The organism is Roseinatronobacter ekhonensis (assembly GCF_900499075.1).
GTDB lineage: Bacteria > Pseudomonadota > Alphaproteobacteria > Rhodobacterales > Rhodobacteraceae > Roseinatronobacter > Roseinatronobacter ekhonensis.
The window spans coordinates 1-54275 of the sequence record NZ_UIHC01000018.1 but is presented as its reverse complement, the minus strand read 5'-3'; the positions used below and the strand labels follow the sequence as shown (position 1 = coordinate 54275).

The window sequence follows — 54275 nt, the reverse complement described above, 5'->3', positions numbered from 1 at the left end:
GACTGGCAAGGCCATCGCGACCGCTGCGCGTATGTTGGGCGTGGCCTCTGACAGCGAATTGCGCGCGCAGGTCGGGTCTGCCGAAATCAGCGCGCGCAAGGTCGTCGGCGCGCTATACCCCGAAGGCGTCCCGTTCGAGCCCGAAGTCGATGCCGCGCGCCCCGTGGTCGGATTGGCCGCCGACCAGTCCTTTCGGCGCGCCGCCTGTTGCCAGCCTTTGCCGGGCGAGCGGATTGTCGGCATCACCTATCGTGGCAAGGGTATCGTGGCCCATAGCATGGACTGCGATGCGCTTGCCGAATTCGATGAACAACCCGACCGCTGGATCGAATTGCGCTGGCAGGACGGCACGCACCCGCCTGTTTATGATGTTACGCTGGAATTGACCATTTCGAACGATGCAGGCGTCTTGGGCCGCGTTTGCAGCCTGATCGGCGAGCATAAGGCGAATATTTCCGACCTGCGTTTTCTGGACAGGAAACCCGATTTCTTCTTGCTGCGCGTCATGGTCGAATTGCGCGGTGTGTCGCACCTGCATCAGGTCATGACCGCGTTAGAGGCCGAAACGGCGGTTGCACAGATCGCCAGAGTGCGCGATCCTTCGAAACGACCGTAAACGCGCTCCCCACCGGGCGCGAAACCAAGGGTTTCCGGGTGGTTTTCAAACGTCGCAGCCCTCGCTCGCTTCTTCAGTGGTTGAAGAATATGGCCTACCCCGATGGGGGTTGGCAGCGTGCGGGCAGCTATGTCTGGCACCGCCTGCGCCGATTGCCCGACAGCCCCGAGCGTATCGCGAAGGGGATTGCTGCCGGGGTTATGGTGTCGTTCCTGCCGCTGTTCGGGCTCCATTTCCTGTCGGCGGCGGCCCTCGCATGGGTGTTGCGCGGCAATATTCTTGCGGCCCTACTGGGCACTTTCTTCGGCAACCCCTTCACCTTCCCGCTCATCCTTGTCAGCGCAATGGAAACCGGCAGCCTTATTCTGGGGCAGGGGCATATGGCCACACCCGGACGGGTTATCCATGGTTTCAAAAGCGCCTGGTCTGAAATAAGCGCAAACGTCGAAGCGGTTTTCACGCCCGCATCGGCAAGTTGGGATCAATCCCACGCGTTTTTTTCAGAGGTGTTCCTGCCTTATATGCTTGGGGGCAGCATCGTCGGCAGCGGCGTGGCGGTCGGCGCGTATTTCGTGTCATTGCCGATCATCCGGGCCTATCGGGCGCGTCGGCAACGCAAGCTGCAAAAACGGTTCGAACGCGCGCGCCAAGCCGCGCAGCAGACCAGTCGCGGGAATTGAGAACGCCCCATTGCGTTCGCGCTCCTCAAGCATATGTTACTCACAAGCAGTTCGAGGGAAATGATGAGCGCGACCGCATCCAACAGTCTTTTGCGTCTTGGCGTGAATATCGACCATGTGGCAACCTTGCGCAACGCGCGCGGCGGGCGCATGCCAGATCCCGTGCGCGCCGCGCAGCTTGCGCAAATGTCGGGTGCGGACGGCATAACGCTGCACCTGCGCGAGGATCGGCGGCACATCCGCGATGCCGATCTGCCCGCGATCCAGAAAGCGGTTGGTATCCCGATCAATCTGGAACTGGCCGCGACCGAGGAAATGGGCCGCATCGCGCTGGCCCACCGGCCCGAGGCGGTCTGCATCGTGCCCGAACGCCGCGAGGAACGCACCACCGAAGGCGGGCTGGAGGTTGCGGGCGACGAGGGCCGTCTGCGGGATTTCATCGCGCCCTTGCGCGACGCCGGATGCCGCGTCTCGCTGTTCATTGCCGCCGACGAAGCGCAGCTAGAGGCCGCCGCACGCGTCGGTGCGCATGTTGTCGAATTGCACACCGGTGCCTATTGCGAACATTTCGAAGCTGGCGACATCGCCGCGCGCGATGCCGAATTGCGCCGCCTGTTCGTGGGCGCGGCACTGGCCGATGAATTGGGAATGGAAGTGCATGCCGGCCACGGTCTGAATTTTGACAATGTCGGCCCGATCGCGGCAATTCCAGAACTGGTGGAACTGAATATCGGCCATTTCCTGATCGGCGAGGCCGTTTTCGTCGGCCTTGACGGGGCGCTGCGCGAGATGCGCCGCCTGATGGACCTTGCGCGCGAGTGATGCTGTCATGATCTTGGGGATCGGTAGCGATCTGGCCAATATCGACCGGATCGCGGGCACCCTGGCCCGTTTTGGCGACCGCTTTCGCCATCGGGTGTTCACAGAGGCCGAACTGGCCCGCGCGGCCCGCCAAGGCGACGCCCCTGCCGTGTACGCCAAGCGCTGGGCGGCGAAAGAAGCGTGCTCCAAGGCGCTCGGGACTGGGTTGTCCATGGGCATCGCATGGCGGGACATGTGGGTGACAAACCTGTCCAGCGGCCAGCCCGTGATGCATGTGACCGGCTGGGCAGAGGACCGGCTGCGCGCCATGACCCCACCGGACCATCGCGCGGTGATCCATGTCACCATCACCGATGACCACCCATGGGCGCAGGCGTTCGTTGTGATAGAGGCGCGTCCCGAATAGGGTTCACCATCAACAAGGGCGCCCCGCAAACGGGACGCCCTTGGTATTCACACTCAAATTTGACGTCAAATTACTCGTTAAATCCGTTTGCCCGTGTCTGGGCGAAATGAACCCGCAAGATCAGCGCGCCACAGCCAGCCGTCGTGCCCGTTTGGCGCGACGCGACCATGGCAGGTCGGGCAAGGTCTGTTCGGCCTGGGCCAGAACGCCGTGGACCCAGCGATTTTGAGTATCATAGGGCATGTTCCGTGCGCTCCTTCGACTGCCATTGTCCTCACTAGGGTGTCTGTATCGGCTTTGAATCCGGCGCAGATAAGGCGCGGGCATGGAAAATGCGCGGCAGCATGGCAGCCTTGGAATAGCGTTTGCGATTGCATGGCGCTTGTGAATCGGCCACCATCGCAACATAACTGACGGAGGATGCCATGCTTGCAATCAGCCCGCGCAAGATTGTTCATATCCTATATCTCGCACGCGAAGGCGCGGCGGGAACGGGCGAATTGCATGCGTTCATCGATGCGCTGAATGCCGACGAGCAATCGAGCCTGACAGCAGTGGCATGGATCGGGCGCGGTGCGTTCGAGGCCGAGGAATACGCCGAAGCCGTTGCCACCGCCGAAGCGGAAGCGACGACACCGACCGCCGATTACTTGATGGGCATGCCGCATCTGGCCGAGAATCTTGAAAACGGTCTGGAGGAGCTTGGCTTGGACCCGACGGGCGAGGAAGAAGATTTCCTGCGTCAGGGGTCCTGAGCCGCGCGCCAGTCCGATAGGGCAGGGTTCGGCAGCGGGCCTTGGGCCGCGACCGATGCCGGTGGAGCAGGCGGCGGCGTGAATTTTCCCAGTCGCGCATGATGCGCCTCGCGTGCGCCGAAATAGAACGCCACCACCGCGCCAAGCAGCCACCACAGGGGTTCGGGAACGGTGGCCAGCGCCTGCATCCGGTGCGCAAACCCGTTGGGGTCGGCCATGGCATAGACAAACAGCCCCAGCGTGCCCAAGGCCAGCATCGGGCGCGGCAGGCGGTTCAGTCCGTTGACAAAGCTGTCGAACCAGCCGGCGCGCGCATGCTGAAATTCGGCCAGATGGCTGGCATGCGCAGCGGCATAGGCATCGTATCCCAACTCCATCGCGCGCGTCGCATTGGGGCGAAACACTTCCGCAACACGCGTCACGCCCTTGCCAAGCGCACCTGCTGCGCCTGCGGACCCGAAAAGCGCCCCGAATAGCGAACGGATCATGCCCAAGCCCCAACGCGGGCGCGATGTTGCGCGTCGGTCAGGTGGTAGCGCGGCGAGATGAATTCTTCCGCCCGCGCGATCCAGCCGCCCTTGCCGCCATCGCGCCTGCGCGCGAATTTGCGGCTTGCGGGGCGCTGGTCGGCCAAACGGTAGTAGTAATCGCGGCGGGCGATGCCATAGGCATCGACCAGATGAGTCGGTGCCATGTCGTAGGCGCGATGTGCGGCCGCAATCGTTTGCGGCCCGATCGCCCCATCCACCGCGACATCCAGCCCCATCTGCACCAACAGGCGTTGCAGTATGCGCACCGCATTGCCGCCCGCATTCACATACATGTCGAACACCGTCGGCCAAAGCGGCTGCGGCAACTCGCCAATGCGAGGCCGGGCGAAGTAGTGCTCCAGATAGATCGCGACGGCGTCATCGCGGGTCAGGGCGCGCACCTCCGCGACGCCCACTTTCTGACCGGGGCGCAGGCGGCGCAGGGTGTGGATGGTCACACCGAAATTGGTCGCCCCCCCCGGATCATCAGGGTCATTGACGAAACCGCCTTCGCGGGCGACGATCTCTTGGGCAAGCTGTTCAACGCGGGTCATGGCGGCGTGCTCCTGCATGGCGTGGCAGCCCATTTCTGCCAGCTTCGCGCAAAGGCCCGCTGAACGGTCCGCGCGCGGTGTTAACCGAATGTGTCGGTCCAGTGCCGCGATTGGTCCGAAAGGCCCCTTTTCCAAGGGCCGCCTTTGGGCTATCTGGCGTGCAAGGCACAAAAGGAACCTCGCGATATGCAATTTGAGAAGCCCGGCGACGTGGAACAAAGCTGGCGCGATGCCATCTCATCGACCGAGGAGATCATCGAAGAGGCGCGCAAGGGCCGCATGTTCATTCTGGTGGACCATGAAGACCGCGAGAATGAGGGCGATCTTGTGATCCCCGCACAGATGGCAACGCCCGAGGTCATCAATTTCATGGCCACCCATGGCAAAGGGTTGATCTGCCTGACCCTGCCGAGCGACCGGATCGACCAGCTTGGATTGCCGCTCATGGCATCCAGCAATTCGTCGCGGCACGAAACCGCCTTCACCGTGTCGATAGAGGCGCGCGAGGGTGTCTCTACCGGCATATCCGCTTACGACCGCGCGCGCACAGTCGCCGTGGCGATAGACACCGAAAAGGGCGCTGCGGATATTGCCACGCCGGGCCATGTATTTCCGCTTCGCGCGCGCGATGGTGGTGTGCTGGTGCGCGCCGGACATACCGAGGCTGCGGTCGATATTTCGCGACTGGCAGGTCTGAACCCGTCGGGCGTGATCTGCGAGATCATGAAAGAAGACGGCGATATGGCGCGCCTGCCCGATCTGGTGGCCTTTGCGCAAAAACATGGCATCAAGATCGGCACAATCGCCGACCTGATCGCGTATCGCCGCCGCCACGACAACCTTGTGCGGGTTATGTCAGAGCAGACCATCACTTCGGAATTCGGCGGTGATTGGCAAATGCGCGTCTACTCTGACACGACGCAGGGTGCCGAACATGTCGTGCTGATCAAAGGCGATATTTCCACGCCAGAGCCGGTGATGGTGCGCATGCATGCATTCGACCCGCTGCTGGATCTTGTTGGAACCGGCGGGCCGGGCCGGGCGGCAGAGTTTTCCGACGCAATGGACCTGATCGGCCAAGAGGGTCGCGGTGTGCTTGTGCTCTTGCGCGACACCGATATGAAAATGGCAATGTCCGATGCGTCACCCCAGACCTTGCGTCAATATGGGCTTGGTGCACAGATCCTGTCGTCGCTTGGCCTGCATGAACTGGTTTTGCTGACGAATTCGAAAACCCCGCGCGTCGTTGGGCTGGAAGGCTACGGGCTGTCGATTGTCGGCACGCGCAAGATTCCGTCGCGGAAAGGTGCCTGACATGGCCGGACACGAGACCCACTATACCCTGCCGCGTCCGTCCTTCGAGCGTGCGCCGAAACTTTTGATCGTCGTCGCGCCCTATTACAAGGACATTGCCGACCAGTTGGTTGCCGGTGCCCGTGCCGAGATAGAGGCGGCGGGTGGCACGCATGACATGATCGACGTCCCAGGCGCGCTGGAGATTCCGACGGCAATTGGCCAAGCCTTTCGTATGGCCCATTTCGATGGGTTCGTGGCGCTGGGTTGTGTCATCCGTGGCGAAACCACGCATTATGACACGGTGTGCAATGACAGCTCGCGCGCGATCACACTGCTCGGGCTGCAAGGCGCGTGCATTGGAAACGGTATTCTGACAGTGGAAAACCGCGCGCAGGCCGAAGCCCGCGCCGAGGCAGCAGGCCAGAACAAGGGCGGCGGCGCAGCGGCGGCGGCGCTGCATCTGATCGCGCTGGGCCGGCGCTGGGGTGGGGCGAAACGCAATATCGGGTTTCTGCCGCACAGCGACGAAACCCAGATCGCATCCGGCGGGACCACGGCATGAAGCTCGATTCCAAAGCCCGCCGCGCCCTGCGCAGCGCCGCGCGGTTCTATGCCGTGCAGGCGCTGTTCCAGATGGAGGCGTCGGACAGTCCGATCGGCACGGTCCTGCATGAGTTCGTGCATCACCGTATTGGCGCAGAGACCGAGGCGGAAACATGGGCAGAGGCGGATTTGGCCTTTTTTCGCCGCGTGGTCGAAGCCGCGGTCGAACGTCAGGGCGCTATCGACCAGTTGACCGACCGCGCATTGGTGGCGAAATGGCCCATCGCCCGCATTGATCCGACATTGCGCGCGCTGTTTCGCGCGGCGGGTGCCGAATTGCTGACGACAGAGCGCGATGCGCGCATCATCCTCAGCGAGTATGTCGGGCTGGCGGGGGATTTCTTCCCGGACTCGCGCGAGCAGAAGTTCGTCAACGCAGTTCTGGACCACATGGCGCACGAGGTGCGCCCCGACGAGTTCTAGCCTGCCATGGATTTGCGCCTGACCCCGCGGATGCTGCTCGAAGCCTACCGGTTGGGCACGTTCCCGATGGCCGAAAGCCGGGACGGGCGCACGCTGTATTGGTTCGACCCTGTGCAGCGTGGGATTATTCCGCTTGACGGGTTCCACCTGTCGCGCTCGCTGTCGCGGCATATCCGGGACATGCCGTGGCGTGTAAGCCTGAACACCGATTTCGAGGGTGTGATCGACGGCTGCGCCGGACGCGACACAACATGGATAAATGCGGAAATCACCGATTTGTTCACCGCGCTACACCGCTCGGGGCAGGCGCATTCGCTGGAAGTGTGGAACGGTGACGCCCTTATCGGCGGCATCTATGGGCTGGCAATCGGCGGGGCGTTTTGCGGCGAGAGCATGTTCTCGCACCAGCCGAATGCCTCCAAGGTCGCGCTGGCCTATCTGGTCGCGCATCTGCGCCGTTGCGGTTTCGTGCTGTTCGACACGCAGTATCTGAATGACCATCTGGCCAGTCTGGGGGGCGTGGAAATGCCGCGCATGGAATACCGTCAACGTCTGGCGCAGGCGTTGAAGGTCAAGGCCGATATGACCGCCTGCCCGCTGCCCTCTGCTTACGAGGTGATGCAGCTCAGAACCCACAGGTCATAGCGCGCATGATCCAGCGCGCTCAGCGCCGGGCTGGACGCGATCATCCAACCGGCGAACAGCGCCGTGGTCGCGCGGGTGTCTTGCACCTCTATCCACGCATAGGCCTCGCCCGCCGGGTTGTCTTCGGGATAGCGGCACTCGGTCAGCGTGACCTGCAAATGCCCGATCATGTCGCTCTGGCCATTCATAAGCCGAATATCGCGGCTGGTGCCTGCCACCTTGTCCAACCCGCGCAACACGGCACCGTCGGCGCTGAGCACGCGCTCAGGTTGGCCGGGGATCGCGATGTCCTGCGCGGTCGCTGCGGTTGCCAGCATGGCGACTGCGCTTGCGAAAACAATCTGGCGCATAGCGGTTATTCCGGGGTCCATGCCTCGTAATCGCTACGCTCCGCGGGCTTAACACGGCGGATAGAGCCTGCGGGCGCATAAGCAAGTGCGGTGCCGGTCAGGTTTTCCTGATGCGGCTTTTCCCACGGTTTATGCGCCAAGGGCTTGTCGGTCGGCGGCTCGTCCCATGTGCGGTGCAGCCAGCCATGCCATTCGGGGGCCACGCGGCTGGCCTCGGATTCGCCGTTATAAATGACCCAGCGTTTTTTCTTGTCGCGGGTCTGGTAGAACACATTGCCCTGATCGTCCTCGCCCACCTTTTCGCCCTTGCGCCACGTGAAGAAGGCGGTGTTCAGGGTGGAGGAGTTCCACCAGGTCAGCAAGCGCAGCAGGAATTTCATGGGCCACCTCTATCGGCGTTTCTGGCATTGCCCGCCTTATGCACCAGCCTTGGCGGGAAATCCAGACCCTTGCGCCGGGCGCGTCGTGGACTAACTCTGGTGTAGCAGATGGAGAATGCCATGCCCGACTACGAACGCCGCCCCGAAGTGATTGAGACGCTGACGCCGGAGCAATACCGCGTCACGCAGGAAAACGGCACAGAGCGGCCCTGGACGGGCGTATATAACGACGAAAAGCGCGCGGGAATTTATGTCGATATCGTCTCGGGGGAACCGTTATTCGCGTCCTCTGACAAGTTCGAATCGGGTTGCGGCTGGCCCAGTTTCACCAAGCCGCTCGTGCATGACCACGTGACCGAATTGGCCGATGACAGCTTGGGCATGCGCCGTGTCGAGGTGCGCTCGAAGCATGGTGACAGCCATTTGGGCCATGTGTTCAATGACGGGCCGCGCGACAGAGGTGGTTTGCGCTATTGCATCAACTCGGCCTCGCTGCGGTTCATCCCGCGCGACGAGATGGAGGGCGAAGGCTACGGCGCGTATCTGGATCAAGTCGCGGTGTGATGCTCGCCATCGGCGGGCAGCGCCTTTGCTCGACTTTCTAGCGCGCGGTTTGCTTCACCTGCCGCGCGCGCCACAGCGTAAACAGCCCCGCGCCAACCACCACCGCAGCACCGATCCCGACATTCAGGCGCAACGTCTCATCAAAGAGCATCATGCCCAAGCCCGTCGCGAAAGGCAGTTGCAGATAGGCAAAAGGCTGCACGGCGCTGGCCTCTGCCAGTTCATAAGCGCGGATCAGCAGAAAATGGCTGAAGGCGGAACACACGCACAGCGCGCCCATCCAAATCCAGTCGCCCGGCGCCATCGGCTCCCAGAACCAGATACCGACGGCGGTCATGGCCACGGCCCCGACCGTGCCGGTCCAGAAAAAGCTGACCGCAGCGCTGTCTGAGCGCCCCACATAGCGCGTGAGCAACCCGTAGAGCGCGAACATGGTCGCCGCCAGCAATGGCACAAGCGCTTCGATCTGGAACACGCCATAGCCCGGCGCCAAGATGATCAGCACGCCCACAAAGCCGATACCAATCGCTGCCCACCGCCGCCAGCCCACTTTTTCGCCCAGTACAGGGCCAGAGAGCGCGGCAATCAGCAGCGGGTAGACGGCAAAAACCGCATGCGCCTCTGTCAGCCCCAAAAGCACAAAGGCCGTGACCATAACACAGACCTCTGCCGCCAGTATCAGCCCGCGAAAAACCTGCACGAAGGGCTGTTTCGTGGCCGCTGCCTTGCGCAGACCGCCCGCCTTGCGCGCCGCCACCGCGATCACGAAAGCCCCGAAGAACCAATACCGGATCATGATGATCATCAGCACGTTGTATTCGCCCGCCAGATGCCGCGAAAACGCGTCTTGCAGCGCGAAAATCAACGCCACAGCGACCATCAGCCAGATGCCGCGCGTGGTATTCTGCTCTACCACGACAGGCGCCCCGTGCTCATGTGCCGCTTGCGACCGAACCCCGGCACGCGGGTCACGGCAAAGCCTGCATCCGACAACGCGCGGCGGACAGCGCCCGCAGCGGTGTAGGTGGCGAATGTGCCGCCCGGATTGGTGTGGCGGGCCACTTCTTGCATTATTTCCGGGGTCCACATTTCGGGGTTCTTGGCCGGGGCGAACCCGTCCAGAAACCATGCATCTGCGCGCCCCTGCCATGCGGGCAGGGTTTCGCGTATATCGCCGATGATGACCTGCACATTCACCGCGCCAATGGTGAAGCTGCGCGCGCCGCTGGCCCATGCGTCCAGCAGACCGCCCGCGTCCAGCTCTGGGAATAGCGCAAGCGCGCGCGCCATGTCGGGCGCGGTCATGGGGAAGGCTTCGAAACTGGTGAAATGAACCGGGCCGTCGCGCAGCGCGGCCACCGTTGCCAGCAGGTTCAGCCCTGTTCCAAACCCAAGTTCGGCTATCGCAAATCCGGGCGCTGCGCGCGCTGGCAGGTCATTGCCTGCCAAGAACACGTGCCGCGTTTCCGCCAGACCGTCAGCCAGCGAGAAATATGGGTCGTTGAACCGTCGGGCGACGGGGATGTCGCCGTCCTGCCAATCTATCTGCGCGCTCTGGTCCTGCATCGGCGGCTGCTTTATGTTACATGTTCAGTAACCTCATGGCGGGGATGGTGGAAAATGACAATGGCCGATATATGCGTGATGGGTGCGGGCGTTTTCGGCCTGACCGTGGCGCTGGCCTGTGCGGATCGCGGGGCGCGCGTGCGGGTGATCGAAAAGCGCGCGCCGGGAGCGGGATCCAGCGGCGGGATTGTCGGCGCACTCGCCCCGCATGTGCCGGAAAACTGGAACCCCAAGAAAGCCATGCAATTCGATGCGCTGCGCATGGCCGAAAGCTATTGGGCCGATGTGGCGGCGCGTGGCGGCGGCGATCCGGGCTATGCACGCACGGGCCGCGTGCAGCCTTTGGCCGAGGGGGCGGTCGACCTGGCGCGGCTGCGCGAAGTGTCCGCCCGCGCGCTGTGGCAAGGCTTTGCCGAATGGCGCGTGCTGCCCGTGGCACAGGCACCGGGCTTGGTGCTTGATGCGCCCTCGGGCTTCGTGGTGCTCGACACGCTGACCGCGCGGCTGCACCCGCGCCGCGCCGTTGCCGCACTGGTCGCGGCCTTGGCAGCGCAGGGTGTGACGGTCGAGCAGGGCGACCAGCCCACGGGCGGTACGGTCATCTGGGCCACCGGCTATGAAGGGTTGGCCGCAGTGTCGCACGATCTGGGCCGAACCATAGGCAGCGGCGTGAAGGGGCAATCGCTGTTGCTGGCCCATGCCGCGCCCGATGTCCCGCAGGTCTTTGCCGACGGGTTGCACATCGTGCCCCATGCCGATGGCACGGTTGCCATAGGGTCCACCAGCGAGCGTGATTTTGACGCGCCCGACACGACCGATGCGCAATGCGATGCGTTGCACGCGCGCGCGCTAGCCGCGTGCCCGCAACTGGCCGGCGCGCCCGTCATGGCACGCTGGGCCGGAGTGCGCCCGCGTGCCAAATCCCGCGCGCCGCTGATGGGCGCATGGCCGGACCGCGCGGGGCATTTTGTGTTCAACGGCGGCTTCAAGATCGGCTTCGCCATGGCCCCCGCGCTGGCGCAGATCATGGCCGATCTGGTGCTGGAGAGCCGCAACCGCGTGCCCGAGGGGTTCGGGTTTTAGCGCGACACCGCGTTTTGTGCCGCCCCCGCCATGACCCGTGCGGCGTCATCCCATGTGGGCAGACTGGCCGCACGCGCGCGGCTTTTGGCGGCAAGCGTCGCGTGAAGCGGTTCGTTCGTCAGAACCGCATGCAAATGGGCGGCAAAGGCGTCCGGGTTGTCTGGCGGGGCAAGCAAGCCGCTGCCGTCCAGCGCCTCTGGGACTGCGCCGGTGTCGCAAGACACAACGGGCAGGCCGTATTGCTGCGCCTCTGACAGGACCATTCCGTAGCCCTCATAGCGGGTGGCCAGCGCGAAGACCCGCGCGCGGGTATAAAGCGTGGCAAGGTCTGGGGCGGATAATTCCCCGGCGAATGTGACGCGTGTGCCAAGGTCCAGATCGGCGCACAGGCGTTCCAGTTCCATGACATGTGCGGCATCATGTTTGCGACCAACGATCACCGCGCGCCAGTCCAGACCGGCCACCCGACCGAGTGCACGCAGCAAAACGTCATGCCCTTTGCGGTGGCAGATCAGCCCGACCGACAGAATCAGTGGAGGCCCGTCCAAAGCGGCGGAAACGGCGGCTGGTGCGGCAGGGGTAAACCCCGGATGGGCCACATGCACGCGGTCACTGGCCACACCAAAGCGCGCGGTCAGCAGCCCGCCGACATGGGCTGATGGCACGACAATCTGCGCGGCATGGGCAAGGTTGCTGCGTTCGCGGTCAAACAGCCCCTGCGCCTCTGCCGCCGTCAGCCCCGGTTCCAGCGCCAGCGGGTGGTGGACCATGGCAATGACGGGCCGCGATAATTGCGTCACGGCATCCGGCGCCAAAGCGCCAAAGGCCAGACCGTCAATGATCACGGGGCAATTGCCGGGCAGGGCATCAATACGGGCAAGCGCCTGTACCGTGTCGGATGCATTGGGGTGCGGCCAGTTGCCCGGCAGCGCGACCATCGTCACGTCATGCCCCTGCACTCGCAGCGCATCAATCACTTGGCGGTCATAGAGCGTGCCGCCGGTGCGGGCATCGGGATCGCCCGGAATGGCAAAAGCCAGTTGCATCAGATGCCTCCTTGCGCCGTTCGGGTCCAGCGGTGCAGCCAGACCGGTGCCAGCGGCGTGCCATCCGTCGCGCGCAGGCGCAACCGCAGTTCCGCGACCTGCTGGTCCGGCGCGGGGGTAAATATGAAACTCGCACGCCACGTTGCCTGCCCTTCGGAAAGCGGGTATAGCGCCTGTCCGGCAATACGGCCTTGCGCGGGGTCGGATATGTCCAGCGTTGCACCATCCATCGCAGGCAGCGGCGACCGCGCGCTGTAGTCGATCACGAAAAGCCGCCCGTTGCCCGTATTCGGCTCTATCCCGGAAGCGCTGCGCGCGGGCCAGAGCGGCTCCGGCCTTGCGGGCAGCGGCGCGGGGCCGGGGCGCGTCACTTCCAGCATGTAGTCGAAGCGGTGGGCGCCGGGGTCAAGCACCCGGTCGGGCCGCCAGAAGGCAACGATATTGTCGGCAAATTCGTTCTCTGTCGGGATTTCCAGCAACATGACCGCGCCTGCGCCCCAATCGCCATTGGGCGTAACCCAAGCCGAGGGGCGGCGGTGATACGCGCCTTCCTGATCGCGGAAACGGGCAAACTCTGTCGGGGTCTGAACCAGCCCGAACCCGCGCGGCGTGTTGTCCGCGAAGGCCGACATCTGCACCCGTGCCGGGTTTGCCAGGGGTCGCCACAACCGCTCGCCCGCGTGGTTGTCGATCACCAGCGCGTCGCTGTCATGCACGGCGGGCCGGAAATCGTCTATCCGCGCCGGGCCCATGTCATTGTGCTGGAACATCGAGGTCAGCGGCGCGATGCCTGCATCAGCTATCGGCACGCGCGGGAACAGATGTAGCGCGCAGTCCAGCGTGGTCCGCGTACCGGGGTGCAGCCGGGCTATGAGTGCGGCGCTGGCACTTGGGCTGTCGACAAGGCAGCCGAAATGCAGGCTCTCATCGGCGTTGAACACCACAATTCGGGTGAACCGCGGGAATTCTTCGGGCCCGGCGCCCCCCGTGCCAAGCGATAGCGCGCGCGCCGACAGGCCATAGACCGTGTCGCGGGCGAGCGCGCGGAAATAGCTGGCACCTTGCAGCACCAGCACATCGTCCCAACGGTCCGAAGCATTAAGCGTGGTGCGCAGACGCAGCCCTGAAAACCCCATATCGCCCGCGGTTTCAGGAATATCCTGACCGCTGAAGTAGCGCGGATCGTAGTGATACATCCGAGGTGAAAAGCGCGTGTCATGCCCCGGCAGGTCTATCGCGACAGGGTCACGAAACAACCAGCCCGGCGGCAACAGGTCCGCACGATACTGCGTGCCAAGCGCCAGATCACCGCTCACGCCTGCGCGCGGGCGAATCCCGCGATAGCTGTCATAGGTCGTGCTGTCGAAGGGCGGGTGCAGTGCGGTTTGCGGCGGCTCGTATGGCCGGTCCGCGATAGCGCGCGCGGTCGCCACCAGCGCTTCGGGCGCGGCAGGCGCATCGCCGGCCAGCCGCACGGGCACAAGGCCAAACAAGCCGACACCGCCCAGAAAGTCGCGCCGCTTCATGCCGCCGTGTCCGCGATCCCGCGCGGCAGGGGCACCGCTTCTGGCGCACGCAGCACCAGCAACGTGTAGCGCATCAGCCCGCGTCGGTAGCTTTCGGTCAGTGCGTTGCCGCCGACCATATTGGCAAACAGCGCGTGTCGGTCCAGCCCCAGCCATTCCACCACCGGACCAACGACCCGCAGGGCGCGGTCGCGCAAACGGGTCAGATGCAGATGCTGGCTCAGGTCGGTCCGGGCGACGGTCGCGTAGCCCAGTCCCTCGGCCTGCGCAACGATGCTGTCACAAGGCGTGACATGACCCAGCCGCCAGCCCTTGCGGAAACTGTCGATCAACCGCGCATCTGTTGGGGCCAGTGTGCGCGTGTCAGACAGCATGTCATCGACCAGCACCAGTACACCACCCGGTGCCAGATGCGCCAATGCGGCCTGCAAAAATGCCTTGGCGCTTGGGGCGTGGACATGGCTTTCCACGGCGATGGCCATATCGGCCTTGGTCAGCAGGTTGGGTTGGCGGGTGAAATCGGCTTGCAGAAAATGACAACGGTCCGCCAACCCATGCCACTCGGCATAGGTGCGCGCCAGCCGGACCTGTTCGCCGCTGAGTGTCAGACCGGAAAACCGCGTCTGCGGCCACAGTCGGGCCAAATGAAACACGGTGCCGCCCACGCCGCAGCCCAGATCGCAGACATGGCGCGGCGCATGCCCCGTCGCCTGCATTGCAGCCTGCCCGATCAGCGTGTTGACATGGCCTGCGGCCTGTTCCGACGTCGCGATCCCGTCCGCCCAAAGCGGGCGGTGGATGGCCAGCGCCGCACCGCTGCCGCCGACGGCCAGAAATCGCTTTGTGCTTGCGTCGTAATATTGCGCTACACGGTTTGGGCGCGCGGGCGCATCCAGCCAAGCCAGCAGCCACGGGGCCAGCATCAAGGGTCCGACCACCGGCAGCACCATCGCTCCGGAGAGCGCTGCACTTGCGCCAGAGGCGAGCCATGCTTGCGGCCCCATGACTGCCAGCAGGATCACAAGGCCGGCCGATTGCGCGCCTCGGCCCCGGTGCCGTGCGCCTGCGCCCCGGCTGCCTGAAGGGTGCCAGCCGGTGTCGCGCCCTGCCAGCACCGACGCCACATGGCCCGAGCGTTGCAGCATCCAGATCGGGGCGATCACGGTCGAAACCGCCAGTTCCGCCGCAAAGGCGCGCATCACCAATCCTGATTTGCGCGCCAAGTGCCCGCGCAACCGCACGAGCCCCGCCAGTTTCGGCACAAGCAATAGCGCCAGCGTGGCAGCCAAGGCTATCACCGCTTCCAGCCTTGCATGGACCGCGCCGGACCCCAGCAGAACAACCAGAGCCAGCCAGACCGGGGCCGACAGATAGGAGTGTATTCCTGCCAGCAGATGCAAACGGCTGCCCATATGCAGCCCGCGCCCGCCAATCAGGCGCAAATGTTGCAGATTGCCCTGCGCCCAGCGACGGTCGCGGCGGGTATGGGTCGCGGTGGTTTCGGGGGCGTCCTCGAAGCTGCCGCGCGTGTCGGGCAGGATGCGGATGTCCCATCCCGCCGCGCGCAGATTGGCGGCTTCGATGAAATCATGGCTCAGCACAGGCCCGCCAAACGGCGCACGACCGGGCAGGTCGGGCAGGGCCGCTACGCTGCGATAGGCGTCCACGCGCAACAGTGCGTTATGACCCCAATAGTTTGCACATGCCCCGCTTAACCGCGCCAGCCCGTGGGTGAAAACGGGGCCTGTCAGGCGCGCAGACAACCGTTGCAGGCGGGCCAGCCTGCTGCTTCCGGGGCGCAGCGCGATCCCGGCTTGCAGCAATCCCAAGGCAGGGTCATGCGCGATGATGCGGCGCATCCGTGCCAGTTTGCGCGCGCAGAACCCGCTATCGGAGTCGAGCACAAGCATCGTGTCGAACTGTCCGCCATATTGCGCGAGCCAATCGCTCAGGTTGCCGGGCTTTCGCCCCTGCGGCGCTGTGCGGTTTCGGTAGACCACGCCGGAAATAGCGCCGAACAAGGCGCGTTCGGTCGCAACGGCCACCGGGTCGGTTGTGTCCGACAGGATGAAAATTTGCGTGCGAGCCCCCTCGGGACGCAAGCGCAAGGTCCGGGCCAGCATGTCCGCGCGTTGTGCCAGCGGCTCTGGCGGCTCTCCGCAGATCAGCCAAAGAATAGCACAGCGGTCTGGGGGTGGGCCGTTTTGCGCCGGTCGCGGTTGCGCGCCGCGCAATCCCATGACAGCTGTCACCCCTGCCGCCGCCAATGCCAGCGCGTTCAGCGTGAAGAGCACCAGAACCAAGACCGCCAAGGCGGGCGTTGTGGTGGCGTGGTCAATCCCCGCCCAGAATAGCGATGCAAGCCCGCCTGCAAGACCCAATGCCGCAAAAAGCGGCCACGCCGCGCGGCTCATGCCCGGCCACGTCCCAAAGGCGGCCAGATGCGGGCGAATACTCCGTCGCGCTTGCGCAGATGATGTAGGGCTGCGCCCACATGTGCAAGGATCAGCGCAATCAACGCATAACGCGCCGTTGCATGAACCCATTTCGCGGTGTCGGCCAGAGAGTCGGACCGCGGCACGAAGCCCGGCAGGCCGATTGCATCCAGCATCTCTATCGGAAAGCCGCCCGCTCGCACACGGATATACCCGCTAACAGCCATGACCAGCAGCAAGGCATAGAGCCCGAAATGTGCGCCGCGCGCGACTTGGGCCTGAAGCGGCGACAAGCTCGATGGTAATGGCGGCGCGGGGTAAAGCACGCGCCAGACCAATCGTAGCAAGACCAAAGCAAGGATAATCACGCCGCCATTCTTGTGCAGAATGAACAATGTATCGCGCAGGCCGCGCGGCATGTCGGGTTGCAGCATGAGCACCCCGGCGGGGATGGTCGCGATCACCAGCGCCGCGACAATCCAGTGCAGGGCGCGGGTCAGCGCGGGATAGCGGGTCGGCATAGTGTCAGCGGGGGTCATTGCGGCCTCTTGCTGCGTTACGTCGTCGAATAGTCGATCCTTAGTATTAGCTAGGGCGGATCGCGCAAAGGCAAAGTCGCGTGATCAAGCGGTGTCGGGATTGATCCCCGTGGTAATGTGCTAAATAATCGCAGATGGACAAATTATTCGCCACCGCAGACATCGCCGTTTCCCCGCACGCCCAGCGTCAGGCCTGGGTGGTCGTGGCGGTCGCATTGCCGTCGGCGGTTGTGGGCGCGTTTGCCCTGGCCAGCCATGCGGGCGCTGACCAAGCGCTGGCGGCGGCGGCTTTGACAGCCTGCGTGATATGTCCCGCCAGCGCGCTCGTCTTGCTCGGCTTCCAACGCTCTGCCTATCCGCACGCCCGGTTGGGCCTGTGCAACATGGTGACATTGTTGCGCGGCGCGGCCATTGCCGCACTTGCGGGACTGCTGGCGGTGCCGGATGCGCTGGGCGCGCTTGGCTACCCGCTGGTTGCGCTTGCGGCGGTGATCCTCGGCCTCGACGGTGTCGATGGCTGGGCTGCGCGACGCACTGGGCTGTCGTCGCGCTTTGGCGCGCGGCTGGATGTCGAAACCGACGTGGCCTTTGCGTTGGTGATGGCTGCACTTGCGGTGGCCATGGCCAAGGTCGGCCCGTGGTTCTTGCTGCTGGGCCTGTTGCGACCGGCTTTTCTGATCGCGGGCCGGGTCTGGCCGTGGTTACATGCGCCCCTTGCGCCCTCGCAGCGCCGCCGCGTTGTGGCGGGGGTGCAGATGGGTGGACAGGTCGCGTTGCTGTTGCCGGTCCTGAGCGCACCGCTGTCCTACTGGCTGGGCGCTGCAATCCTTTTGGTCGTGCTTGGGTCGTTCCTTCGCGATATTCAGGCGTTGCGCCGCCAAGCGGGCGCGCTTGCATGAAACCTGTCGTAGCACTTGCCCTGCTGTATCTGGTGCTGATCCAGCCCAACCACCCGCAGGCGATGACATGGGGCGCGCTGGCGGTTTTTCCGCTGGAGCTGCCGGTGATCGTGGCGACCCTTATTGCGCTGGGACGAAGCTGGGCGGGCACAGCGTTGCGCATTGCGCTGGTCGCTGTGCTATGGGCCGTTGCCGTCTTGAAGCTGGCCGATTTCGCGACCTTCACCGCGTTCAACCGTGGCTTCAACCTGATGGTCGACTACCATCTTGCCCCTGCGGGCTGGATGTTGGCGAAAGGCACGCTGGGCACTGGGCTAGCGGGACTGGCCTTGGCTGCGGGGCTTTTGGGATTGTTGGCCCTCGGCTACGCGCTTTGGTGGGCGACCGGCGTGCTGGCAGGCCTGCCCGTTCCAAGGCTGGCCCGTCCTGTGGCGCTGGCGTTGGTGCCGCTGTTGTTGATCCCGCCTGTGGCAGAGATCGGTGCGGCGCGCGGCGTTTGGGTCTTGCCCGAAAACTTACGTCCGCCCGGTGCTGCCTTTACCGCCCGGGTCGGGCTGGAACGTGTCGAGCAGGCGATTGCCGCGCGCGTCGATCTGGCGCGGTTTCAAGCGGCGGCGATGGCAGACCCGATGCGCGGGCAAACGCCCCTGTTTGACAGGTTAGGCGGTCGCGACCTGATCCTGATCTATGTCGAAAGCTACGGTCGATCCAGCTATGAAAACCCGCTATACGCGGCAACCCATACCAGCACGCTACGAACGGCACAGCAGTCAATCGCGGATACGGGGCTGGCCATGCGCTCTGGCTGGGCGCGTGCGCCCATGGTCGGTGGTCAAAGCTGGCTGTCGCACGGGTCGGTGGCATCCGGCATGTGGCTGGACACCCAATCGCGCTACCGCGCCTTGCTGGCCAGCCCCCGCCGCACCCTGTTTCATTTTGCCCAGCAAGCCGGACGGCGCAGCGTGGCGATCATGCCTGCCCATGTTCTGCCATGGCCCGAGGGTGCCTATTTCGGGTTCGACGCGATCTATAATGCGCCGGATCTGGGCTATCGCGGCCAGCCTTTCAACTGGGTGACGATGCCGGACCAGTTTACCCTGACCGCGTTCGAGCGGCTGGAATTGTCGCGTCGCGACCGTGCGCCCCTTGTGGCGCAGGTTGTTTTGGTGTCGTCACACGCGCCGTGGGTTCCGGTGCCCGAAATGGTGCCATGGGACGCGGTGGGCGACGGTCGCATCTTTGACCAATGGGCGTTGTCGGGCGACCCGCCCGAAGTGGTCTGGCGCGATCATGACCGCGTGCGCGACCAGTTCCGTCAGGCGATTGACTACAGCTTGCGCACCGTCGGCGCTTGGGCGGCGCGCCAAGGTGGCGATCCTGACAAAGCGCCGCTGATCCTTGTATTGGGCGATCACGAACCCGCGCGGTTTGTATCCGGCACTGAGGATTACGACGTGCCGCTGCACCTGATCGGCCCGCCCGACTTGGTATCCCTGTTCGACGGGTTGGGCTGGGCAGAGGGTATGCTGCCCGACCCTGCCAGCCCGTCCACCCCCATGGATGCGCTGCGCGACCTGCTGTTGACGCGGCTGGGAAGCGGCGCAAGCGCCGGGCCGGACACCCAAGCCAGTGCGTACACACCACAGGGGCGCGCACCATGACCGCGCGCGCGTTGCGGGCCATTGCCACGCTGGCGGTGCTGTCTGGCGTGATCTGGCTGGCAGGTCCGGCCGATCTTGCGGCGCGCCTTGCCACACTGCATGCGGGCTGGGTGGCGCTTGCGATCGCGGCGCTGGTGCTGCAAATCTGGCTGTCTGCGCTGCGCTGGCAGATCACCGCACGGGCGCTCGGCACGCCGGTGTCTACCGGCTGGGCGCTGGGGGAATACCATATGTCGGTTCTGGGCAATACGCTGTTGCCCGGTGGTGTGCTGGGCGATCTGGGGCGCACGGCGCGCGCACGCGGAGCGATGGGCGGCTGGCGGCCTGCCGCCGCCTCTGTGGTGATTGAGCGGATTGCGGGGCAAATCGCCCTCGCGGCCGCAGCGCTTGCGGGGCTTGCGTGGTGGCTGGCCACACGGCAGGCAGCGTGGGCCATTGCGCTGGCGCTTCTGGCGGGCGCGGCGTTGCTTGCGCTGGCTCTTGTGCGCCTGACGCCCGCACGCTGGCGTGCGCTGGCGTGGCGCGCATGGGGGCCGAAGTTGCGTGCGCAGATCGGTCTGAGCACGGCGATTGTCGCCTGCAATCTGTTTGGCTTTTGGGCAGCGGCCTGTGCTGTCGGCCTGAGCATGGGCGCGGCGCAGACGCTCTTTGTCATTCCCTTGACCTTGCTGTCCATGCTTGTGCCCCTGACGGTCAATGGCTGGGGTCTGCGCGAAGGGTTGGCGGCGGGCCTGTGGCCGATGGCCGGAACCGCCCCGACCGATGCCGTTGCAGCCAGTATCGCCTTCGGGCTTGTGGCCATAGCGGCGGCATTGACCGGACTTGTGCCGCTCGCCGCGCGCATGCTCGCCGCCCGCCGCAGCAGGATGCGCGCATTATGACCGGGACCCACCCTTACAAGGCCGCCTTGACCGAGACGGTTGCAGCTGCGCGCGACGCGGGCGCACTACTAAAGGCGCTGCTTTCGGGGCAAGACAGCCTTGCGCCATCCTCTAAAAGAGCGGGCGATTTCGTGTCGCAAGCTGATCTGCGCGCAGAAGCCCTGTTGCGGCACCGCCTGTGCGGCCCCGACGATCACTGGCTGGGCGAGGAAACCGGAAGCGCCACCAAGGGTGCGCAGCGCGTCTGGATCGTTGACCCGCTGGACGGGACGACGAATTACCTGCGCGGCATCGGGCATTGGGCTGTGTCCATCGCGTTGGAGGAAGCAGGCACCCGCGTCTTGGGCGTGGTCTATGATCCTACGCGCGATGAGTGTTTTTGCGCGCTGGCAGGGGGCGGTGCCTGGCTGAACGGACAGTCTATAGCACCCGCGCCGACACCGCTGATGCGCGACGCCCTGTTTGGCACCGGCATTCCCTTTGGCACCATGGCGTATATCGACGATCATGCCGCCGATATTGCGCGGCTCATGCCGCATTGCGCCGGGGTGCGGCGCATGGGGGCGGCGGCGCTGGATCTGGCCTATGTCGCCTGCGGTCGGCTGGACGGGTTCTGGGAACGCCGCTTGCAGCCATGGGATATTGCCGCCGGGCTTGTGTTGCTGGGCGAGGCGGGCGCGGTGGTGGACGGGTTGGTGCCGGGCACTCGGCCCGAAGACACCGGCACCGTCCTGACCGCGACCCCGGCCCTGTTCGACGCAATTGCGCAGGTGTTGCGCGCGCCCTGAAAGGCCCGAAACACCCTAAGGGCGCCTTGCGCTTTAGGCCGCTTGCGACGGTCCCGCGCCTGTGGCGGCGGGTGCTGGCTCAAGCCGCGCATAGACATCGCCCGACCCGCTATCAGGGGCCTGATCTGCCAGCCATGCGCGCAAGGCTTCGGCGTCTTGCCAGTCGGTCCACTCGAACCCCGCGTTCTCGCCGCGGACCACGTTGAACGTGTAAGCGCCAAGGGCGCATAAGCGGTCGATCACGGCAGCGCTTGGCGCGGGTAGGCCGGGCAGGTATTCGAACGACACAAGGCTCACCGGCTGGGTCAACCCCGACAAAACCTCTGCTTCGTAGCCCTCTACATCGATCTTGATGTAGTCGGGCCGCCCGTGGCGCGCGATCATCGCATCGAGCGTGGTCACGGCCACTTCGGCGCGCCCGTCCCAGCGGACATGCTCAAATCCGGGCATGGCGCGGGCCTCGTCCGGCAGGCTGTCGCGCAACGATGACACGGTTGGATGCCGTCGCGATACGGCCATCTGGGCGCGGCTCTCGGTCTGGCCAAGGGCAGCTTCGACCAGTGTGACGCTGCGCGGCAAGGTCCAGCGCAGGAAGCGCGCAAAGACCGGTTGCGGCTCGAACGCGATTACGCGCGCGCCCAGACGCCGCAACACCCGTGCGCGTGTGCCAACATGCGCACCCACGTCAAAAACCAGATCACCCTTTTGGACAAGTCCGCTATAAAGCCGCTGGTTCCGGTGCATCAGCACAGGGTTGTAATAGATCACCACCGACCGCACGACGCCCAGAAAACTGCTGATACCCATGTCTGCCCCTGATTGCTTTGGGTATGAGCTAGCACAGCCCCCTGATTGTCCAGCCGTTAGGCTGTTGTTTTCGTGCAATGCTTTGCCTTGGCGGGGCAATGCCCTAACTGTGCCGACGAAGGAAGGCTACGACCATACCGCAGGATATGACAGATCATGACACCGCCCGCGCGCTTTGGATTACAGCGCCCGGAATTGCTTGCCTTGCTCCCGCCGCCAGTGGCACCGGGGCGCTGTTTCGCACCTGCTACAGCGCGATCAGCCGTGGCACGGAACGGCTTGTGCTGGCGGGGAACGTGCCGTCTTCGGAACAAGGCCGCATGCGCGCGCCTTTCCAAGAGGGTGAGTTTTCCTTTCCGGTAAAATACGGCTATAGCGCCGTCGCAGAGCGCATGGACGGGCCGCAGCAGGGCGACATGGTTTTTGCGCTGTTTCCGCATCAAGACCGGTTCCGCCTGCCGGACGAAAGTGTCATCCCGTTGCCGCCCGGTTTGCCGCCCGCGCGCGCGGTGCTGGGCGCGAATATGGAAACTGCGTTGAACGTGGTTTGGGACAGTGGCATTTCTGCCGGCGACCGTGTGGCGGTGATTGGGGCTGGGGTGGTCGGCGCGCTTGTGGCTTATCTGGCCGCAAGGATGCCCGGCACCGAGGTCACGCTGACCGATCTGGACCCGGCGCGCGCCGGGCTTGCTGCCAAAATGGGCGCTGCCTTTGCCGCGCCCGACGCGCTGACGGGGCCGTATGACGCAATTGTGAATGCGTCCGCCTCTGGCGATGGGCTGGCACTGGCTTTGGAGAATGCAGGGCCGGGCGCAACCGTGGTAGAAGCGAGCTGGCACGGCACGTCGCCTGTTGCGTTGCCACTGGGCGGGCGGTTTCACAGCCAACGATTGCGCCTTGTCAGTTCGCAGGTCGGCGCATTGCCGCCTGACCGTCTGCCGCGTTGGGACTATCGCCGTCGTCTGGCCAAGGCGCTCGATCTGCTGCTCGATCCTATTTTGGATGCGCTCATCTCTGGCGAAACGGCATTCGAGGATCTGCCGCAGGACTACGCCGCCATTGTCGCTGATCCGGCCACCTTGTGCCACCGCATCCGCTACTCGTAACCCTTGAAAGGACCGCCCATGTTCGCTGTCGAAGTTCGCGACCATATCATGATTGCCCACTCATTGCCGTCGCCGGTCTTTGGACCGGCGCAGGGGATGCATGGTGCGACCTTCACGGTCGATGCCGCGTTCTATACCGAAGATATCGACGCGCACGGGCTGGTGGTGGATATCGGCCTTGCAACAGAGGCCTTGGCCGAGGTGCTACAGCCGTTGCGCTACCAGAATCTGGACGAGGTGCCGGAGTTCAAGGCAAAGTTCACGACCACCGAATTCTTGTGCAAACACATCTTCGACGCGATGCAGGCTAGGATTTCGTCCGGTTTTCTGAAGGACGAAGGGCGCGTGAAACGGCTGCGCATTTTGCTACATGAGAGCCATACCGCCCGTGCCTGGTATGAGGGGCAGGTGTAACCCATGGGATTTGCGCCCGACTGGCTGGCCTTGCGTGCATCCGCCGACCGTGCGGCCCGTGACCCTGCGCTACTGGCGCAGGCCGGGGCTACGGCTGGCAGCATGATTGTCGATCTGGGGGCAGGCACAGGGGCAACCCTGCGGGCCATGGCCGATGTCGTGCCTGACGACACGGGCTGGACGTTGGTGGACAATGACGCCGCGTTGCTGGCGCTGACCCCGCGCATGGGCGGACGGGTGCGCACCGTGCAGGCAGACCTGACCGATCTGGACGCGTTGCCCTTGGCAGGGGCCGGGCTGGTGACCGCGTCTGCGCTGCTGGATCTGGTGTCGAACGCGTGGCTGGACGCGTTGGTCATGCGTCTGGTGCAGCACAGACTGCCGCTTTACGCCGCGCTCAGCTATGACGGCGCCATGTCATGGACCCCCGCGAATGATGCGGATCATAGCGTAACGCTGGCCTTTAACCGCGACCAGAGTAGCGACAAAGGCTTTGGTCCCGCTCTTGGCCCGGCGGGTGCGTTGCGCGCGCGCGACAGGCTGGCCGCGGCGGGCTATCGTGTAATGTTGGCCGAGAGCCCTTGGCAGCTTGGTCCCAGAGATGATGCGTTGCAGGCGGAATTGTTGCACGGCATCGCCGCGGCCGCCACTCGCGCTGGGCATGACGCGGCGGATAGCTGGCTGAGCGCGCGGATGACTGCACTGCCAAACACGCAAGCGCGCATCGGCCATATCGATTTGCTGGCACTGCCGCCCGAAACCAACGCCGCGACCGGAAAGGACACCTTATGAACAGGGCTGATGTCACCGCCCGCGTCTGGCAGCGCATACTGGACATCCGCGCAGGCCATGGCTGTGCCTGTTGCGGCGACTGGTCGGCCGGCGAACGTGCGGCGCTGGAAATCTACGCTCCGTTGGCCCGTCGCGACATGGGCGCAGTCACGATTGCCCAGATCGGGCAGTCGCTGGACGGGCGTATCGCGACCGAAACGGGCGATGCGCGCGATGTCTCTGGTCCTGACGGGCTGTGCCATCTGCACCGCCTGCGCGCCTTGGTCGATGCGGTTGTGATCGGTGTGCGCACCGCGCTGCATGACACACCACGTCTGACCGTGCGTCTGTGTCCCGGCCATAACCCCGCGCGCGTCATCATTGACCCGCGCGGCAGGCTGCCCGACGACGCGCCTGCGCTGCGCGACGACGGGGCGCGGCGGATCGTGGTTCAGACGGTCGCCCGCGCCCGTCCCGACGGTGTAGAGGTGGTGCGCCTGCCCAGCGAAAGCGACGGCACTCTTGCTCCGCGCCAGATACTTGCCGCGCTGCATGCAACGGGGCTGCGAACGGTTCTGGTCGAAGGTGGCGGGATTACGGTATCGCGCTTTTTCGAGGCCGGGCTGCTGTCGCATCTGCATGTCGCGGTCGCGCCCTTGCTGATCGGGGGCGGCCCGCAAGGGTTTAATCGGCTTACGCAGGTTGCTGCTCTGGCGGATGCGCCGCGCCCGACGACAGAAGTGTTCGATATCGGGTCCGATATTCTGTTCAACTGCGCTTTGACCGAGGCTGCACAAGCCCGCCACGGCAACTGGCACAGCGCTGCCGTTTCTGGCGCTGGTGCGAGTGTGACAGCGCGCGGCTGAAGCCCGCACCCGCTACGATTTGTGTGCTTGTGTGATCCCCGATTCGCGATACCCTAGGCGCATCCAGCGGGTGGGACCAACATGCAAAAATTTGGGGTGTTTGTGGCGATCCTGAGCGCCGCTCAGGCATTTGCGGCCACCGCGCAGACGGATGAGGACGCGTTTGTAGAGGCCAATATCCTCGGGATATTTTACCACGAACTTGGCCATGCCGTGATCGACATAGAGAGCGTGCCGATCTTCGGGCAGGAAGAAGACGCGGCGGATGTCTTCTCGATCCTGTTTATCGACTGGTTTTTCGAGGAAGAGGCCGCGCTTGAACTGGCCTATGATGTCTCTTTGGGGTTCTGGGGCGAAGCGCTGATGCGCGATGCCGAAGGGTTCGATATTGCATGGTGGGGCGTCCATGGCCCCGATGAGCAACGGTTCTACAACACCGTGTGCCTGTTTTACGGTGGAAACCCCGACATGCGCGACGATTTCGCGGCGGATATGGAGTTGCCCGAGGATCGTGCCGACTATTGCCCCGAAGAACACGATATGGCCGCCGAGAGTTGGGGCACTATTCTGGACGACATGGAAGCGCGCAGCGACGGCGCGGCGATCAGTTTCATTGAAGGGTCCGGTTTCGCGGCAGACATCATCGCAGCAGAGATCACGCTCTTGAATGACGGCATGCAACTTGCCCGCCCGCTTGCCGTCGCGATCCGCGATTGCGGAGAGGCGAATGCGTTCTACGACCCTGAAGCGGTTGAAATCGTTTTCTGCTCTGAGTTCGAGCCGTATCTGCGTGAGTTGGCCGCGGTTCTGGACTAGGGCAGATTTGCGTATCTAGCTCAGCATCCACAATAAAAAACGCGCGAAAATGGCGGACACTTTCGCGCGTTTGTCGTGCAGTGGTGGGGCGCCGTCGCCTATGCGCTTGCGCGTGACTGGCGTTTGCGCTCATGCGGGTCAAGGAACCGCTTGCGCAGACGGATTGCGTTGGGCGTCACCTCGACCAACTCGTCGTCGTCGATATAGGAAATCGCCTGTTCCAGCGACATCAGTGTCGCCGGGGTCAGCTTGACCGCGTCATCCGTGCCCGATGCGCGCACGTTGGTCAGCTTCTTGCCCTTCAGAGGGTTCACTTCCAGATCGTTGTCGCGGCTGTGCTCGCCAATGATCATGCCCTGATACACCGGTTCCTGCGGGTTTATGAACATCTTGCCGCGATCTTCAAGGTTCCACAGTGCAAAGGCCACGGCAGTGCCGTCTTCCATCGAAATCAGCACGCCCTGGCGACGCCCCGGAATCGGACCCTTGTAGGGTGCCCATTCGTGGAACACGCGGTTCAGAACGCCGGTGCCGCGCGTGTCGGTCAGGAATTCGCCGTGATATCCGATCAACCCACGGGACGGCACATGTGCGATGATCCGCGTTTTGCCCACGCCCGCAGGCTTCATTTCGGCCAGGTCGCCACGGCGCGGGCCGGTCAGTTTTTCGATCACGGTGCCGGTATAGTCGTCATCCACATCGATCGTGACCTCTTCGATGGGTTCCAGTCGTTGACCATCCTCGTCACGGAGCAGCACGCGGGGCCGCGAGATCGACAGCTCGAACCCTTCGCGGCGCATGTTTTCGATCAAAACGCCCATCTGCAATTCGCCACGTCCCGCAACATCGAACGCTTCGCCGCTTGGGGTATCGCTGATCTTGATGGCGACGTTCACTTCGGCTTCGCGCATCAGGCGCTCGCGGATCACCCGCGACTGAACCTTGGACCCGTCGCGACCGGCCAGCGGCGAATCATTGATCCCGAAGGTCACAGAGATGGTTGGCGGGTCGATGGGCTGCGCGGGAAGCGCGGTATCCACATCCAGCGCGCAGAGCGTATCGGCCACGGTGGCTTTGGCCATGCCCGCAATGGTGACAATGTCGCCCGCTTCTGCGGAGTCGATGGGTTGCTGCCCCAGCCCGCGAAACGCGAGCACCTTGGTGCAGCGGAATTGTTCAATCTTGGTGCCGTCGCGCGACAGGGCCTTGATGGTTTCGCCCGGCTTCAGGGTGCCCGCTTCGACACGGCCGGTCAGGATGCGACCCAGATAGGGGTCTGCGGACAGTGTCGTCGCCAGCATACGGAAAGAGGCGGCACGCTCTTGGACCTGTTTGGGCGCGGGCACATGCTGCACGACCAGATCGAAAAGCGCCGACATGTCCTTGCGCGGTCCGTCCAGTTCCACATCGGCCCAGCCATTGATACCGGATGCATAAAGCACAGGGAAATCAAGCTGTTCATCGGTTGCACCCAGATTGGCGAACAGGTCGAACACCAGGTCCAGCGCGTTGTCGGCATCGGCGGCAGGCTTGTCGACCTTGTTGAGCAGCACGATCGGGCGCAGGCCCAAAGCCAGCGCCTTGGAGGTCACAAATTTGGTTTGCGGCATCGGCCCTTCAGCGGCATCGACCAGCAACACCACGCCATCGACCATCGACAAGATGCGCTCCACCTCGCCGCCGAAATCGGCGTGGCCGGGCGTGTCGACGATGTTGATACGCGTATCTTTCCACTCGACCGAGGTTGCTTTCGCAAGGATGGTTATCCCGCGTTCGCGTTCCAGATCGTTGCTGTCCATCGCGCGTTCCGTCGTGGCCTGATTGTCACGATAGGTGCCGGATTGTTTCAGAAGCTCATCAACCAGCGTGGTCTTGCCGTGGTCAACGTGGGCGATAATCGCGATATTGCGAAGGTCCATAACAGAAGTGCCTTTTTGTGCTGCGCCGCCGCATTAGCCGATTGTGGGGCCTCTGGCCAGCCCTGTAATGTCGCACAGCAAAACGTCGCCCAAAACGGTGACGGGTTCCGGGCCGCACGGCAGCGGATAATGTCACGTTGCGATGTAGCGGTCGCGCCTGTGGTTGATGCCGATGATCGTATTCAGAATGACCGCCCCAAGTAGTGACCAGAGCACTTTATCCGGTGCCAACAAGGCCAGCGCGCAGGCAAAAAGCACCAAATCAAAGCCCAGTTGAACCCAGCCCGCGCGCCAGCCCATCCGCTCTTGCAGGTAAAAGGCCAGTATGCCCACACCGCCCAAACTGGCGCGGTGACGAAAAATCGCCAGCAGCCCCGCGCCCGTGACCGTGCCGAACAAAACCGCAGCGACTGCCGGGTGGGCGGGCATGATCTGCACCAACCTCGCGGCAAACTCGGCAAAGCCCGACACCAAGACGACGGCGGCAAAGGTCTTGACGGTAAAGGCGCGGCCCAGATGGCGGTAGGCCAGCCAATAAAACGGCAGGTTAATGACGAAGAATATCGCGCCAAAGCTAAGGCCCGTGGCATAGGATAACAGCACCGCCAGCCCGGCCGTTTGGCCTGTGACCAACCCCGCGCTGGCCAGAATATGAATGCCGAAGCCACAAAGCGCGCTGCCCACAAGCAAGCCTTGGGTGTCCTCGAACAGCGTGTGATGGGGCGTCTCAGCCATATTCTAGATTTTAGCGCTGAACAGGTTGATGACCAGAATGCCCGACAGGATCAACGCAATGCCCAGCAGGGCGGGCGCGTCCAGCTTTTGTCCGAAGGCCAGCCAGCCGATGGCTGCGATCAGGCAAATGCCCAGCCCCGCCCAGATCGCATAGGCCACCCCTACAGGCACCACGCGCAACGCCAGTGACAACAGCCAGAACGACAGTGCGTAGGCCGCGAATGCGCTGATGCCGGGCAGGGCGCGGGTCATCCCGTCGCTGGCCTTGAGAAGCGTTGTGCCCAAGGTCTCGAACAAGATCGCGATGCCCAGATACAACCAGTGCATGAATACGCCTCAGCGGCTGCCTTCTGTCAGGCGGCGGGTGACATAGTCTGTTACCGTCGTCAGCATGGGTTGCATATGGTGTTCTTCGTTCTGGAAGAAGTGATCCGCGCCTTCGACCTCATCATGGGTGATGGTGATCCCGCGCTGCTCTTTCAGCTTGCTGACCAATGTGCGGGTGTCGCGTGGCGGCGCCACGCGGTCCGCAGTGCCGTTGATGATCAGGCCAGAGGCGGGGCAGGGTGCAAGAAAGCTGAAATCATACAGGTTGGCGGGCGGAGAGACCGACACGAAGCCGGTAATGTCGGGCCGGCGCATCAGCAGTTGCATCCCGATCCACGCGCCGAAGCTGAACCCTGCAACCCAGCAATGGCGTGCATTCTGGCTTTGCGCCTGAACATAGTCGAGCGCTGCGGCCGCATCGGACAACTCGCCAATGCCCTGATCGTATTCGCCTTGCGACCGGCCGACGCCGCGAAAATTGAAGCGCAACACCGAAAAGCCCATCTGGTAGAAGGCGTAATGCAGGTTGTAGACCACCTTGTTGTTCATCGTCCCGCCGAATTGCGGGTGCGGATGCAGCACGATGGCAATCGGCGCATCGACCTTGCGTTGCGGGTGGAAGCGGCCTTCCAGACGGCCTTCGGGGCCGGCGAAAATGATCTCTGGCATGTGGAAGCCTTATGCGGGGAAAACAGGTGTCATGGCAGCGATGCCGGTTGATGCAGGGTCAAAAAACGCTTCCAGAGGATGTGACAGGCCGTGCGGGTGCATTCTTGACTTTCGCATTCAGGTATTTTAGAGCCATTCTAATTTCTAGAGATGGATGATATTCTGGCCGGTGATGTGCCGGGCGACACCCGGCCATGGCGGCCATGCAGCTTTAGGGCCGGGGCTGTCAAACGTCAACCGGATAGGCAGCCACGCGCGGATTTCGGCGCATTGCGGGGAATGGTGCAATGAAACTCTCGACCAAAGGGCGCTATGCGATGATCGCGCTGGTGGATCTGGCGCTGGCGCCCGACGGACAGCTTGTCTCGCTGGGCGAGATTGCGGAGCGGCAAAACGTGTCGCTTGCCTATCTGGAGCAGCTTTTTGTCAAGCTGCGGCGCGCAGGGCTTGTGGCCTCGGTGCGCGGTCCGGGTGGGGGCTACCGGCTGGCGCGCGCGCCCGACGCGATCCGGGTGTCGGATATACTGGAAGCGGTGGAAGAAACCGTCAGCGCAATGGACAAGGGCGCCGGTGCCAAAGGTGCTGTGACGGGGTCGCGGGCGCAATCGCTGACCAACCGCTTGTGGGAGGGGCTGTCGGCACATGTCTATGTGTTCCTGCATCAGGCGCGGCTGTCGGATGTTGCCGGAAACGCGTTGACGCCGTGCCCCGCCGTACCAACCTTGTTTCAGGTTGTGGACGAGTAGGGGGCGCTGCCCCCGCCGCGCTGACGCGCGCCTCCCCCGGGATATTTAGGCAAGGATGAAGGAGCAGGGCTTTGGGCGAGCGGGTCTATCTCGATTGGAACGCGACCGCGCCCCTGCGGAGCGAGGCACGCGCCGCGATGGCGGCGGCGATGGAGTTGGTCGGCAATCCGTCTTCGGTGCACGCAGAAGGGCGCGCGGCGCGTGGTTTGGTCGAGCGCGCCCGCGCGCAGGTGGCACGGGCTCTCGGGGCCGAAGGGGCGGATATTGTGTTCACATCCGGCGCGACCGAAGCCGCGGCGCTCGCGCTTGCCGGGCGTGATCTGAGTGCCGCGCCGGTCGAGCATGACGCGGTGCGGGCATGGACCGACGGGGCCTTGACGGTTGGCGCCGATGGCGGCGTTGTCGTGCCCGACCCAGCGCGCGCCTGCTTGCAACTGGCCAATTCGGAAACCGGGATCGTGCAGGAACTGCCAGCGGGGCTGGCGGTGAGCGATCTGACGCAGGGTTTTGGCAAGATCCCTTTTGCGTTCAACTGGTTGGGTGTCGAAATGGGGTTCGTGTCGGCCCACAAGCTGGGCGGGCCGAAAGGCATCGGCGCGCTGGTGATCCGTCAAGGCACCGAGCTTGCCGCGCAAATCCGCGGTGGCGGGCAGGAAATGGGCCGCCGCGCGGGCACCGAAAACCTGATCGGGATTGCCGGTTTCGGCGCTGCGGCAGAGGCTGCACAGCGCGATCTGGCCGCTGGGGTCTGGGACCGCGTTTCTGAAATTAGAAATATTCTAGAAAAAACTCTGGACGCTGCCGCCGATATGACTATTTCTGTCGGGAAAGGCAATATTCGTTTGCCCAACACATTGTGCTTGGCCACACCCGGCTGGAAAGGCGAAACGCAGGTCATGCAGATGGACCTTGCAGGCTTCGCGATCTCTGCCGGGTCGGCCTGCGCGTCGGGCAAGGCGCGGCGGTCTGATGTGCTTGGCGCGATGGGCTATGACGCGGCGACCGCGCAGGGCGCGATCCGCGTTTCGCTCGGGCCGGGTGTTGCCGAACAGGACGTGCTGCGCTTGGCCGAGGCATGGCTGAAACAATATCGGCGGTTCGAGGCGCGCGCGGCCTGACAGCGCGACAGGAAAAGGGGAAAGACATGGCTGCATTGGATACCGAAGTGCGTGACGGCGTGGACCGCGAGACGGTCGAAACCGTGCAATCCATGGCCGGCACCTATAAGCACGGCTGGAACACCGATATCGAGATGGAGTTCGCGCCCAAGGGCCTGAACGAAGACATCGTGCGCCTGATCTCGGAAAAGAACGGCGAGCCCGAGTGGTTGCTGGATTGGCGGCTGGATGCCTATCGCCGCTGGCTGACCATGGAAAGCCCCGACTGGGCCATGCTGAACATTCCCATGATCGACTACCAGGAGCAGTATTATTACGCCAAGCCCAAGTCCATGGAGGAAAAGCCGAAATCCTTGGATGAGGTCGACCCCAAGCTGTTGGAAACCTATGCCAAGCTGGGCATTCCGCTGAAAGAACAGATGGTTCTGGCCGGGGTCGAGGGCGCGGAAGAGCGCAAAGTGGCGGTCGATGCCGTGTTCGATTCCGTCAGTGTTGGCACGACCTTCAAAAAGGAACTGGCCGATGCGGGTGTGATCTTCTGCTCGATTTCCGAGGCTGTTCAGGACCACCCCGAACTGGTGAAAAAGTATCTGGGCAGCGTCGTGCCGCAGAATGACAACTATTTCGCCGCGCTCAACTCTGCCGTATTCAGCGATGGCAGCTTTGTCTACATTCCGGCGGGCGTGAAATGCCCGATGGAGCTGTCGACCTATTTCCGCATCAACGCCGAGAACACTGGCCAGTTCGAGCGCACGCTGATCGTCGCCGAAAAGGGCGCGTCGGTCAGCTATCTGGAAGGCTGCACCGCCCCCAAGCGCGACACCGCGCAGCTTCATGCCGCCGTGGTGGAAATTGTCGTGCTGGAAGATGCAGAGGTGAAGTATTCCACTGTCCAGAACTGGTTCCCGGGCGACGAGGACGGCAAGGGCGGCATCTATAACTTCGTCACCAAGCGCGCCGATTGCCGCGAGGATCGCGCCAAGGTTATGTGGACGCAGGTCGAAACCGGCTCTGCAATCACTTGGAAATACCCGTCCTGCATTCTGCGCGGCGACGACACGCAGGGCGAGTTCTATTCCATCGCCATCGCCAATAACTGGCAGCAGGCCGACACCGGCACCAAGATGGTGCATCTGGGCAAGCGCACAAAATCGCGCATCGTGTCGAAGGGCATTTCGGCGGGCCACGCGCAGAACACCTATCGCGGGTTGGTGTCCATGCACCCCAAAGCGCGCGACAGCCGTAACTACACGCAATGCGACAGCTTGCTGATCGGTGATCTGTGCGGCGCGCATACCGTGCCGTATATCGAGGTGAAGAACGCATCTTCGCGCGTGGAGCATGAGGCGACCACGTCCAAGGTGGATGACGACCAGCTTTTCTACTGCCGCCAACGCGGCATGGACGAGGAAGAGGCGGTGGCACTTGTGGTCAACGGCTTCTGCAAGGAAGTTCTGCAAGAACTGCCGATGGAATTCGCCATGGAAGCGCAGGCGCTTGTGGCGATCTCGCTGGAAGGGTCGGTGGGGTGATCGTCACCACCACCCAATCCATCGAAGGCCATCGCATCACAGCCTATCACGGGCTGGTCGTTGGCGAGGTCATCATGGGGTCGAACTTTGTGCGCGACATCATGGCCTCGATTACCGATGTGATCGGCGGGCGTTCTGGCGTTTACGAGTCGAAGCTTTCCGACGCCCGCACCGAGGCCAGCCGCGAATTGGAAGAGCGCGCCCGCGCATTGGGCGCAAATGCCGTTGTCGGCGTTGATCTGGATTATGAGGTGGTGGGGGATTCGATGCTGATGGTGTCGATCTCTGGAACCGCCGTGACAATAGACTGAGGGAACGGAAACCATGCTGAACATCGAAAACCTGCATTGCGAGCTCGAGGACGATTCCGAGGTGAAAATCCTCAAGGGTCTGTCGCTGACCATCAACCCCGGTGAAGTGCATGCCATCATGGGGCCGAACGGGTCGGGCAAATCGACACTGTCTTATGTCCTGTCGGGCCGCGACGGCTACGAAGTGACCGGCGGCAGCGCCACGCTGGACGATGCCGACCTGTTGGACATGGAACCCGAAGAGCGCGCGGCAGCGGGCCTGTTTCTGGCGTTCCAATACCCTGTCGAAATTCCCGGCGTGGGCAACATGACCTTCATGCGCACTGCCGTGAACGCCCAGCGCAAGGCGCGCGGGCAGGAAGAGCTGTCGGCGGGTGAGTTTCTGAAAGTTGTGCGCGCGAAAGCCAAGGAATTGCAGATCGACGCCGATATGCTGAAACGCCCGGTCAATGTCGGCTTCTCGGGCGGTGAGAAGAAGCGCAACGAGATCCTGCAAATGGCGATGCTGGAACCCAAGATGTGCATCTTGGATGAAACCGACTCGGGTCTGGACGTGGACGCGATGAAACTGGTGAGTGACGGCGTGAACGCGCTGCGCGATGCTGGGCGTTCTTTCCTTGTGATCACCCACTACCAGCGCCTGCTGGATCATATCAAACCCGATGTGGTGCATATCATGTCGGAAGGCCGGATCATTAAAACCGGCGGCCCCGAACTGGCGCTGGAAGTTGAACATAACGGCTATGCAGACCTGCTGGCGGAGGCAAACGCATGATGCCAAGAGCGAAGCTGAAAGCGCAAAAGCAAGCGCGCGCGGCAGAGCTGGCGCGCCCCTTGCCGACGGGCGGCGCATGGGTGACAAAAGCGCGCGAGGGCGCGCTGGCCCGCTGGTCCGACATGGGCGCGCCGCTGAAACGCGACGAGTATTGGAAATTCACCGACCCGCGCAGCCTGATCGACGCGGGCGCACCGGATGCCGACCTGCTCGATATGGGTGGCGAAGCGCCGGTCTTTGACAGTTTCGACCGTTTGAAACTGGTGTTCACGGATGGCGTGTTCGATCCCGCCGCGTCCGACGCATTAGCGCTGGACGGGGTCGAGATTGAACTGCTGCAAGATGCGGCCAAGGCCGACCTGCACTGGGCGCGCGACCTGTTCGGCGCTTTGGAAGCGCGCGGACAATCGCCCGTGGACCGGCCCTTGGCAAGCTTCAACACCGCCTATGCCACGCAAGGCGTGCTGATCCGCGTGACGGCGACACCGGCCAAGCCCATCTCGTTGATCTACCAGCGTAGCGACACCGGCGCGGATGCCATGCTGCATCACGTGATCCGGGTCGAGGCCGGGGCAGAGGTGACGGTTCTGGAAAACGGACCGCTTGCCGCACGCTCCAACACGGTGATCGAGGCGGAGCTTGCCGAGGGCGCAACGCTACATCACATCCGCAGCCAAGGGCGCGATCACGCACGGCTGGGTGCGGCGCATATCTTTGCGCAACTGGGCGCGGCGGCGCAGCTTAAAAGCTTTACCTTGACGGTGAATGGCGCATTGACTCGCAACGAGGCTCAGGTCTGGCTGGACGGTGCCGATGGTTCTGCCCATCTGGCCGGCGCCAGCGTCGGAGACGGGGCTTTTCACGCCGATGATACCGTGTTCGTGGCGCATAACGCACCGGGATGCGAAAGCCGTCAGGTCTATAAGAAAGTGCTGCGTCACGGCGCTGTCGGAGTTTTCCAAGGGAAAATCCTGGTCGACCGGCTGGCACAGAAAACCGACGGCTACCAGATCAGCCAAGCGCTACTGCTGGACGAGGATGCGCAGTTTCTGGCCAAACCGGAGCTGGAAATTTACGCCGATGACGTGAAATGCAGCCACGGCTCTACCTCTGGCGAAATCGACGCGACGCAACTGTATTACATGCGCGCGCGCGGCATCCCAGAGAATGAGGCAAAGATGCTGCTGGTTCTGGCCTTTCTGGCGGAAGCACTGGACGAGATTGCGGATCTGGATCTGGCTGGCGATCTGCGCGACCGGCTTGAAGCCTGGCTTCAGCGCCATAAATGATGCGGGGCTGGGGGCGTTGCCCCCGTCGCGCTGCGCGCGACTCCCCCAGAGTATTTTTGGCAAGATGAAGCAGGAGTGTGCGGCGCGATGTCCTTGACGCAGAATATCATCCGCAGCTACCGCGATCCCGCGCGGGTCGTGCGCGGGTTGGCCCTTGGGGATTTGCGTGAACCGCAAGTGATGTTCTTTGCCGTGTTGGCATGCGGCCTGATATTTGTCGCGCAATGGCCGGGCCTGTCGCGCGCCGCGACGATTGATCCATCGGTCACGTTCGAACAGCGAATGGGCGGCGCTATGTTCGGGATCATGTTCCTGCTGCCCCTGGTGCTCTACGCGCTTGCCGGGCTGCTACAGGCGGGCCTGCGCCTGTCGGGCCGTCCCGTTCCGGGGCTTTTGGTGCGTTTGGCATTTTTCTGGTCGCTGCTGGCGGTTACACCGCTGATGCTGTTGCAGGGCGGGCTTGCGGCCTTTCTGGGATCGGGCCCTGTGTCGCAGGGCTTCGGGTTTGTGGTGGCGGTCGCCTTCGTTTACATTCTGGTCAAAAGCGTTTCCGCCGTGCGCGCGGTTGCAAAGGGCTAGGAGAGGGCGATGGATCTGACATTGGCAACCGTCACTGCGCTGATGCGCGAGACATTGACTGCTCCGCGCGCCACGGCGGCCCGGATCATGGCGATGAACCCGCCCGATGATGCGCGCTGGCTGGGCTTCGTGATCGTGGTGGTGCTGTCCGTGCTGGTCGGGCAAATGTCCATCCTTGTGCTCGGTGAAGGCGGCTTCGGCGGCAGCATGATCTTCATGGCCGTGTTCCAGACCATGATATTGCTGGGGCTGGTCGTTGCGGTGCAAGGCATCGGGCGGCTTGCGGGCGGCAAAGGCACTTTTCCCGATGCGCTTTTGCTGCTGGCATGGCTGCAATTCGTGATGATTGCCGTTCAGATCCTACAGCTTGTCGCGATGGTTCTGGTGCCGCCGCTTTTCGGTTTCGCAACGATGCTCGCCCTGGCGGTGTTCATATGGCTTCTGGTGAACTTTACCATGGCGCTACATGGGTTCACGTCTGCGCTGAAGGTCGTCGTGGGCACCGTATTTTCATTTTTCGGCCTTGCGGTGGTGCTTGCCATCGTGCTGTCGGTGTTGGGCCTTGGGCCACAAGGAATGCAATGATGCTGGATATCGCCAAAATCCGTGCCGATTTCCCGATCCTGTCGCGCGAGGTGAACGGCAAACCGCTGGTTTACCTGGACAATGGCGCCTCTTCGCAAAAACCGCGCGCCGTGATCGATGCGGTCACGCGCGGCTATGCCGAAGAATACGCCAATGTTCATCGCGGCCTGCATTACCTTTCGAACCTTGCGACTGACAAATACGAGGGCGTGCGCGGCAAGTTGCAGCGCTTTCTGAATGCCGGGCATGAGGATGAAATCCTGTACACCACCGGCACGACAATGGGCATCAACCTTGTGGCCTATGGCTGGGCCATGCCCCGGTTGGAGCCGGGGGACGAGATTGTCCTGTCGATCATGGAGCATCACGCCAATATCGTGCCGTGGCATTTCCTGCGTGAGCGTCAGGGCGTGGTCATCAAATGGGTGGACACAGCCGCCGATGGCAGCCTTGACCCGCAAGCGATGATCGACGCGATCGGCCCGCGGACCAAGCTGGTTGCGGTGACGCATATGTCCAACGTGCTCGGCACCGTGGTTGATGTGGCCGCCATCTGCGCGGGCGCGCGCGCCAAGGGCGTTCCGGTGCTGGTGGACGGGTCGCAAGCCGCCGTGCACATGCCGGTGGATGTGCAGGCCTTGGGCTGCGATTTCTACGCGGTCACGGGGCACAAGCTTTACGGGCCGTCGGCTTCGGGCGCGATTTATATCAGCCGCGCCCGTCAGGCCGAAATGCGCCCCTTCATGGGCGGTGGCGACATGATCCGAGAGGTGACGCGCGACGGCGTGGTGTATAACGACCCGCCCCACAAGTTCGAAGCAGGCACTCCTGGCATTGTTCAGCAGATCGGACTGGGCGTGGCCATCGACTACATGGTGGGCGTGGGGCTGGACAATATCGCGGCGCATGAAGCGGCGTTGCGTGACTACGCGCAAACCCGGCTGGCCGGTCTGAACTGGATTAGTGTGCAGGGCAACGCACCCGGAAAGGGCGCGATTTTCAGCTTTGTGCTGGACGGGGCCGCGCATGCGCACGATATCTCGACCGTGCTGGACCAGAAGGGCATTGCCGTGCGCGCAGGCCAGCATTGCTGCGGCCCGCTGATGGAGCATATGGACCTGACTGCAACCTGCCGCGCGTCATTTGCCATGTATAACACCCGCGAAGAGGTGGACGCCCTGATCGACGGGTTGGAGCTGTGTCACGATCTTTTCGCATGAAACCCCGTTGCATCGCACGGGCCGCACGCCTATACCGGCGCCCAAGGCACCCATAGCTCAGCTGGATAGAGCGCTGCCCTCCGAAGGCAGAGGCCTCAGGTTCGAATCCTGATGGGTGCGCCATTTCTCATTTTTGTGAAATACTGGCCTTTGACGGGGACGCGGAGTGTATCTGTGTGTGGCTATCTAAGGGACGTAGGTCTGGAGGGGGCACGCCTTGTTGACAGCCCGGTGCGCCGTCGGTCGTTCGGTGTGCTGTGTCCCTGATCCATACGCAGGTTAACGACCTCGTGCACGCAGGGTGAACACTGCGGCAAAGCGGGTCGCAGCGTATCGTCACACCCCCGATACGCCAAGGTCGTTCGTCATCCCACCTCGGTCAGCTTGCGCGCCGGATACCTGAAAACCGGGCGCGGGCGCGCGGGTCTTGGTCAAACAGTGCCGCGAGTTGTTCTGTCATGGCGCCTGCCAGTTGTTCGACATCTGTAATCGTAACCGCGCGGTCGTAATAACGCGTCACATCATGGCCGATCCCGATGGCCAGCAACTCGACAGCGCGGCGCTTCTCGACCATGGCGATCACGTCGCGCAGGTGGCGTTCCAGATAGTTTGCGGGGTTGACTGACAGAGTGCTGTCATCGACCGGGGCACCATCGGAAATGACCATCAGGATCTTGCGCGCCTCGGGACGTCCGACCATGCGCCGGTGCGCCCATTCGAGCGCCTCGCCGTCGATGTTTTCCTTCAGCAAGCCTTCCTTCATCATCAGCCCCAGATTGGGGCGCACGCGCCGCCATGGTGCATCCGCGTGTTTGTAGATGATGTGGCGCAGATCGTTCAGGCGTCCGGGTTGCAGGCTACGCCCGTCATTCAGCCACGCTTCACGCGACATCCCGCCCTTCCACGCGCGGGTGGTAAAGCCGAGGATTTCCACCTTCACATTGCACCGCTCCAGCGTCCGGGCCAGCACATCGGCGCAAATCGCGGCGATGGAAATCGGTCGCCCGCGCATGGACCCCGAATTGTCCAGAAGCAGTGTCACCACCGTGTCGCGGAATTCGGTGTCTTTTTCCTGCTTGAACGACAGTGGCGTGGTCGGGTTGGCCACCACGCGCGCCAGCCGCCCGGCATCAAGCGTGCCTTCTTCCAGGTCGAACAGCCATGATCGGTTCTGTTGCGCCTGCAAGCGGCGTTGCAGCTTGTTGGCCAGCCGGGACACGGCGCCTTTCAGCGGCTCCAACTGCTGGTCCAGATAGGCGCGCAGGCGTTCCAACTCGGCGGGTTCGGCCAAGTCCTCGGCGCGTATTTCCTCGTCATTGGCGGTGGTAAACACCTTGTAGTCTGCACTTGCCTCCGAATGCGGTGGCGGAGGCGGCGGGTCCATCGGGGCCTCGCCCTCGGGCATTTCGGCCTCGTCCGACATCTCGTCTTCGCCATCCTCATCCACCGCCAGATCGGCTTGGGCCGCGTCTTGCGACTGGCCATCCTCGTCAGAGCTGTCATCCTCGGCGCTGTCATCGTCGCCTTGGCTGTCGGGGTTTTCAGGTTCCTCGGACTGGTCTTCGCTGTCGTCCTCGGTGCCCTCATCTTCGTCGCCGGTGTCGTCGGGGTCATCGCCCAACTGATCGCCAAAGCCCAGATCCTCGATCATGCGGCGGGTAAACCGGGCGAATGCACCCTGATCGGCCAGCACGTCCTCCAGCCCTTCCAGCGTGCCGCCCGCGCGCTCCTCTATAAAGCCGCGCCACAGGTCCAGCACATGGTCGGCGCCGTCGGGCAGGTCCCGCCCCGTCGCCATCTCTCGGATCATATAACTGGCGGCCACGGGCAGGGGGGCATCTTGGCGGTCGCGAATCTGCGCATAACCTTTGCGGCTGGCGTCATGGCCGATCCGTGCGTCGATATTACCAGCGGTGCCGGGCATATACCGCGCGCCCACGGCTTCGCAGCGCGCATCTTCCATAGCCTGATACAGCTCGCGCGCCATGTCCCCCTGCGGCATGTAACGCGCGTGGGTCGCGGTGTTGTGGTAGCGGTGGCGCAGCGCAAGGCTGTCGGCGGTGCCGCGCGCCAGAAGCACCTCGTCGCGGGTCATGCGTCGGGTGATCTGCGGCAGGCGCATCGCCTCGCCGCTCAGGCCGGGCGGGTCCACCGAATAGCTGACTGTCATCTCGCGGGCATCCGCCATGGTGCGGGCGGTGTCCGACAGCGCCTTTTTGAACGGGTCTGCCGGATTGTCGGAAGGCTTGCTCATACGTCACCGGTCTTGCGGATTGGATATGCATGACAAATAGACCAGCGGCCCCCGAAAGGAAAGGCGGCTCGCCGCCGGATCGCACAAGCGCAGGTCAGGAACACGCCAATCGCAAACTCGTGCGAGCGGCTGATCGAGGACCTAAACCCGTATTGGTGTGAAGCATCGCAGCGCGCGGGGAGGTTACGGTTCGCTACCGCGCGCCGGCCATTGCTCAGAAGCGCGGGGAGGGGGCCACGCAGTTGCCCTGATTGTACTCTGTGCAGCCCAGCATGATGCCGGTCATCCCGCCCGAGGCATTGCCGAAGCCGAATGTGCCAGCGGCTTCTTCGGCATTCGGCCCGTAGAACGCTCCGTCAAGTTCGCCCCAAGCCTGGGTGCCGTCATAGGAAAACACAGTGCCGTCACTATTGTAGAAGCGGCCGTCCGGGCCGATAACCGCACCCTCAAAGCCGGCCTCGATACGTACATATGCACCATCTTCGGCATCCAAAATAAACCCGCCAAAATCGGCCGACAATGCGCCGGATGTGAAATCAGCGGTCATGTCGACACGACCTCTCGCAGTTCCATCATACTGGACCCCGTCGCGAATCACATTGCTTCCGGCCTGATAACTGCCGCGATAGCCAACGCTTTCGCCGGGCAGTGTCACACTCTCGTCAGGGTTCATGCCCGGACCGGAATGGATCGTGACGAAGCTGTCCTGATCGCCTTCGGGCCCGTGACCGTTGATTGCAAAAGACCCCGCATAGGCGTAGCGACCGCTCAACTCGTTTACCAGCCAAGCGCTGTCAGCATTCACAACATCACATTCGGGAACGACCGCACCGCCGCCAGCACGCGAACATGTGACCGAAACACCAGTCAGATCGCCATTGTGAAAATCGACCCGCGCCCCGCTGACACGTCTGGTCTCGCCATTGTAACGCATGGTCGCCTCGACACCTGCGGCCGGCCTGCCACTGCCGGACACAACGCCACCGGAATTCCCCTGACCCGATTGGGGAAGCGTGTTTGGCTCACTGCCCCCGGTGACAGACGGGTCCGATGTTGGCGCCAAAGAACCGTCAGAACAGGCAGACAATAGTGCGACAGTGCAAACGAGTGAGGACAAACGAATAAGCATAGCGGGCAATCCTGATAAATCCGATTGCACTGGGTATGCTGGCTCTTTGTGGCCGCGTTAGGAATGAATTAAGGCCAAATATGGGAATTGTTTATTGATCGGCAATCGCTTGGGGGACCGGCACGACACGTTCAGCGCCGCCAAACCCCTCTACGCTGTCATGCGCGCGCACGCGGATTTCCGTCACGCTGGACGGTATCTGCAAAGCGGGCAGTGCACGGGTAAAGGGTTGCTCGTTGACATGCGGGTGGTGCAAAATGCGCGTGCCAAGAATTGCGCCATCCGGGTCCAGAACTTGCCATTTGTCGGCGTATTTGTCCCACCCCGTCTCGTCGGATGCGATGGTAACTGACACGTGGAAGCTGCCATCCGCGTTGCGGTCAATTTTTACCGCAACCACGTCTGCCGGGGCTGCGGCAATCGGCATTGCGGCGACAAGCCACAACAGGAGAGAGGATCGGACCACCATACCGGTGTCTTAGCATGTTCCGGCCAGCAAAGCCGTTCAGCTTTATGTGAAGTCCGGTTCACTGCGTTAACTATATAGAAACGGGTTCGTCCTAGAGTGACAGCATGACGCGATCACATCTTTCAGGCACACCAATTCCGCCGTCGGCCGCCATTATACGGCACCGCATGTCCTTCGGACACCATCAGCCGTGCGATATCGGTCCGGTCAAGGTACAGGCGGCCCAGCAGCCGCCCGTAGCGGTCCGTCCCGCTGAACCGCACGTCCACGCTGCGCGCTTGGCGCACCAGCGCTGTCAGGCGGCGGCTTGCCGCTTCGCCGCGCGCCCGCTCCGACCGGCATTTCGGCTTGTAGGTTTCGGGCGTGTCATATCCAGTCAGGCGCAAATTTCGCGACCCCGTGTCCGGACAGAAAATGCTGATCGTGTCGCCATCCACAACCCGGCGAATGCGGCACCCCGCCTCTTCGAACGCGGTCGTTTCCGCCCGCGGGCCCGTATCGGTGCCCGGCTGTGGCGCGACGCAGCCCGTCAACACCACCATCGACAGCAGCGCCGCATACCTCATCCCAGTGACATGCTGGCCGCCGATTCAGGCAGTTCCTCGTCAAAGCACCGTTGGTAGAACTCGGCGACTGTCTGGCGCTCCAGCTCGTCGCATTTGTTCATGAACGACAGTCGGAACGCGTAGCCGACCGACCGGAAAATCCGCGTATTCTCGGCCCAGTTGATGACCGTGCGCGGCGACATCACGGTGGATAAATCGCCATTCATGAATGCCGTGCGGGTCATATCCGCAACCGTCACCATCTGGCTGATTTCTTTGCGGCCGGCCGCCGTGTTATAGGCAGGGTTCTTCGACAGAACGATCGCGACCTCTGCATCGTGGCTCAGGTAGTTCAGCGTCGCGACCAGCGACCAGCGATCCATTTGTGCCTGGTTTATCTGCTGCGTGCCGTGATACAGGCCCGTCGTGTCGCCCAAGCCCACGGTATTGGCTGTCGCGAACAGACGAAAACACGGGTGCGGCGTGATGATCTCGTTCTGGTCCAGCAGGGTCAGCTTGCCGTCATGCTCCAGCACGCGCTGGATCACGAACATGACGTCGGGACGGCCCGCGTCATACTCGTCGAACACAATCGCCACGGGGTTGCGCAGCGCCCATGGCAGAATCCCGTCCTGAAATTCGGTGACCTGCACCCCGTCGCGCAGCTTGATCGCGTCTTTGCCGATCAGGTCGATCCGGCTGATATGGCTGTCAAGGTTCACCCGCACAGATGGCCAATTCAAGCGCGCGGCCACCTGCTCGATATGGGTGGATTTGCCCGTGCCGTGATAACCCTGCACCATGACGCGCCGGTTATAGGCAAAGCCTGCCAGAATGGCCAAGGTCGTGTCGGGGTCGAATTTGTAGGTCGGGTCCATCGCAGGCACGCGGTCGCCGGCCTCTGCAAAGCCCTTGACGGTCATGTCACTGTCTATCCCGAACACGTCGCGCACAGAGATGTCTTCGGTGGGCCTGCTGAGATCTGTCATGCCTATTCGTCCTGCGTTGGTGTGGCTGCGTGGTCGCGGAGGTGTTTGCTGCGCCACGGGTTCGCGCTTGTGTGAAACATATGCCGCGAAGGTTCAAGGGAAAGGCACTATCCGGCCCGTAGCATCAGCCGTTCCAAACCGTGAAAATGGTAGATATTCGCCATCCGCGGCGGTTCCGCCAAGGCAAGACGGGGCAATCGGGCGCAAAGCGCGTGCAATGCGTAGCGCAATTCCAGCCGCGCAAGCGGCGCGCCAAGGCAGAAATGCAGCCCTGCACCAAAGCCCGAATGCGCTTTGGCAGGGCGGGTCGGTTCGAAGCGATGGGCGTTATCCCAGTGGCGCGGGCAGCGGTTCGCCGCGCCCAGCAGGCAGGCGATCTGCGCACCGCGCGGCACGGTCACGCCCATCACGTCTATGTCGTCATAGGCCCAACGGGTGAACAGGTGCAGCGCGGGGTCAAAACGCAAGCATTCTTCTACCAGCGCATCGGTCACGGGGGCAGGCCACAGGTCATGCTCCAGCAGGGTTTTCACCGCCAGACCAAGGCTGTGCACCGTCGCCTCGTGCCCTGCGTTCAACAGCAGGATACAGGTGGCGATCATCTCGTCAGTGGAGAGCGTCTGTCCATCCTCTTCCGCCGCGATCAGATGGGTGATCAGGTCATCCGCCGGGCTGTTGCGCCGCGCGTCGATATAGCCGCGCAGAAACGTGGCGAATTCCGTGGCCGCTGTGGCGGCGGCCTCTTCCATCGCGCGGCTGCGTCCGGCCTGATACATGCCCACCATCGCATTTGACCAGCGCAACAGATCGGGGGCCATGCTTTCCGGCACACCCAACAGCCGTGCGATGATGATGACGGGAAGGGGTTGGGCGAACTGGTCGATCAGATCGAACTCGTGATTTGGCAGCGCATCTATCAACTCATGCGCCAACGTTTCGATCTGCGGACCAAGCGCCGCAATCCGGCGCGACGTAAAGGCCCGTAGCACCAACCCGCGCAAACGGGTGTGGCGCGGGGGTTCCAGCTCCAGCATCGAATGCGCCTCGACCGCGTAAAACGGGGTCAGGTGCGGTGGGATCGCAGGAGGGTCCAACGGCACCCGTCCGAAGCGGCGGTCGCGCAGCACCGCATTCGTGGCGGCAAAACCGGTGGTGCAGGGCAGGCTGTAGTCTTGCCAATACACCAACGGTCCAAGGCCGCGCATACGGTCATAGGCCGGGTAGGGGTCTTGCACAAATCGAACATCTGCCGGGTTTTGATGAAACACCGGCAGCGCATTCAGCCACATGCTCAAGCCTTTGAAATCGCGTCAATGATCCGCGCCCAAGACCGGATTCCACGATGGAAGCTGTCAAGGTCATACTTTTCATTTGGCGAGTGTATGGCGTCATCTTCCTTGGCGAAGCCGATCAACATCGAGTCCATCTCCAGAATGGACTTGAAATACCCCGCAATCGGGATGGACCCGCCGGAGCCGACGAACGCGGCAGGTTTGGGCCATTCCGCGCTGAGCGCTTGGCGCGCCGCCTCAAACGCCGGATGATCGGTGGACATGACCGACGCGGGCGAGGCGCCATGCTCGGCAAATTCCACGCGACAATCGGCGGGCACCCGCGCGCGCACGAAATCGCGGAAACTCTCACGCAGTTTGTGCGGGTCTTGCTGTCCCACCAGCCGAAAGCTGATCTTGGCACTGGCCTGTGCTGGCAACACGGTCTTGAACCCCGCGCCGGTATAGCCCGAAATCATCCCGTTGATTTCGCAGGTCGGGCGCGCCCAGATCATTTCCAGCGCGCTGCGGTCCTGTTCGCCCGCGGGCAGGCGCAAGCCCACCTGTCCCAAAAACGCTTCGGCATCAAATCCCAACTCTGCCCATTGTGCCCGAATATCGGCGGGCAGGTCGGGCACGTCATCGTAAAACCCCGGCACCGTCACGCGGCCTTGATCGTCATGCAAATCCGACGAAATGCGCGCCAGCACGCGCGCCGGGTTCATCGCAGCCCCCCCGAACATGCCCGAATGCAGATCGCGGTCGGCGGCGTGAATGGTGATTTCCTCGCCCAGCAGCCCGCGCAACATGGTCGTGATGGCCGGGGTTTCGGCGTCGTACATCCCGGTGTCGCAGATCAGCGCGACATCCGCCTTTAGCTGTTCGGCGTTCTGCTTCATGTAAGGCACCAAAGAGGGCGAGCCGCTTTCTTCTTCCCCTTCAAGAAAAAACGTCAGCTTTACCGGTAGACTGCCGTGTTCGGCCAGCCATGCGCGGCAGGCTTCCAGGAACGTCATCAACTGGCCCTTGTCATCGGACGCGCCACGCGCGCGGATCACTTTTCCGCGCGGCGTGTCCTGAACCTGGGCGTCGAACGGGTCGCGGTCCCACAGGTGCAGCGGGTCCACCGGTTGCACGTCATAATGTCCGTAAAACAGCAGGTGCGGGCCATCCTCTGCGCCGCCCGTCGCGACCACCATGGGATGGCCGGTTGTCGGGTCTTTGCGGGCCGAAAAACCCATTGCCGTCAAGTCCTTGACCAGCCAGTCTGCGGCGGCCTCAACATCGGGGGTATGCGCCGGATCGGTCGAGATAGACGGGATCCGCAGCAAATCCGACAGCCGGTCGAGTGCCTGTGGAAGGTCGGCATCGATTCGGGACAGAACTGGGTCGAGGGGGTCGGTCATTTCAGGCTCCGCTGACGAGGGTTTGACGAAGCGTAACACCTGCCGTGGGGGTGTCCAGACCTGCCATACAGGCTATAACGCCACGCGAAAGCCGGATTCGAGAGATGGAGTAACCAGAGATGTGGAAATGGGTAGCGGTCTTGGGCGCGGCAACCGCGATCGCCGGTGCGGTTCAGGCGCAAGAGGTGCAGACAGAAACCTACACGCTGGAAGGGGCACAGATCACGCTCTATCTGCATCCGTTTTTGTCGGATGAGGGGTTGGCAATGCTGCGCTTGGTCGGCCAGAATCGCGATGCGCTGTCGCTGTTCGTCCCCGAGGGCGCGCGCTTCGCGGCCATGGCGCTTGCCCCGGCAGATGGTTTGGTCGCCGATGGATTATTGGCGGAATCTGCGGTTGCGGTAGCCGATATGTCGGACCTGCCGACCGCTATAACGTCGGCCCGCGAGGGGTGTGACGCGGCGCGTAGCGGCGGTGATGAATGCGTTATCGCATTGGAAATAAACGCAGAATAACACGCGCGACGATTCGGCGCGGGCTCGGTTATTGTGCATTCGGCTGGAATTGATCTAGATCAAACCATATTCGCGATCTGCGTGCAAAATAGGCACAAGGGTAATTTGGTTTGCAAGAATCAAGAATATCTATAAAAGCGAATATACCAAGCTGATGCCAGGGAGTGGGTAGTGAAGTTCGAGACCGCAATTGATGCCGCCCTTAACCAACTTCATGTCGAGGGGCGTTATCGAACATTCATCGACATCGAGCGGCAGAAGGACCAGTTCCCCAAAGCTGTTTGGAGCCGTCCCGATGGCGAAAAGCAGGACATAACTGTCTGGTGCGGCAACGATTATCTTGGGATGGGGCAAAACCCGGTCGTTCTGGCGGCGATGCACGAAGCGCTCGACGCGACGGGTGCGGGTTCTGGTGGAACGCGCAATATCTCGGGCACAACCGCCTATCACAAGCGTCTGGAAGCGTCGCTCGCCGATCTGCACCAGAAACAGGCGGCGTTGCTCTTCACCTCGGCCTATATCGCGAATGATGCGACGCTCTCGACACTGCCCAAACTGTTTCCCGGTCTGATTATCTATTCAGACGCATTGAACCATGCTTCGATGATCGAAGGCGTGCGCCGAAATGGCGGCGCGAAGCGGATTTTCCGGCACAACGACGTCGCGCATTTGCGCGAATTGTTGGCCGCCGACGATCCCGAAGCCCCCAAGCTGATCGCGTTCGAATCCATCTATTCGATGGATGGCGATTTTGGCCCGATAGAGGCGATTTGCGATCTGGCCGATGAATTCGGCGCGCTGACCTACATTGACGAGGTTCACGCCGTTGGCATGTATGGCCCGCGCGGCGCCGGTGTGGCAGAGCGTGATGGGCTTATGCACCGGATCGACATCATCAATGGCACCTTGGCAAAAGCATATGGTGTGATGGGCGGCTACATCGCGGCATCTGCCAAAATGTGCGACGCCATAAGGTCTTATGCGCCGGGCTTCATCTTCACGACATCGCTGCCGCCCGCTGTGGCGGCGGGGGCTGCGGCGTCGGTCGAGTATCTGAAAACCGCGCAGCATCTGCGTCACAAACAGCAAGACCACGCGCGCATTCTGAAATTGCGTCTGCGCGGGTTGGGGCTGCCGATCATCGACCATGGCAGTCATATCGTGCCGGTTCATGTGGGCGACCCTGTGCATTGCAAGGCAATTTCCGATATGTTGCTGACGGATTACGGAATTTATGTGCAACCCATCAACTTTCCGACCGTCCCGCGCGGCACGGAACGCTTGCGGTTCACCCCGTCCCCTGTTCATGACAGCAAGATGATTGACCGTCTTGTGCACGCGATGGACGGTTTGTGGTCGCATTGTGCGCTAAATCGTGCCGAAATGTCTGCCTGACGTTTGTTAACGCTTCAAATCGAAGTGAAAACCCGTATAGTGATCTCAATAACGGCACGTAAGAGGCCGGATTTATGGTCATTTTGGCGCTAATGGGCAGACTATCGGTTAAAGGGCGGGCAATGAACTGGTTTGGCAGTAAACCCAAGACAGACCCGGAAGGTGGGTTCCAGCCAGCAGGCTTCGATGATTTCGAGGTTCGGCTGGGTGACATCATCCGTGGCGAGCGGGCGACTATGGGCAAGTCGCTTCTGGATGTGCAGCGAGAGCTGCATATTCGTGCAACGTATATCGCCGCTATTGAAAGTGGCGATCTTTCGGCGTTCGAGGCGCCGAGTTTCATCGCGGGCTATGTGCGGTCTTACGCACGCTATCTGGGGCTGGACCCGGATTGGTGCTACAAGCAGTTCTGCGCGGAAACCAATTTCTCGATCAATTCCGATCTGGACCGGAGCCAGCCCAGCAAGCCGCGCGCGGAACCGGTAACGGGCGGTGAATTTTCGCAAGGACTGCTGTCTCGCACGCGCTTGGCAGATGATCCTGACCCATTCTGGCGCAGGCTGGATGTTGGCGCGATCGGGTCAGTGGCCGTTGTGCTTGGCCTTGTGATCGGGCTGGGTTTTGGTGGCTGGACCGTCCTCAAAGAGGTGCAGCGCGTGCAACTTGCCCCCGCCGATCAACCTCCAGAGGTTATGGCGGATCTTGACCCAGTGATCACCGGCGCAGCGCCGCGCATGGACCGCGCAGATGCCAGCGCGATCACGCCGTCGGCAAACGATGTGGAGTCGAACACACGATTGCCGCGAGAGACTGCGCAAGGCGTTGTCCGCACCTACCAGCCTGAAGCGTTGGAAGCGCCGATCATGGTCGCGCGGGATGGGCCGATTGGTGCAATCCGGCCGGAACCCGAAACCCCGTCTTCGGCGGATGATATCGGCTCGGCCATTGATCTGGCACTGAACGAAGCCAATGGCGATGCGCCCAACGTGCAGGTGCGTCAAGATGGCCCCGCACAGGTCGAAGTTCTGGCCGTACGCCCAAGTTGGATTCGCGTGCGCGCTGCGGACGGCACGGTCCTGTTTGAAAAAGTTCTGGATGCGGGCGAGCGGTATGCCGTGCCGCAAACGGAACCTGCGGCGACCCTGCGCGCCGGGAATTCCGGGTCGGTCTACCTGATGGTAGACGGGCAGCCCTTTGGGCCGACGGCACCCGGCGCACAGGTCGTGGACCAGATTGCACTGACGCCAGAGGCCGTGACCGAGAGCTTTGCCACTGCCGATCTGAGCGGTGACGAAGACCTGCGCAGCTTCGTGAACGTCGCGGAAGTGCAGCCGTAAATTCCGCTCCAAGATATGATGTGTAAAGGGGGCGTTGCTTGTCGCAGCGCCCCTCTTGGTTTATGTTTCGCACGAAGCCCGCAACGCACAAGGTTTGCATGATGGACCACAACCATATCCGCCCGTGGCGCAACATCGAGCGCCGCAAATCCCGCCAGATCATGGTCGGGTCGGTGCCGGTCGGAGGGGATGCGCCGATCAGCGTTCAAACCATGACCAACACCGATTCCGGCGACGCAAAGGCCACGATCAAGCAGGTTCTGGACTGCGCCGAGGCGGGCGCGGATATTGTCCGCGTGTCGGTGCCGGATACGGATGCCAGCCGCGCGCTGCGCGAGGTGTGCCGCGAAAGCCTGGTGCCGATCGTGGCGGACATCCATTTCCACTATAAACGCGCGATCGAGGCGGCAGAGGCGGGCGCAGCCTGCCTGCGGATCAATCCCGGCAATATCGGGGACGCAACGCGTGTCCGCGAGGTGATCAAAGCCGCGCGCGACCATGGCTGTTCCATCCGTATCGGCGTGAACGCCGGATCGTTGGAACGGCATTTGCTGGAGAAATATGGCGAGCCGTGCCCAGACGCGATGATAGAGAGCGGCCTCGACCATATCCGCATCCTGCAGGATAATGATTTTCACGAGTTCAAGATCAGCGTGAAAGCGTCGGACGTGTTCCTAGCGTCGGCGGCCTATATGGGGCTGGCAGAGGCAACGGATGCGCCGATTCACCTTGGGATTACCGAAGCGGGCGGCATGATTTCCGGCACGGTAAAATCAGCCATCGGTCTTGGCAATCTGCTATGGATGGGGATCGGTGACACGATCCGCGTGTCGCTGTCTGCCGACCCGGTGGAAGAGGTCAAGATCGGCTACGAGATCCTGAAATCGCTGGGCCTGCGGCATCGGGGTGTGAACATCATCTCTTGCCCGTCTTGCGCAAGGCAGGGGTTCGACGTGATCAAGACCGTCACGATTCTGGAAGAACGGCTGGCCCATATCAAAACACCGATGAGCCTGTCGATCATAGGCTGCGTGGTGAACGGGCCGGGCGAGGCGCTGATGACCGATGTTGGTTTTACTGGCGGCGGGGCTGGGTCCGGCATGGTGTATCTGGCAGGCAAGCAAAGCCACAAGCTGAGCAATGAGCAGATGGTCGAACATATTGTCGAACAGGTCGAACAGAAGGCTGCCGAGATCGAGTCCGAGCGCGCAAAGGCGGAAGCCGCCGAATAGCGGGACCATGTGTGACCAAACGGAAAAAGGGCGGCCCTGCGGGCCGCCCTTTTAAGTCTATGCCACGGGCGGGGACGCGCTGACGCGCGTGCCCCCGCAAGGTCAGAGCAGGGATTTCAACTTGTCTGCCACGGCCTCTGCGGTGATACCAAGTTCTTTGTACAGCGTGGGCGCTGGGGCCGACGCGCCGAAATCATGCATGCCGACAAAGCCCGACTTCTCGCGCCGTCCGCGCTCGCCGAACAGCCAGCGATCCCAGCCGAAGCGAATGGCCGCTTCCACGGCCACGCGCACCGGACCGGCGGGCAGAACCTTGCGGCGGTAGGCGTCGGGCTGCTCTTCGAACAACTCCCAGCAGGGCATGGAGACGACGCGCGTGCCGATCCCTTCGGCCTGCAACAGATCGCGCGCCTGCATCGCGATTTCCACTTCGGACCCGGTGGCCATCAGAATCGCCTGGCGTTTGCCGTCGGCATCGGCCAGCACATAGCCGCCTTGGGCCGTCAGGTTCTTGACCTTGTGTTCGGTGCGGTAGGTGGGCAGGCCTTGCCGTGTCAGCGCCAGCACTGAAGGTGTGCGTTCACTGGTGAGCGCGAGTTCCCACGCCTCGGCGGTTTCGACCGTGTCGCAGGGGCGGAACACGTTCATATTGGGCGTGGCGCGCAGCATGGCCAGATGTTCAACCGGCTGGTGGGTCGGTCCGTCCTCGCCCAGACCAATGGAATCGTGGGTCATCACATAGGTCGCAGGCACCCCCATCAGCGCCGAGAGACGCATTGCCCCGCGCGCGTAATCGGTGAAGCACATGAAGGTGCCGCCATAAGGCTTCAGCCCGCCATGCAGCGACAGGCCGTTCATGGCCGCAGCCATGCCGTGTTCACGGATGCCGTAATAGACATAGCGGCCCTTGCGGTCCTCGAATGAAAACACACCCAGACCGGCGGTCTTGGTATTGTTCGACCCGGTCAAATCGGCAGAACCGCCGATGGTTTCGGGGCAGACGGTATTGACCACCTCCAGCACCATTTCCGAGGATTTGCGCGTTGCGACCTTGGGTGCGCTTTCCGCGATCTGCTTTTTGAAAGCGCGGATGGCGCTTTCCAGCTTCTTCGGCGCTTGGCCTGCCATACGGCGCGTGAATTCGGCCTGCTTGGTGCCCGAGAGCGCTGCGAAGCGGGTGTTCCAGTCTTCATGCGCCTTTGCCCCGCGCGCCCCGATGGCGCGCCATGCGTCCAGCACATCGGCGGGCACCTCGAACGGGCCGTACTCCCAGCCATAGATTGCTTTGGTCGTCGCGATTTCAGCATCGCCAAGCGGCGCGCCATGCGCGCCCGCCGTGCCTGCTTTTGCAGGGCTGCCAAAGCCGATGACGGTTTTGCAGTCGATCAGCACGGGCTGGTCGGAACCTTTCGCTTCGGTCAGGGCGCGGTCGATATCTGCCGCGTCATGCCCGTCGCAGGCCAGAACTTTCCACCCGGCGGCGGCGAAACGCGCGCGTTGGTCGGTGCGGTCTGACAGGCTGACGGAGCCGTCGATGGTAATGTCGTTGTTGTCCCACATCACGATAAGGCGGCCCAGCTTCTGATGGCCGGCCAGTCCGATCGCCTCGTGGCTGATGCCCTCCATCAGGCAGCCGTCACCGGCGATGACATAGGTGTAATGATCGACCACTTTCGGGCCGAATTCCGCGCGCAATTTCTCTTCTGCCATGGCAAAGCCCACGGCGTTGGAAATGCCCTGGCCCAAGGGGCCTGTCGTAGTCTCCACGCCCTCGACATGGCCGTATTCCGGGTGGCCCGCCGTGATCGCGCCCCATTGGCGGAAATTCTTGATCTGCTCTAGCGTCATCTGCTTGTAGCCAGTCAGATACAGCAGCGCGTAGATCAGCATGGAGCCGTGTCCTGCCGACAGTATGAACCGGTCGCGGTCCGCCCAGTCGGGCGCACTGGCGTCGAATTTCAGGTGCTTTTCGAACAACACGGTCGCGACATCGGCCATGCCCATCGGCATGCCTGGATGGCCCGAATTTGCAGCCTGCACGGCATCCATAGCCAAAGCGCGAATCGCGGTGGCTTTCATCCAATGGTCGGGATTGGCGGTTTTCAGGGCAGCGATATCCACGTCTGGTCTTCCTCGATCTGGAAAAAGGCGATGTTAGCGGTAGCATACCGCGGGGCGATCATAGGGCTTATGGCTTGTTGTGCAAGCAACGCAAGCCATGTGCCATGGTCCAAAACGCCCCAAGGTTGGAAAGCCGTTATTTTGGGGGTAGGTTTGCACGGCGTGGGTTGCCATACCCTGCATGGAATGATTCGGCCATGTGAAAGCGCCCAATTGGAAAGAGCCGACATGACGGACGTAAAACAGATCGAAACCCGCTTGTCGCGTGCGCTGGACCGCATATCGTCAGCGGCGGATAAATTGGCCAAGCCAGCGCAAACCGCCCCCGTGGTCGAGGCCGACCCAGACGCTGCCCGCCTGCAAGCAGAGCTGGAGGCGGAGCGCGCGAAAACCGCGCAACTGACCGAACGCGTGAATGCCGTGCGCCAGCGGCAGGACAGTTCCGTCGCGTCGATGGAGCGGCGGCTGGCGCGGATGACGGAACAGCTTGACTTGCAAAGCCTGGAGATGTTGCGCCTGAAGAAAGCCAACTCCAAGCTGATAGAGGCAAACCGACAGCTGCGCGAGGGGCATGAGGCCCAGGTGATCGAACCCAGCGCGATCAACCGTTCGCTGGTTGCGGAACTGGAAGCGCTGCGCGCCGAACGCGCCTCGGAGCTGGCTGAAATGGAAGATGTCTTGGGCGAATTGAAGCCGCTCATGGGTGCGGGAGAGCGTGATGCCTGAACAAACGATTACGATCGGTCACAAGGAATTTGCGGTCGCGTGCCAGCCGGGGGAAGAGCAATTCCTGCTGGCGGCCGCAGCGATGCTGGACACAGAGGCGCGCACGCTCTTGAACCAGATCGGGCGTGTGCCCGCCGAACGTATGTTGCTGATGTCTGGGCTGATGCTGGCCGACAAGACGGCGGCGGTCGAGGACAAGTTGAAAGATGCCGAGGCGCAGATCGAATCCATGCGCGAGGAAATCTCGCGCTTGCACGCCCGCCCGGCCCAGAAGGTTGAAGTGCCGGTTGTACCGCAAGATCTGACGGACGGGCTGGCGGAACTCGCCGCGCGTGCCGAGGCAGTCGCCGAAGATATGGAAAGCCGTTCAACGTAGCGCACTGCGCATCGCGGGGACGAAACCGGGTGTGTTGTAGATATCGTTGTGGCCGGCCTCCAGCCGGATAACATCCGCGTCCGACTGCGAAGCTGCCAATGCGCCGGAGCGGGCGTTCGGGATCACTTCATCGTTGTTTGCAATTATCAAGGTTAGCGGTGCTGCGCTGTTTTGCAGCGCCGCCTTTGCGTCAATCTCATGCGCAAACAGCCACCGCACCGGGACATAGGGCAGCGTGCTTGCCGCTACATGTCGCAGACTGTCGAACGGTGTTGCAAGGATCACATGCTCTAGTGGTCGGGCACCGGCCACATGGGCGGCAACCCCGCTGCCAATACTGAACCCGACCGCGATCACCGGACCTTGCAAGCTGTCACGAATGGCCAGCCCATCGGACATCAGCGCCGCGGCGGAAGGGGTGCCGGTGGACGGGGAATAGCCACGGTAGTGGTAAACCACCACAGTATGCCGCGGCGCGATCTGGTGCAGGAACAGCGCCATCGCCTCTGCATTCCAGGCATTGCCGGGAAACCCCAACAGTGTTGGTCGCGACGGGTCACGCCCGGCAATGCGCACACCCCGCAATATGCTGCCATCGGGGCGGGTCAGGTCCAGCCGCTCGGTCTGTGCAGGCAGTGCTGGCGGCGGGGCCACCATCTGCCGTGGAAACACTAAGGAATGTTGGAAAAATGCAAGTGCTGCTACAAAAGCTGCATATAAGGCAAAGCCACCAAGCAAGAATTTTACAAATATACTCCGAGTCCTGCAGAAGCCGAATTTGTTGACTTGACTGCTGGGTTTGGAACGATTCAGCTATTGCTTATGATCCGCCCTGACTTTCTTTCCTCACCAGCCCGCCTCGAGCTTGAGGCTTGCG

The 54275-nt window shown here is 62.8% G+C and carries 60 protein-coding genes and 1 tRNA gene (1 of these 61 running past the window's edge); 36 read left to right on the top strand and 25 right to left on the bottom strand.

What is annotated here, in order from left to right:
- The 4 genes from ROE7235_RS10295 to acpS form a co-directional block, all read left to right on the top strand.
- On the top strand, window positions 1-616 hold the end of the coding sequence (locus tag ROE7235_RS10295) for a RelA/SpoT family protein (protein ID WP_121095321.1). Its footprint begins 1502 nt before the window's first position; 616 of the gene's 2118 nt are visible here — the last part of the coding sequence; the start codon falls outside the window, past its left edge; it ends in the stop codon at window positions 614-616.
- Between the two features lie 89 nt (window positions 617-705).
- Window positions 706-1296: a DUF2062 domain-containing protein gene (locus tag ROE7235_RS10290; RefSeq protein WP_147434197.1), complete on the top strand. Its 591-nt coding sequence runs from the start codon at window positions 706-708 to the stop codon at window positions 1294-1296.
- Window positions 1297-1359: 63 nt separating this feature from the next.
- Entirely contained in the window at window positions 1360-2118 is a 759-nt protein-coding gene (locus ROE7235_RS10285) for a pyridoxine 5'-phosphate synthase (RefSeq protein WP_121095296.1), read from the top strand.
- A 7-nt stretch (window positions 2119-2125) separates the two neighbouring features.
- Window positions 2126-2524, top strand: coding sequence for a holo-ACP synthase (gene acpS, locus ROE7235_RS10280; protein WP_121095294.1), 399 nt, complete (start codon window positions 2126-2128; stop codon window positions 2522-2524).
- A 120-nt stretch (window positions 2525-2644) separates the two neighbouring features.
- On the opposite strand, the gene ROE7235_RS20810 is transcribed toward acpS, so the two are convergent.
- Window positions 2645-2767: a hypothetical protein gene (locus tag ROE7235_RS20810; protein WP_281272856.1), complete on the bottom strand. Its 123-nt coding sequence runs from the start codon at window positions 2765-2767 to the stop codon at window positions 2645-2647.
- Window positions 2768-2949: 182 nt separating this feature from the next.
- Here ROE7235_RS20810 and ROE7235_RS10275 point away from each other — a divergent pair, with 182 nt between their 5' ends.
- Entirely contained in the window at window positions 2950-3279 is a 330-nt protein-coding gene (locus tag ROE7235_RS10275; protein ID WP_121095292.1) for a DUF3775 domain-containing protein, read from the top strand.
- Here ROE7235_RS10275 and ROE7235_RS10270 read toward each other — a convergent pair.
- Both ROE7235_RS10270 and ROE7235_RS10265 read right to left on the bottom strand, forming a co-directional pair.
- Window positions 3267-3767 carry a holin family protein gene (locus ROE7235_RS10270; RefSeq protein ID WP_121095290.1) on the bottom strand — a complete coding sequence of 167 codons (501 nt, stop codon included), beginning with the start codon at window positions 3765-3767 and terminating at the stop codon, window positions 3267-3269. The genes ROE7235_RS10275 and ROE7235_RS10270 overlap by 13 nt on opposite strands.
- On the bottom strand, window positions 3764-4363 hold the full coding sequence (locus ROE7235_RS10265) for a holin-associated N-acetylmuramidase (protein ID WP_121095319.1): 600 nt from the start codon (window positions 4361-4363) through the stop codon (window positions 3764-3766). The genes ROE7235_RS10270 and ROE7235_RS10265 overlap by 4 nt, the downstream gene beginning before the upstream one ends.
- Before the next feature lie 186 nt (window positions 4364-4549).
- Here ROE7235_RS10265 and ribB point away from each other — a divergent pair, with 186 nt between their 5' ends.
- From ribB to aat, 4 genes are read left to right on the top strand one after another with little or no spacing between them, the layout of a single operon-like run.
- The gene (gene ribB / locus ROE7235_RS10260; RefSeq protein ID WP_121095317.1) at window positions 4550-5677 is read left to right on the top strand and encodes a 3,4-dihydroxy-2-butanone-4-phosphate synthase; all 1128 of its coding nucleotides are present in this window, start codon (window positions 4550-4552) and stop codon (window positions 5675-5677) included.
- Between the two features lies 1 nt (window position 5678).
- Window positions 5679-6221 carry a 6,7-dimethyl-8-ribityllumazine synthase gene (locus ROE7235_RS10255; RefSeq protein WP_121095288.1) on the top strand — a complete coding sequence of 181 codons (543 nt, stop codon included), beginning with the start codon at window positions 5679-5681 and terminating at the stop codon, window positions 6219-6221.
- A complete protein-coding gene (gene nusB / locus ROE7235_RS10250; RefSeq protein ID WP_121095286.1) occupies window positions 6218-6685 on the top strand; it encodes a transcription antitermination factor NusB in 468 nt (155 codons plus the stop codon). The genes ROE7235_RS10255 and nusB overlap by 4 nt, the downstream gene beginning before the upstream one ends.
- A gap of 6 nt (window positions 6686-6691) precedes the next feature.
- The gene (gene aat / locus ROE7235_RS10245) at window positions 6692-7330 is read left to right on the top strand and encodes a leucyl/phenylalanyl-tRNA--protein transferase (RefSeq protein ID WP_121095284.1); all 639 of its coding nucleotides are present in this window, start codon (window positions 6692-6694) and stop codon (window positions 7328-7330) included.
- On the opposite strand, the gene ROE7235_RS10240 is transcribed toward aat, so the two are convergent.
- Window positions 7294-7680: a DUF2155 domain-containing protein gene (locus ROE7235_RS10240; protein WP_121095282.1), complete on the bottom strand. Its 387-nt coding sequence runs from the start codon at window positions 7678-7680 to the stop codon at window positions 7294-7296. The two genes, aat and ROE7235_RS10240, sit on opposite strands and share 37 nt — an antisense overlap.
- A gap of 5 nt (window positions 7681-7685) precedes the next feature.
- Window positions 7686-8060: an NADH:ubiquinone oxidoreductase subunit NDUFA12 gene (locus tag ROE7235_RS10235; protein ID WP_121095280.1), complete on the bottom strand. Its 375-nt coding sequence runs from the start codon at window positions 8058-8060 to the stop codon at window positions 7686-7688.
- Between the two features lie 120 nt (window positions 8061-8180).
- On the opposite strand from ROE7235_RS10235, the gene msrB reads away from it, so the two are divergent.
- Complete coding sequence (gene msrB, locus ROE7235_RS10230; protein WP_121095315.1) at window positions 8181-8624, top strand: peptide-methionine (R)-S-oxide reductase MsrB; 444 nt, start codon at window positions 8181-8183, stop codon at window positions 8622-8624.
- A 37-nt stretch (window positions 8625-8661) separates the two neighbouring features.
- Here the strand turns inward: msrB and ROE7235_RS10225 are convergent, their stop codons facing one another.
- Window positions 8662-9540: a DMT family transporter gene (locus ROE7235_RS10225; protein WP_183073454.1), complete on the bottom strand. Its 879-nt coding sequence runs from the start codon at window positions 9538-9540 to the stop codon at window positions 8662-8664.
- Window positions 9534-10190 (bottom strand): tRNA (5-methylaminomethyl-2-thiouridine)(34)-methyltransferase MnmC2, encoded by a 657-nt coding sequence (mnmC2, locus tag ROE7235_RS10220; protein ID WP_121095278.1) that lies wholly within the window; start codon window positions 10188-10190, stop codon window positions 9534-9536. Before mnmC2 ends, ROE7235_RS10225 begins: the two co-directional genes overlap by 7 nt.
- A gap of 54 nt (window positions 10191-10244) precedes the next feature.
- Between mnmC2 and ROE7235_RS10215 the strand changes: the two genes are divergently transcribed.
- On the top strand, window positions 10245-11273 hold the full coding sequence (locus ROE7235_RS10215; RefSeq protein WP_121095276.1) for an NAD(P)/FAD-dependent oxidoreductase: 1029 nt from the start codon (window positions 10245-10247) through the stop codon (window positions 11271-11273).
- Here the strand turns inward: ROE7235_RS10215 and ROE7235_RS10210 are convergent.
- The 4 genes from ROE7235_RS10210 to ROE7235_RS10195 are packed head-to-tail and all read right to left on the bottom strand — an operon-like array spanning window position 11270 to window position 16819.
- On the bottom strand, window positions 11270-12319 hold the full coding sequence (locus tag ROE7235_RS10210; RefSeq protein WP_121095274.1) for a glycosyltransferase family 4 protein: 1050 nt from the start codon (window positions 12317-12319) through the stop codon (window positions 11270-11272). The genes ROE7235_RS10215 and ROE7235_RS10210 overlap by 4 nt on opposite strands.
- Window positions 12319-13845 carry a glucan biosynthesis protein gene (locus tag ROE7235_RS10205; RefSeq protein ID WP_121095272.1) on the bottom strand — a complete coding sequence of 509 codons (1527 nt, stop codon included), beginning with the start codon at window positions 13843-13845 and terminating at the stop codon, window positions 12319-12321. The genes ROE7235_RS10210 and ROE7235_RS10205 overlap by 1 nt, the downstream gene beginning before the upstream one ends.
- Complete coding sequence (gene mdoH / locus ROE7235_RS10200) at window positions 13842-16259, bottom strand: glucans biosynthesis glucosyltransferase MdoH (protein WP_121095270.1); 2418 nt, start codon at window positions 16257-16259, stop codon at window positions 13842-13844. The genes ROE7235_RS10205 and mdoH overlap by 4 nt, the downstream gene beginning before the upstream one ends.
- The gene (locus ROE7235_RS10195; RefSeq protein ID WP_121095268.1) at window positions 16256-16819 is read right to left on the bottom strand and encodes a cytochrome b; all 564 of its coding nucleotides are present in this window, start codon (window positions 16817-16819) and stop codon (window positions 16256-16258) included. The genes mdoH and ROE7235_RS10195 overlap by 4 nt, the downstream gene beginning before the upstream one ends.
- 134 nt (window positions 16820-16953) lie before the next feature.
- On the opposite strand from ROE7235_RS10195, the gene ROE7235_RS10190 reads away from it, so the two are divergent.
- From ROE7235_RS10190 to ROE7235_RS10175, 4 genes are read left to right on the top strand one after another with little or no spacing between them, the layout of a single operon-like run.
- Window positions 16954-17718, top strand: coding sequence for a CDP-alcohol phosphatidyltransferase family protein (locus ROE7235_RS10190; protein ID WP_121095266.1), 765 nt, complete (start codon window positions 16954-16956; stop codon window positions 17716-17718).
- Window positions 17715-19379 carry an alkaline phosphatase family protein gene (locus ROE7235_RS10185; protein WP_245963930.1) on the top strand — a complete coding sequence of 555 codons (1665 nt, stop codon included), beginning with the start codon at window positions 17715-17717 and terminating at the stop codon, window positions 19377-19379. The genes ROE7235_RS10190 and ROE7235_RS10185 overlap by 4 nt, the downstream gene beginning before the upstream one ends.
- Window positions 19376-20260, top strand: coding sequence for a lysylphosphatidylglycerol synthase transmembrane domain-containing protein (locus ROE7235_RS10180; protein WP_121095264.1), 885 nt, complete (start codon window positions 19376-19378; stop codon window positions 20258-20260). The genes ROE7235_RS10185 and ROE7235_RS10180 overlap by 4 nt, the downstream gene beginning before the upstream one ends.
- Entirely contained in the window at window positions 20257-21048 is a 792-nt protein-coding gene (locus tag ROE7235_RS10175; RefSeq protein ID WP_121095263.1) for an inositol monophosphatase family protein, read from the top strand. The genes ROE7235_RS10180 and ROE7235_RS10175 overlap by 4 nt, the downstream gene beginning before the upstream one ends.
- Before the next feature lie 33 nt (window positions 21049-21081).
- Here ROE7235_RS10175 and ROE7235_RS10170 read toward each other — a convergent pair whose 3' ends face one another.
- The gene (locus ROE7235_RS10170; protein ID WP_245963929.1) at window positions 21082-21855 is read right to left on the bottom strand and encodes an FkbM family methyltransferase; all 774 of its coding nucleotides are present in this window, start codon (window positions 21853-21855) and stop codon (window positions 21082-21084) included.
- Window positions 21856-22001: 146 nt separating this feature from the next.
- On the opposite strand from ROE7235_RS10170, the gene ROE7235_RS10165 reads away from it, so the two are divergent.
- The 5 genes from ROE7235_RS10165 (at window position 22002) to ROE7235_RS10145 (ending at window position 25828) form a co-directional block, all read left to right on the top strand.
- A complete protein-coding gene (locus tag ROE7235_RS10165; protein ID WP_121095261.1) occupies window positions 22002-22961 on the top strand; it encodes a zinc-dependent alcohol dehydrogenase in 960 nt (319 codons plus the stop codon).
- Window positions 22962-22979: 18 nt separating this feature from the next.
- Window positions 22980-23375 carry a 6-pyruvoyl trahydropterin synthase family protein gene (locus ROE7235_RS10160; RefSeq protein WP_121095259.1) on the top strand — a complete coding sequence of 132 codons (396 nt, stop codon included), beginning with the start codon at window positions 22980-22982 and terminating at the stop codon, window positions 23373-23375.
- Window positions 23376-23378: 3 nt separating this feature from the next.
- Window positions 23379-24167 carry a class I SAM-dependent methyltransferase gene (locus ROE7235_RS10155; RefSeq protein WP_121095257.1) on the top strand — a complete coding sequence of 263 codons (789 nt, stop codon included), beginning with the start codon at window positions 23379-23381 and terminating at the stop codon, window positions 24165-24167.
- Window positions 24164-25012, top strand: coding sequence for a RibD family protein (locus tag ROE7235_RS10150; protein ID WP_121095256.1), 849 nt, complete (start codon window positions 24164-24166; stop codon window positions 25010-25012). The genes ROE7235_RS10155 and ROE7235_RS10150 overlap by 4 nt, the downstream gene beginning before the upstream one ends.
- An 81-nt stretch (window positions 25013-25093) precedes the next feature.
- The gene (locus tag ROE7235_RS10145) at window positions 25094-25828 is read left to right on the top strand and encodes a DUF4344 domain-containing metallopeptidase (RefSeq protein WP_121095254.1); all 735 of its coding nucleotides are present in this window, start codon (window positions 25094-25096) and stop codon (window positions 25826-25828) included.
- Window positions 25829-25926: 98 nt separating this feature from the next.
- Here the strand turns inward: ROE7235_RS10145 and typA are convergent, their stop codons facing one another.
- The 4 genes from typA to ROE7235_RS10125 form a co-directional block, all read right to left on the bottom strand.
- Complete coding sequence (gene typA, locus ROE7235_RS10140; RefSeq protein WP_121095252.1) at window positions 25927-27747, bottom strand: translational GTPase TypA; 1821 nt, start codon at window positions 27745-27747, stop codon at window positions 25927-25929.
- Between the two features lie 132 nt (window positions 27748-27879).
- On the bottom strand, window positions 27880-28482 hold the full coding sequence (locus tag ROE7235_RS10135) for a YitT family protein (protein ID WP_121095250.1): 603 nt from the start codon (window positions 28480-28482) through the stop codon (window positions 27880-27882).
- A 3-nt stretch (window positions 28483-28485) separates the two neighbouring features.
- Window positions 28486-28809 carry a DMT family transporter gene (locus ROE7235_RS10130; protein WP_121095248.1) on the bottom strand — a complete coding sequence of 108 codons (324 nt, stop codon included), beginning with the start codon at window positions 28807-28809 and terminating at the stop codon, window positions 28486-28488.
- A gap of 9 nt (window positions 28810-28818) precedes the next feature.
- The gene (locus ROE7235_RS10125; protein ID WP_121095246.1) at window positions 28819-29478 is read right to left on the bottom strand and encodes an alpha/beta hydrolase; all 660 of its coding nucleotides are present in this window, start codon (window positions 29476-29478) and stop codon (window positions 28819-28821) included.
- 287 nt (window positions 29479-29765) lie between these two features.
- On the opposite strand from ROE7235_RS10125, the gene iscR reads away from it, so the two are divergent.
- The 10 genes from iscR (at window position 29766) to ROE7235_RS10075 (ending at window position 37756) form a co-directional block, all read left to right on the top strand.
- On the top strand, window positions 29766-30224 hold the full coding sequence (iscR, locus tag ROE7235_RS10120) for a Fe-S cluster assembly transcriptional regulator IscR (RefSeq protein ID WP_121095244.1): 459 nt from the start codon (window positions 29766-29768) through the stop codon (window positions 30222-30224).
- 71 nt (window positions 30225-30295) lie between these two features.
- Window positions 30296-31342, top strand: coding sequence for a cysteine desulfurase family protein (locus ROE7235_RS10115; RefSeq protein ID WP_121095242.1), 1047 nt, complete (start codon window positions 30296-30298; stop codon window positions 31340-31342).
- 26 nt (window positions 31343-31368) lie between these two features.
- Window positions 31369-32874 (top strand): Fe-S cluster assembly protein SufB, encoded by a 1506-nt coding sequence (gene sufB, locus ROE7235_RS10110; RefSeq protein WP_121095309.1) that lies wholly within the window; start codon window positions 31369-31371, stop codon window positions 32872-32874.
- Window positions 32871-33185 carry a YbjQ family protein gene (locus ROE7235_RS10105; protein WP_121095240.1) on the top strand — a complete coding sequence of 105 codons (315 nt, stop codon included), beginning with the start codon at window positions 32871-32873 and terminating at the stop codon, window positions 33183-33185. Before sufB ends, ROE7235_RS10105 begins: the two co-directional genes overlap by 4 nt.
- Before the next feature lie 13 nt (window positions 33186-33198).
- Window positions 33199-33960, top strand: coding sequence for a Fe-S cluster assembly ATPase SufC (sufC, locus tag ROE7235_RS10100; RefSeq protein WP_121095238.1), 762 nt, complete (start codon window positions 33199-33201; stop codon window positions 33958-33960).
- On the top strand, window positions 33957-35249 hold the full coding sequence (locus ROE7235_RS10095; protein WP_370743630.1) for a SufB/SufD family protein: 1293 nt from the start codon (window positions 33957-33959) through the stop codon (window positions 35247-35249). Before sufC ends, ROE7235_RS10095 begins: the two co-directional genes overlap by 4 nt.
- Window positions 35250-35336: 87 nt before the next feature.
- Entirely contained in the window at window positions 35337-35828 is a 492-nt protein-coding gene (locus tag ROE7235_RS10090) for a YIP1 family protein (RefSeq protein ID WP_121095236.1), read from the top strand.
- Between the two features lie 9 nt (window positions 35829-35837).
- Entirely contained in the window at window positions 35838-36413 is a 576-nt protein-coding gene (locus ROE7235_RS10085) for a YIP1 family protein (RefSeq protein WP_121095234.1), read from the top strand.
- The gene (locus tag ROE7235_RS10080) at window positions 36413-37633 is read left to right on the top strand and encodes a cysteine desulfurase (protein ID WP_121095306.1); all 1221 of its coding nucleotides are present in this window, start codon (window positions 36413-36415) and stop codon (window positions 37631-37633) included. Before ROE7235_RS10085 ends, ROE7235_RS10080 begins: the two co-directional genes overlap by 1 nt.
- Before the next feature lie 46 nt (window positions 37634-37679).
- Window positions 37680-37756: transfer RNA gene (locus ROE7235_RS10075), tRNA-Arg, on the top strand.
- A 256-nt stretch (window positions 37757-38012) separates the two neighbouring features.
- Here the strand turns inward: ROE7235_RS10075 and cobT are convergent.
- The 7 genes from cobT to ROE7235_RS10040 form a co-directional block, all read right to left on the bottom strand.
- Window positions 38013-39887 (bottom strand): cobaltochelatase subunit CobT, encoded by a 1875-nt coding sequence (gene cobT, locus ROE7235_RS10070; protein ID WP_121095232.1) that lies wholly within the window; start codon window positions 39885-39887, stop codon window positions 38013-38015.
- Between the two features lie 214 nt (window positions 39888-40101).
- Window positions 40102-40821 carry a transferrin-binding protein-like solute binding protein gene (locus tag ROE7235_RS10065; RefSeq protein WP_147434196.1) on the bottom strand — a complete coding sequence of 240 codons (720 nt, stop codon included), beginning with the start codon at window positions 40819-40821 and terminating at the stop codon, window positions 40102-40104.
- A 286-nt stretch (window positions 40822-41107) separates the two neighbouring features.
- Window positions 41108-41485, bottom strand: coding sequence for a hypothetical protein (locus ROE7235_RS10060; protein ID WP_121095228.1), 378 nt, complete (start codon window positions 41483-41485; stop codon window positions 41108-41110).
- 122 nt (window positions 41486-41607) lie between these two features.
- Window positions 41608-42051, bottom strand: a complete 444-nt coding sequence (locus ROE7235_RS10055; RefSeq protein WP_121095226.1) for a thermonuclease family protein — start codon at window positions 42049-42051, stop codon at window positions 41608-41610.
- Window positions 42048-43019, bottom strand: a complete 972-nt coding sequence (gene cobS / locus ROE7235_RS10050; RefSeq protein ID WP_121095224.1) for a cobaltochelatase subunit CobS — start codon at window positions 43017-43019, stop codon at window positions 42048-42050. The genes ROE7235_RS10055 and cobS overlap by 4 nt, the downstream gene beginning before the upstream one ends.
- A gap of 107 nt (window positions 43020-43126) precedes the next feature.
- Entirely contained in the window at window positions 43127-44308 is a 1182-nt protein-coding gene (locus ROE7235_RS10045) for a cytochrome P450 (protein ID WP_121095222.1), read from the bottom strand.
- A 2-nt stretch (window positions 44309-44310) separates the two neighbouring features.
- Window positions 44311-45696: a M20/M25/M40 family metallo-hydrolase gene (locus tag ROE7235_RS10040; protein WP_121095220.1), complete on the bottom strand. Its 1386-nt coding sequence runs from the start codon at window positions 45694-45696 to the stop codon at window positions 44311-44313.
- 119 nt (window positions 45697-45815) lie between these two features.
- Here ROE7235_RS10040 and ROE7235_RS10035 point away from each other — a divergent pair, with 119 nt between their 5' ends.
- The 4 genes from ROE7235_RS10035 (at window position 45816) to ispG (ending at window position 50175) form a co-directional block, all read left to right on the top strand.
- Entirely contained in the window at window positions 45816-46211 is a 396-nt protein-coding gene (locus tag ROE7235_RS10035) for a hypothetical protein (protein ID WP_121095218.1), read from the top strand.
- A 171-nt stretch (window positions 46212-46382) separates the two neighbouring features.
- Entirely contained in the window at window positions 46383-47606 is a 1224-nt protein-coding gene (gene hemA / locus ROE7235_RS10030) for a 5-aminolevulinate synthase (protein ID WP_121095216.1), read from the top strand.
- A 122-nt stretch (window positions 47607-47728) separates the two neighbouring features.
- Entirely contained in the window at window positions 47729-48943 is a 1215-nt protein-coding gene (locus tag ROE7235_RS10025; RefSeq protein WP_121095214.1) for a helix-turn-helix domain-containing protein, read from the top strand.
- 101 nt (window positions 48944-49044) lie between these two features.
- A complete protein-coding gene (ispG, locus tag ROE7235_RS10020; RefSeq protein WP_121095304.1) occupies window positions 49045-50175 on the top strand; it encodes a flavodoxin-dependent (E)-4-hydroxy-3-methylbut-2-enyl-diphosphate synthase in 1131 nt (376 codons plus the stop codon).
- Window positions 50176-50277: 102 nt separating this feature from the next.
- On the opposite strand, the gene tkt is transcribed toward ispG, so the two are convergent.
- Window positions 50278-52296 carry a transketolase gene (gene tkt / locus ROE7235_RS10015; RefSeq protein WP_121095212.1) on the bottom strand — a complete coding sequence of 673 codons (2019 nt, stop codon included), beginning with the start codon at window positions 52294-52296 and terminating at the stop codon, window positions 50278-50280.
- Window positions 52297-52524: 228 nt separating this feature from the next.
- On the opposite strand from tkt, the gene ROE7235_RS10010 reads away from it, so the two are divergent.
- Window positions 52525-53022, top strand: a complete 498-nt coding sequence (locus tag ROE7235_RS10010; protein WP_147434195.1) for a hypothetical protein — start codon at window positions 52525-52527, stop codon at window positions 53020-53022.
- Complete coding sequence (locus tag ROE7235_RS10005; RefSeq protein WP_121095208.1) at window positions 53015-53398, top strand: cell division protein ZapA; 384 nt, start codon at window positions 53015-53017, stop codon at window positions 53396-53398. Before ROE7235_RS10010 ends, ROE7235_RS10005 begins: the two co-directional genes overlap by 8 nt.
- Here ROE7235_RS10005 and ROE7235_RS10000 read toward each other — a convergent pair.
- The gene (locus ROE7235_RS10000; RefSeq protein WP_121095206.1) at window positions 53390-54055 is read right to left on the bottom strand and encodes an alpha/beta hydrolase; all 666 of its coding nucleotides are present in this window, start codon (window positions 54053-54055) and stop codon (window positions 53390-53392) included. The genes ROE7235_RS10005 and ROE7235_RS10000 overlap by 9 nt on opposite strands.
- Window positions 54056-54275: the final 220 nt, after the last annotated feature.

What these genes read in the sequence shown, in the direction of transcription:
- ROE7235_RS10175 (WP_121095263.1), top strand. Translation starts at nt 20,257, where the DNA reads ATGACCGGGACCCACCCTTACAAGGCCGCCTTGACCGAGACGGTTGCA.
- ROE7235_RS10270 (WP_121095290.1), bottom strand. Translation starts at nt 3,767, where the DNA reads ATGATCCGTTCGCTATTCGGGGCGCTTTTCGGGTCCGCAGGCGCAGCA.
- ROE7235_RS10155 (WP_121095257.1), top strand. Translation starts at nt 23,379, where the DNA reads ATGGGATTTGCGCCCGACTGGCTGGCCTTGCGTGCATCCGCCGACCGT.
- ROE7235_RS10215 (WP_121095276.1), top strand. Translation starts at nt 10,245, where the DNA reads ATGACAATGGCCGATATATGCGTGATGGGTGCGGGCGTTTTCGGCCTG.
- acpS (WP_121095294.1), top strand. Translation starts at nt 2,126, where the DNA reads ATGATCTTGGGGATCGGTAGCGATCTGGCCAATATCGACCGGATCGCG.
- ROE7235_RS10235 (WP_121095280.1), bottom strand. Translation starts at nt 8,060, where the DNA reads ATGAAATTCCTGCTGCGCTTGCTGACCTGGTGGAACTCCTCCACCCTG.
- ROE7235_RS10290 (WP_147434197.1), top strand. Translation starts at nt 706, where the DNA reads ATGGCCTACCCCGATGGGGGTTGGCAGCGTGCGGGCAGCTATGTCTGG.
- ROE7235_RS10255 (WP_121095288.1), top strand. Translation starts at nt 5,679, where the DNA reads ATGGCCGGACACGAGACCCACTATACCCTGCCGCGTCCGTCCTTCGAG.
- ROE7235_RS10145 (WP_121095254.1), top strand. Translation starts at nt 25,094, where the DNA reads ATGCAAAAATTTGGGGTGTTTGTGGCGATCCTGAGCGCCGCTCAGGCA.
- ROE7235_RS10040 (WP_121095220.1), bottom strand. Translation starts at nt 45,696, where the DNA reads ATGACCGACCCCCTCGACCCAGTTCTGTCCCGAATCGATGCCGACCTT.
- ispG (WP_121095304.1), top strand. Translation starts at nt 49,045, where the DNA reads ATGGACCACAACCATATCCGCCCGTGGCGCAACATCGAGCGCCGCAAA.
- ROE7235_RS10195 (WP_121095268.1), bottom strand. Translation starts at nt 16,819, where the DNA reads ATGACCCCCGCTGACACTATGCCGACCCGCTATCCCGCGCTGACCCGC.
- ROE7235_RS10275 (WP_121095292.1), top strand. Translation starts at nt 2,950, where the DNA reads ATGCTTGCAATCAGCCCGCGCAAGATTGTTCATATCCTATATCTCGCA.
- mdoH (WP_121095270.1), bottom strand. Translation starts at nt 16,259, where the DNA reads ATGAGCCGCGCGGCGTGGCCGCTTTTTGCGGCATTGGGTCTTGCAGGC.
- cobT (WP_121095232.1), bottom strand. Translation starts at nt 39,887, where the DNA reads ATGAGCAAGCCTTCCGACAATCCGGCAGACCCGTTCAAAAAGGCGCTG.
- ROE7235_RS10010 (WP_147434195.1), top strand. Translation starts at nt 52,525, where the DNA reads ATGACGGACGTAAAACAGATCGAAACCCGCTTGTCGCGTGCGCTGGAC.
- ROE7235_RS10080 (WP_121095306.1), top strand. Translation starts at nt 36,413, where the DNA reads ATGCTGGATATCGCCAAAATCCGTGCCGATTTCCCGATCCTGTCGCGC.
- ROE7235_RS10170 (WP_245963929.1), bottom strand. Translation starts at nt 21,855, where the DNA reads ATGGGTATCAGCAGTTTTCTGGGCGTCGTGCGGTCGGTGGTGATCTAT.
- ROE7235_RS10090 (WP_121095236.1), top strand. Translation starts at nt 35,337, where the DNA reads ATGTCCTTGACGCAGAATATCATCCGCAGCTACCGCGATCCCGCGCGG.
- ROE7235_RS10000 (WP_121095206.1), bottom strand. Translation starts at nt 54,055, where the DNA reads ATGGTGGCCCCGCCGCCAGCACTGCCTGCACAGACCGAGCGGCTGGAC.
- nusB (WP_121095286.1), top strand. Translation starts at nt 6,218, where the DNA reads ATGAAGCTCGATTCCAAAGCCCGCCGCGCCCTGCGCAGCGCCGCGCGG.
- ROE7235_RS10190 (WP_121095266.1), top strand. Translation starts at nt 16,954, where the DNA reads ATGGACAAATTATTCGCCACCGCAGACATCGCCGTTTCCCCGCACGCC.
- cobS (WP_121095224.1), bottom strand. Translation starts at nt 43,019, where the DNA reads ATGACAGATCTCAGCAGGCCCACCGAAGACATCTCTGTGCGCGACGTG.
- ROE7235_RS10150 (WP_121095256.1), top strand. Translation starts at nt 24,164, where the DNA reads ATGAACAGGGCTGATGTCACCGCCCGCGTCTGGCAGCGCATACTGGAC.
- ROE7235_RS10240 (WP_121095282.1), bottom strand. Translation starts at nt 7,680, where the DNA reads ATGCGCCAGATTGTTTTCGCAAGCGCAGTCGCCATGCTGGCAACCGCA.
- typA (WP_121095252.1), bottom strand. Translation starts at nt 27,747, where the DNA reads ATGGACCTTCGCAATATCGCGATTATCGCCCACGTTGACCACGGCAAG.
- ROE7235_RS10205 (WP_121095272.1), bottom strand. Translation starts at nt 13,845, where the DNA reads ATGAAGCGGCGCGACTTTCTGGGCGGTGTCGGCTTGTTTGGCCTTGTG.
- ROE7235_RS10160 (WP_121095259.1), top strand. Translation starts at nt 22,980, where the DNA reads ATGTTCGCTGTCGAAGTTCGCGACCATATCATGATTGCCCACTCATTG.
- ROE7235_RS10180 (WP_121095264.1), top strand. Translation starts at nt 19,376, where the DNA reads ATGACCGCGCGCGCGTTGCGGGCCATTGCCACGCTGGCGGTGCTGTCT.
- sufC (WP_121095238.1), top strand. Translation starts at nt 33,199, where the DNA reads ATGCTGAACATCGAAAACCTGCATTGCGAGCTCGAGGACGATTCCGAG.
- ROE7235_RS10065 (WP_147434196.1), bottom strand. Translation starts at nt 40,821, where the DNA reads ATGCGTTACAATGGCGAGACCAGACGTGTCAGCGGGGCGCGGGTCGAT.
- ROE7235_RS10125 (WP_121095246.1), bottom strand. Translation starts at nt 29,478, where the DNA reads ATGCCAGAGATCATTTTCGCCGGCCCCGAAGGCCGTCTGGAAGGCCGC.
- ROE7235_RS10095 (WP_370743630.1), top strand. Translation starts at nt 33,957, where the DNA reads ATGATGCCAAGAGCGAAGCTGAAAGCGCAAAAGCAAGCGCGCGCGGCA.
- ROE7235_RS10005 (WP_121095208.1), top strand. Translation starts at nt 53,015, where the DNA reads ATGCCTGAACAAACGATTACGATCGGTCACAAGGAATTTGCGGTCGCG.
- ROE7235_RS10055 (WP_121095226.1), bottom strand. Translation starts at nt 42,051, where the DNA reads ATGAGGTATGCGGCGCTGCTGTCGATGGTGGTGTTGACGGGCTGCGTC.
- ROE7235_RS10025 (WP_121095214.1), top strand. Translation starts at nt 47,729, where the DNA reads ATGAACTGGTTTGGCAGTAAACCCAAGACAGACCCGGAAGGTGGGTTC.
- iscR (WP_121095244.1), top strand. Translation starts at nt 29,766, where the DNA reads ATGAAACTCTCGACCAAAGGGCGCTATGCGATGATCGCGCTGGTGGAT.
- ROE7235_RS10135 (WP_121095250.1), bottom strand. Translation starts at nt 28,482, where the DNA reads ATGGCTGAGACGCCCCATCACACGCTGTTCGAGGACACCCAAGGCTTG.
- ROE7235_RS10285 (WP_121095296.1), top strand. Translation starts at nt 1,360, where the DNA reads ATGAGCGCGACCGCATCCAACAGTCTTTTGCGTCTTGGCGTGAATATC.
- ROE7235_RS10185 (WP_245963930.1), top strand. Translation starts at nt 17,715, where the DNA reads ATGAAACCTGTCGTAGCACTTGCCCTGCTGTATCTGGTGCTGATCCAG.
- ROE7235_RS10210 (WP_121095274.1), bottom strand. Translation starts at nt 12,319, where the DNA reads ATGCAACTGGCTTTTGCCATTCCGGGCGATCCCGATGCCCGCACCGGC.
- ribB (WP_121095317.1), top strand. Translation starts at nt 4,550, where the DNA reads ATGCAATTTGAGAAGCCCGGCGACGTGGAACAAAGCTGGCGCGATGCC.
- ROE7235_RS10265 (WP_121095319.1), bottom strand. Translation starts at nt 4,363, where the DNA reads ATGACCCGCGTTGAACAGCTTGCCCAAGAGATCGTCGCCCGCGAAGGC.
- mnmC2 (WP_121095278.1), bottom strand. Translation starts at nt 10,190, where the DNA reads ATGCAGGACCAGAGCGCGCAGATAGATTGGCAGGACGGCGACATCCCC.
- ROE7235_RS10060 (WP_121095228.1), bottom strand. Translation starts at nt 41,485, where the DNA reads ATGGTGGTCCGATCCTCTCTCCTGTTGTGGCTTGTCGCCGCAATGCCG.
- aat (WP_121095284.1), top strand. Translation starts at nt 6,692, where the DNA reads ATGGATTTGCGCCTGACCCCGCGGATGCTGCTCGAAGCCTACCGGTTG.
- ROE7235_RS10045 (WP_121095222.1), bottom strand. Translation starts at nt 44,308, where the DNA reads ATGTGGCTGAATGCGCTGCCGGTGTTTCATCAAAACCCGGCAGATGTT.
- ROE7235_RS20810 (WP_281272856.1), bottom strand. Translation starts at nt 2,767, where the DNA reads ATGCCCTATGATACTCAAAATCGCTGGGTCCACGGCGTTCTGGCCCAG.
- ROE7235_RS10085 (WP_121095234.1), top strand. Translation starts at nt 35,838, where the DNA reads ATGGATCTGACATTGGCAACCGTCACTGCGCTGATGCGCGAGACATTG.
- msrB (WP_121095315.1), top strand. Translation starts at nt 8,181, where the DNA reads ATGCCCGACTACGAACGCCGCCCCGAAGTGATTGAGACGCTGACGCCG.
- sufB (WP_121095309.1), top strand. Translation starts at nt 31,369, where the DNA reads ATGGCTGCATTGGATACCGAAGTGCGTGACGGCGTGGACCGCGAGACG.
- ROE7235_RS10035 (WP_121095218.1), top strand. Translation starts at nt 45,816, where the DNA reads ATGTGGAAATGGGTAGCGGTCTTGGGCGCGGCAACCGCGATCGCCGGT.
- ROE7235_RS10165 (WP_121095261.1), top strand. Translation starts at nt 22,002, where the DNA reads ATGACAGATCATGACACCGCCCGCGCGCTTTGGATTACAGCGCCCGGA.
- ROE7235_RS10130 (WP_121095248.1), bottom strand. Translation starts at nt 28,809, where the DNA reads ATGCACTGGTTGTATCTGGGCATCGCGATCTTGTTCGAGACCTTGGGC.